Origin of the sequence: Halomonas sp. AOP30-A1-24, from assembly GCF_052378165.1 — a bacterium.
Taxonomy (GTDB): Bacteria; Pseudomonadota; Gammaproteobacteria; order Pseudomonadales; family Halomonadaceae; genus Vreelandella; species Vreelandella citrativorans.
Window position 1 is genome coordinate 1 of the sequence record NZ_JBQSXL010000013.1, and the last position, 56430, is coordinate 56430.

48 protein-coding genes, 1 tRNA gene and 1 pseudogene (1 of these 50 only partly in view) are annotated in these 56430 nt (G+C 53.3%); 29 read left to right on the plus strand and 21 right to left on the minus strand.

Annotation, left to right across the window (positions count from 1 at the left end):
- Window positions 1-232 precede the first annotated feature (232 nt).
- Window positions 233-1654 (minus strand): TonB-dependent receptor domain-containing protein, encoded by a 1422-nt coding sequence (locus ACT3TJ_RS09005; protein ID WP_444665655.1) that lies wholly within the window; start codon window positions 1652-1654, stop codon window positions 233-235.
- Window positions 1609-2442, minus strand: coding sequence for a TonB-dependent receptor plug domain-containing protein (locus ACT3TJ_RS09010; protein WP_444665657.1), 834 nt, complete (start codon window positions 2440-2442; stop codon window positions 1609-1611). The genes ACT3TJ_RS09005 and ACT3TJ_RS09010 overlap by 46 nt, the downstream gene beginning before the upstream one ends.
- Before the next feature lie 274 nt (window positions 2443-2716).
- Between ACT3TJ_RS09010 and ACT3TJ_RS09015 the strand changes: the two genes are divergently transcribed.
- From ACT3TJ_RS09015 to ACT3TJ_RS09030, 4 genes are read left to right on the plus strand one after another with little or no spacing between them, the layout of a single operon-like run.
- Window positions 2717-3640 carry an ABC transporter substrate-binding protein gene (locus tag ACT3TJ_RS09015; protein ID WP_441680168.1) on the plus strand — a complete coding sequence of 308 codons (924 nt, stop codon included), beginning with the start codon at window positions 2717-2719 and terminating at the stop codon, window positions 3638-3640.
- A gap of 39 nt (window positions 3641-3679) precedes the next feature.
- Window positions 3680-4693, plus strand: a complete 1014-nt coding sequence (locus ACT3TJ_RS09020) for a FecCD family ABC transporter permease (RefSeq protein ID WP_172117541.1) — start codon at window positions 3680-3682, stop codon at window positions 4691-4693.
- 7 nt (window positions 4694-4700) lie between these two features.
- Window positions 4701-5849, plus strand: a complete 1149-nt coding sequence (locus ACT3TJ_RS09025) for a FecCD family ABC transporter permease (protein WP_442353273.1) — start codon at window positions 4701-4703, stop codon at window positions 5847-5849.
- Entirely contained in the window at window positions 5846-6655 is an 810-nt protein-coding gene (locus ACT3TJ_RS09030; protein WP_192527436.1) for an ABC transporter ATP-binding protein, read from the plus strand. Before ACT3TJ_RS09025 ends, ACT3TJ_RS09030 begins: the two co-directional genes overlap by 4 nt.
- A 19-nt stretch (window positions 6656-6674) precedes the next feature.
- On the opposite strand, the gene ACT3TJ_RS09035 is transcribed toward ACT3TJ_RS09030, so the two are convergent.
- Window positions 6675-7250, minus strand: a complete 576-nt coding sequence (locus tag ACT3TJ_RS09035; protein WP_442353272.1) for a hypothetical protein — start codon at window positions 7248-7250, stop codon at window positions 6675-6677.
- 128 nt (window positions 7251-7378) lie between these two features.
- Between ACT3TJ_RS09035 and ACT3TJ_RS09040 the strand changes: the two genes are divergently transcribed.
- The 6 genes from ACT3TJ_RS09040 to ACT3TJ_RS09065 all read left to right on the plus strand — a co-directional run bounded on the left by ACT3TJ_RS09040 (window position 7379) and on the right by ACT3TJ_RS09065 (window position 14912).
- A tRNA-Ile gene (locus tag ACT3TJ_RS09040) sits at window positions 7379-7455 on the plus strand.
- Between the two features lie 292 nt (window positions 7456-7747).
- Window positions 7748-10522, plus strand: coding sequence for a class I SAM-dependent DNA methyltransferase (locus tag ACT3TJ_RS09045; RefSeq protein ID WP_442353271.1), 2775 nt, complete (start codon window positions 7748-7750; stop codon window positions 10520-10522).
- Complete coding sequence (locus ACT3TJ_RS09050) at window positions 10519-11283, plus strand: hypothetical protein (protein WP_444622471.1); 765 nt, start codon at window positions 10519-10521, stop codon at window positions 11281-11283. The genes ACT3TJ_RS09045 and ACT3TJ_RS09050 overlap by 4 nt, the downstream gene beginning before the upstream one ends.
- Window positions 11280-11531 (plus strand): hypothetical protein, encoded by a 252-nt coding sequence (locus tag ACT3TJ_RS09055; protein WP_442353283.1) that lies wholly within the window; start codon window positions 11280-11282, stop codon window positions 11529-11531. Before ACT3TJ_RS09050 ends, ACT3TJ_RS09055 begins: the two co-directional genes overlap by 4 nt.
- Window positions 11532-11656: 125 nt before the next feature.
- Window positions 11657-13720, plus strand: a complete 2064-nt coding sequence (locus ACT3TJ_RS09060; protein ID WP_442353282.1) for a DEAD/DEAH box helicase — start codon at window positions 11657-11659, stop codon at window positions 13718-13720.
- Window positions 13713-14912: a GIY-YIG nuclease family protein gene (locus ACT3TJ_RS09065; RefSeq protein ID WP_442353281.1), complete on the plus strand. Its 1200-nt coding sequence runs from the start codon at window positions 13713-13715 to the stop codon at window positions 14910-14912. Before ACT3TJ_RS09060 ends, ACT3TJ_RS09065 begins: the two co-directional genes overlap by 8 nt.
- 260 nt (window positions 14913-15172) lie before the next feature.
- Here ACT3TJ_RS09065 and nadS read toward each other — a convergent pair whose 3' ends face one another.
- Window positions 15173-15457, minus strand: a complete 285-nt coding sequence (gene nadS / locus ACT3TJ_RS09070) for a NadS family protein (RefSeq protein ID WP_442353280.1) — start codon at window positions 15455-15457, stop codon at window positions 15173-15175.
- Window positions 15458-15853: 396 nt separating this feature from the next.
- Between nadS and ACT3TJ_RS09075 the strand changes: the two genes are divergently transcribed.
- The 6 genes from ACT3TJ_RS09075 (at window position 15854) to ACT3TJ_RS09100 (ending at window position 21872) form a co-directional block, all read left to right on the plus strand.
- Window positions 15854-16063: a hypothetical protein gene (locus tag ACT3TJ_RS09075; protein WP_442353279.1), complete on the plus strand. Its 210-nt coding sequence runs from the start codon at window positions 15854-15856 to the stop codon at window positions 16061-16063.
- A gap of 13 nt (window positions 16064-16076) precedes the next feature.
- Window positions 16077-16211, plus strand: a complete 135-nt coding sequence (locus ACT3TJ_RS09080; RefSeq protein WP_226938609.1) for a hypothetical protein — start codon at window positions 16077-16079, stop codon at window positions 16209-16211.
- A gap of 216 nt (window positions 16212-16427) precedes the next feature.
- Window positions 16428-17252 (plus strand): DUF2971 domain-containing protein, encoded by an 825-nt coding sequence (locus ACT3TJ_RS09085; protein WP_444665659.1) that lies wholly within the window; start codon window positions 16428-16430, stop codon window positions 17250-17252.
- A 436-nt stretch (window positions 17253-17688) separates the two neighbouring features.
- Entirely contained in the window at window positions 17689-18102 is a 414-nt protein-coding gene (locus tag ACT3TJ_RS09090) for a hypothetical protein (protein ID WP_442353277.1), read from the plus strand.
- A 78-nt stretch (window positions 18103-18180) separates the two neighbouring features.
- Complete coding sequence (locus ACT3TJ_RS09095; RefSeq protein WP_442353276.1) at window positions 18181-18819, plus strand: hypothetical protein; 639 nt, start codon at window positions 18181-18183, stop codon at window positions 18817-18819.
- 224 nt (window positions 18820-19043) lie between these two features.
- Window positions 19044-21872, plus strand: coding sequence for an AAA family ATPase (locus tag ACT3TJ_RS09100; RefSeq protein ID WP_444622473.1), 2829 nt, complete (start codon window positions 19044-19046; stop codon window positions 21870-21872).
- A gap of 233 nt (window positions 21873-22105) precedes the next feature.
- Here ACT3TJ_RS09100 and ACT3TJ_RS09105 read toward each other — a convergent pair whose 3' ends face one another.
- From ACT3TJ_RS09105 to ACT3TJ_RS09115, 3 genes are all read right to left on the minus strand, one after another.
- Window positions 22106-22387: a helix-turn-helix domain-containing protein gene (locus ACT3TJ_RS09105; protein WP_064234381.1), complete on the minus strand. Its 282-nt coding sequence runs from the start codon at window positions 22385-22387 to the stop codon at window positions 22106-22108.
- Window positions 22384-22722: a type II toxin-antitoxin system RelE/ParE family toxin gene (locus ACT3TJ_RS09110; protein ID WP_442353017.1), complete on the minus strand. Its 339-nt coding sequence runs from the start codon at window positions 22720-22722 to the stop codon at window positions 22384-22386. The genes ACT3TJ_RS09105 and ACT3TJ_RS09110 overlap by 4 nt, the downstream gene beginning before the upstream one ends.
- A gap of 536 nt (window positions 22723-23258) precedes the next feature.
- Window positions 23259-24182 carry a LysR family transcriptional regulator gene (locus ACT3TJ_RS09115; RefSeq protein WP_442353018.1) on the minus strand — a complete coding sequence of 308 codons (924 nt, stop codon included), beginning with the start codon at window positions 24180-24182 and terminating at the stop codon, window positions 23259-23261.
- A 124-nt stretch (window positions 24183-24306) separates the two neighbouring features.
- Between ACT3TJ_RS09115 and ACT3TJ_RS09120 the strand changes: the two genes are divergently transcribed.
- From ACT3TJ_RS09120 to ACT3TJ_RS09135, 4 genes are all read left to right on the plus strand, one after another.
- Entirely contained in the window at window positions 24307-25320 is a 1014-nt protein-coding gene (locus tag ACT3TJ_RS09120) for a glutathione S-transferase family protein (protein WP_442353019.1), read from the plus strand.
- The gene (locus ACT3TJ_RS09125) at window positions 25317-26123 is read left to right on the plus strand and encodes an aldo/keto reductase (RefSeq protein ID WP_442353021.1); all 807 of its coding nucleotides are present in this window, start codon (window positions 25317-25319) and stop codon (window positions 26121-26123) included. Before ACT3TJ_RS09120 ends, ACT3TJ_RS09125 begins: the two co-directional genes overlap by 4 nt.
- 39 nt (window positions 26124-26162) lie before the next feature.
- Complete coding sequence (locus ACT3TJ_RS09130; protein WP_442353022.1) at window positions 26163-26957, plus strand: SDR family NAD(P)-dependent oxidoreductase; 795 nt, start codon at window positions 26163-26165, stop codon at window positions 26955-26957.
- A 361-nt stretch (window positions 26958-27318) separates the two neighbouring features.
- On the plus strand, window positions 27319-29457 hold the full coding sequence (locus ACT3TJ_RS09135) for a TonB-dependent siderophore receptor (protein WP_442353023.1): 2139 nt from the start codon (window positions 27319-27321) through the stop codon (window positions 29455-29457).
- 60 nt (window positions 29458-29517) lie between these two features.
- Here ACT3TJ_RS09135 and ACT3TJ_RS09140 read toward each other — a convergent pair whose 3' ends face one another.
- From ACT3TJ_RS09140 to ACT3TJ_RS09160, 5 genes are all read right to left on the minus strand, one after another.
- Window positions 29518-29853 carry an AzlD domain-containing protein gene (locus ACT3TJ_RS09140; protein WP_442353024.1) on the minus strand — a complete coding sequence of 112 codons (336 nt, stop codon included), beginning with the start codon at window positions 29851-29853 and terminating at the stop codon, window positions 29518-29520.
- On the minus strand, window positions 29850-30560 hold the full coding sequence (locus ACT3TJ_RS09145; protein ID WP_193054490.1) for an AzlC family ABC transporter permease: 711 nt from the start codon (window positions 30558-30560) through the stop codon (window positions 29850-29852). Before ACT3TJ_RS09145 ends, ACT3TJ_RS09140 begins: the two co-directional genes overlap by 4 nt.
- The gene (locus tag ACT3TJ_RS09150; RefSeq protein ID WP_442353025.1) at window positions 30557-31087 is read right to left on the minus strand and encodes a helix-turn-helix domain-containing protein; all 531 of its coding nucleotides are present in this window, start codon (window positions 31085-31087) and stop codon (window positions 30557-30559) included. Before ACT3TJ_RS09150 ends, ACT3TJ_RS09145 begins: the two co-directional genes overlap by 4 nt.
- 226 nt (window positions 31088-31313) lie before the next feature.
- Window positions 31314-32540 (minus strand): serine/threonine transporter SstT, encoded by a 1227-nt coding sequence (sstT, locus tag ACT3TJ_RS09155; protein ID WP_442353026.1) that lies wholly within the window; start codon window positions 32538-32540, stop codon window positions 31314-31316.
- 340 nt (window positions 32541-32880) lie between these two features.
- Window positions 32881-33195, minus strand: a complete 315-nt coding sequence (locus ACT3TJ_RS09160) for a hypothetical protein (RefSeq protein WP_442353027.1) — start codon at window positions 33193-33195, stop codon at window positions 32881-32883.
- Between the two features lie 869 nt (window positions 33196-34064).
- On the opposite strand from ACT3TJ_RS09160, the gene ACT3TJ_RS09165 reads away from it, so the two are divergent.
- Together ACT3TJ_RS09165 and ACT3TJ_RS09170 are read left to right on the plus strand one after the other, a co-directional pair.
- Window positions 34065-35717, plus strand: a complete 1653-nt coding sequence (locus tag ACT3TJ_RS09165) for an SLC13 family permease (protein WP_172118991.1) — start codon at window positions 34065-34067, stop codon at window positions 35715-35717.
- A gap of 582 nt (window positions 35718-36299) precedes the next feature.
- Window positions 36300-38186 (plus strand): FUSC family protein, encoded by a 1887-nt coding sequence (locus tag ACT3TJ_RS09170; protein ID WP_442353028.1) that lies wholly within the window; start codon window positions 36300-36302, stop codon window positions 38184-38186.
- Between the two features lie 32 nt (window positions 38187-38218).
- Here the strand turns inward: ACT3TJ_RS09170 and modC are convergent, their stop codons facing one another.
- From modC to modA, 3 genes are read right to left on the minus strand one after another with little or no spacing between them, the layout of a single operon-like run.
- Window positions 38219-39331 (minus strand): molybdenum ABC transporter ATP-binding protein, encoded by a 1113-nt coding sequence (modC, locus tag ACT3TJ_RS09175; protein ID WP_172118986.1) that lies wholly within the window; start codon window positions 39329-39331, stop codon window positions 38219-38221.
- Window positions 39324-40022, minus strand: coding sequence for a molybdate ABC transporter permease subunit (gene modB / locus ACT3TJ_RS09180; protein WP_172118987.1), 699 nt, complete (start codon window positions 40020-40022; stop codon window positions 39324-39326). The genes modC and modB overlap by 8 nt, the downstream gene beginning before the upstream one ends.
- Window positions 40019-40804: a molybdate ABC transporter substrate-binding protein gene (gene modA, locus ACT3TJ_RS09185; RefSeq protein ID WP_172118988.1), complete on the minus strand. Its 786-nt coding sequence runs from the start codon at window positions 40802-40804 to the stop codon at window positions 40019-40021. The genes modB and modA overlap by 4 nt, the downstream gene beginning before the upstream one ends.
- 226 nt (window positions 40805-41030) lie before the next feature.
- Here modA and ACT3TJ_RS09190 point away from each other — a divergent pair, with 226 nt between their 5' ends.
- Window positions 41031-41441 (plus strand): DUF1090 domain-containing protein, encoded by a 411-nt coding sequence (locus tag ACT3TJ_RS09190; protein WP_172118989.1) that lies wholly within the window; start codon window positions 41031-41033, stop codon window positions 41439-41441.
- Window positions 41442-41503: 62 nt separating this feature from the next.
- On the opposite strand, the gene ACT3TJ_RS09195 is transcribed toward ACT3TJ_RS09190, so the two are convergent.
- Window positions 41504-42241, minus strand: coding sequence for a CDP-alcohol phosphatidyltransferase family protein (locus ACT3TJ_RS09195; protein WP_444665663.1), 738 nt, complete (start codon window positions 42239-42241; stop codon window positions 41504-41506).
- A gap of 305 nt (window positions 42242-42546) precedes the next feature.
- Between ACT3TJ_RS09195 and ACT3TJ_RS09200 the strand changes: the two genes are divergently transcribed.
- The 4 genes and pseudogenes from ACT3TJ_RS09200 to ACT3TJ_RS09215 all read left to right on the plus strand — a co-directional run.
- Window positions 42547-43536, plus strand: coding sequence for a zinc-dependent alcohol dehydrogenase (locus ACT3TJ_RS09200; RefSeq protein WP_442353192.1), 990 nt, complete (start codon window positions 42547-42549; stop codon window positions 43534-43536).
- A 28-nt stretch (window positions 43537-43564) separates the two neighbouring features.
- Window positions 43565-43963, plus strand: a complete 399-nt coding sequence (locus ACT3TJ_RS09205; protein WP_087109789.1) for a 6-pyruvoyl trahydropterin synthase family protein — start codon at window positions 43565-43567, stop codon at window positions 43961-43963.
- Window positions 43960-45885: a glycosyltransferase gene (locus ACT3TJ_RS09210; RefSeq protein ID WP_442353193.1), complete on the plus strand. Its 1926-nt coding sequence runs from the start codon at window positions 43960-43962 to the stop codon at window positions 45883-45885. Before ACT3TJ_RS09205 ends, ACT3TJ_RS09210 begins: the two co-directional genes overlap by 4 nt.
- A gap of 106 nt (window positions 45886-45991) precedes the next feature.
- Window positions 45992-46705 (plus strand): annotated as a pseudogene (locus ACT3TJ_RS09215) (lysylphosphatidylglycerol synthase transmembrane domain-containing protein); the annotation flags it as partial.
- Between the two features lie 111 nt (window positions 46706-46816).
- On the opposite strand, the gene ACT3TJ_RS09220 reads toward ACT3TJ_RS09215, so the two are convergent.
- Complete coding sequence (locus ACT3TJ_RS09220; RefSeq protein WP_442353194.1) at window positions 46817-47689, minus strand: RibD family protein; 873 nt, start codon at window positions 47687-47689, stop codon at window positions 46817-46819.
- 97 nt (window positions 47690-47786) lie between these two features.
- On the opposite strand from ACT3TJ_RS09220, the gene ribA reads away from it, so the two are divergent.
- A complete protein-coding gene (gene ribA / locus ACT3TJ_RS09225; protein ID WP_442353195.1) occupies window positions 47787-48893 on the plus strand; it encodes a GTP cyclohydrolase II RibA in 1107 nt (368 codons plus the stop codon).
- A 38-nt stretch (window positions 48894-48931) separates the two neighbouring features.
- On the opposite strand, the gene ACT3TJ_RS09230 is transcribed toward ribA, so the two are convergent.
- From ACT3TJ_RS09230 to ACT3TJ_RS09240, 3 genes are all read right to left on the minus strand, one after another.
- A complete protein-coding gene (locus ACT3TJ_RS09230; RefSeq protein ID WP_442353196.1) occupies window positions 48932-49699 on the minus strand; it encodes a creatininase family protein in 768 nt (255 codons plus the stop codon).
- Window positions 49700-50027: 328 nt separating this feature from the next.
- Window positions 50028-52010, minus strand: a complete 1983-nt coding sequence (mdoH, locus tag ACT3TJ_RS09235; RefSeq protein ID WP_442353197.1) for a glucans biosynthesis glucosyltransferase MdoH — start codon at window positions 52008-52010, stop codon at window positions 50028-50030.
- Window positions 52003-53544 carry a glucan biosynthesis protein gene (locus ACT3TJ_RS09240; RefSeq protein ID WP_444622273.1) on the minus strand — a complete coding sequence of 514 codons (1542 nt, stop codon included), beginning with the start codon at window positions 53542-53544 and terminating at the stop codon, window positions 52003-52005. The genes mdoH and ACT3TJ_RS09240 overlap by 8 nt, the downstream gene beginning before the upstream one ends.
- Before the next feature lie 536 nt (window positions 53545-54080).
- Between ACT3TJ_RS09240 and ACT3TJ_RS09245 the strand changes: the two genes are divergently transcribed.
- Window positions 54081-55490, plus strand: a complete 1410-nt coding sequence (locus ACT3TJ_RS09245) for a mannose-1-phosphate guanylyltransferase/mannose-6-phosphate isomerase (protein ID WP_444622272.1) — start codon at window positions 54081-54083, stop codon at window positions 55488-55490.
- A gap of 37 nt (window positions 55491-55527) precedes the next feature.
- Here ACT3TJ_RS09245 and ACT3TJ_RS09250 read toward each other — a convergent pair whose 3' ends face one another.
- A protein-coding gene (locus tag ACT3TJ_RS09250; RefSeq protein WP_444622271.1) for a lysophospholipid acyltransferase family protein crosses the window boundary here: on the minus strand, window positions 55528-56430 show its 3' portion. The gene runs 33 nt beyond the window's last position; 903 of the gene's 936 nt are visible here — the last part of the coding sequence; its start codon lies off the right edge, out of view; its stop codon occupies window positions 55528-55530.

Genomic DNA, 56430 nt, shown 5'->3' on the forward strand with positions numbered 1-56430 from the left:
ATGAAACGATTACTTACGATGAGTATGGCTATGTGGAAGACGGCCGCCGGGTGTGGTTAGGCTTGAGCGTGGATTTTTAATTCTTCAAGAGCACATTAACCAAGCGGCCACTTTTAAGTGGTCGCTTTTTTTATAGCGGTTATAAAAGAGAGCGCTATAAAAAAGCCCCGGCAAAGCCGAGGCGTAAAGAGAGCATTGAAACAGCAAGCAGAGCCGTTCAAGTAGGAAGCGATTAGAACTCGTAAGTAGCTGAGACCCAGAAATTACGGCCGTCCAAGGCGACGCCGTCGGTGGAACGACCTGTCTGAGTGTAGTGATAGGCGATGTAGGTATCCCCTTCATACTCGTAGGTGTCGTGACCTGCGAAATCCTTGTCGAACAGGTTGTAAATGGCGCCCGTGAGGCGAACGTTATCGGAGAATAGGTAAGAGCTTTTCAGGTTGAACAGCGTGTAGCCGTTCAGGTTATTACCTAATTGGTCAACAAGTGCGGCGGAGGAGCCGGTTACATTGCCGCTAAAACGCTCCCGTGAAGAGTAGTACTCCCCTTCAAGCGTAGTGTTCCAGCGATCATTAATTGCCCAGTTAAGATCAGTGGTCAACTTATGCTTGGGTGCATTGGTAAGCGGTTGACCTTCATTCTCTCCGGAAGTGATTTCGGTGTCAGTGTAGGTATAGCCACCGCTGATCGCCCAGGCAGGAGCAATTTGGTAGCTGCTGGTCAGTTCAATACCACGAGTTTCCGCGCGGTCAATATTGATTGATTGGTCAAAGCTAGCCTGCTGAGTGAAATTCCCTACGCTTAAGCAGTTAGCGGCATTGGCGTAAGGCTGATTGCCATTACCGTCAATATACTGGCAGTTGGGCAGGCTGTCGCCATCAGCGATACGGTCGCGAAACTGGGTATAAAAGACAGTTGCCCCGGCAGAGAAGCCGCTAAGGTTGTCGTAGATCGCACCCACTTCATAGTTGGTACTTTTCTCGGGTCCAAGGTCTGGCGAGCCAAGACTGACGGATTGGCCTTGATTGCCAAAACCGTTAACACCATCGTGTAGCTGGTTCAGCGTGGGCGTTTTGTACCCTTGGCTAATACCCCCTTTAAGGGTTAACTGGTCAGTGGTATTCCACACTAAGTAACCGCGCGGGCTAAAGTGGCCACCGAACGCATCATGGTTTTCATAGCGACCGCCCAAGGTTAGCGCTAAGTCATCGGTTAGCAGCCACTCATCTTCGGCAAAAAATGACCAGCTTGACTGAGAAAATTTCTCGTTGCCTGCAGTGCCTTCTTTAAGTTCAGCATCAATATACTGAACGCCTACGGTCACCATGTGGTCATCCAGCGGTGCAATGAATTTGCTGTCGACCACAGTGTCACGGTTTTCCAGAAGACGTGGTTCGCCTCCTTGAGCTATATAGCCATAGTCAGGTGCGTTTCCGGCAGGCAGTGTACGCCCAAGTGTCTCCGTAAAATTATGCGTAACGCTACTCTCAAGGGTGCCTGCGGCGTAGTGGCCGGTATGCCCTACGGCAATTTGGTCGCGGTTAAAGCGCAGCTCATCTGAGTAGCCGAAAAACTCACCCGGTTGAGGTGTGGAACAGTCATTACGCTTTAAGCCATCCAGACTGCCCAAGCGACAATCTGAGTTGTCGTACACTTGGCGGAACGTTCGGCATCCAGCCAAAATTCGTTGGTATCATCGGGTGTCACGTTTAAGCGCCCGCCAATCGAGTAGATGCGCGCTTCCACAGGGCGAGGGTCGCGTCCTGCGCTGCCCTCTACCATGCGCTCGGAGCTATCGCGGTCAAACAAGCGCCCACGCAACTGCAGACCTAGCGTATCTTCAACCAGTGGGCCTGAAGTGTAGAGATTAATTGCTGAGTTGTTGCCCGCATCACGATCTTGCTGAAAGGTGTTCTCAAGCGTTACTGAGCCGGCCCATTCAGTACTAACGCGACGAGTAATTATATTGATAACCCCGCCCATGGCGTCCGACCCATAAAGAGTGGACATTGGGCCACGGATAACTTCAATACGCTCAATCGCTGAAAGGGGCGGCATAAAGCTGGTTGAGGTCTCGCCAAAGCCATTGGGTGTGACATTGCCCGAGGCGTTTTGGCGGCGTCCATCAATCAGGATCAGCGTATAAGCACTTGGCATGCCACGGATGGAAATATTGAAGCCACCTGTTTTGCCGGTTCCAGAGCGAATATCGACGCCTGGAATATCCTTGATAGCCTCGGCAATGTTGGAAAACTGGTTTTGCTCCAGCTCTTCCCGCGTTACCACTGAGATACTCGCAGGGGCACTATTTAGCGTTTGCTCATACCCGGAAGCGGTCACCACCATGTTATTAAGCTGAGTATTTTCCTGAGCATTGGCCGCGCCAGCGGTCAGCCCAAGAGCAACAGCGCTGGCTAAAGCATTACGAGTAAAGCGTGGCATAGCGATCTCCTTGGTTAATGGTTCGGTAATGATATTTATTATCAAATGAGGGTGGGATTCTAAAAAGAAAAGTTCCCATGCGCGAGCCAATATCATGGAACAATGCGTTGCTAAAATAGAAACGCAGGGAGGGCCAGTTTAGGAGCAGGGGTATTACACAAGCGGTTTTCTTTGTGTTGCGTAAAATGGAACGACGGGTTCTATTTAATATAGATGCAAATGTTTTTGAGAATCGTTACTATTCGAACGAATGGTCTAAGAATAGAGGTTCACTATGCTGCGTTCGGTACTGCGTCTTGGCTTGGCCGGTGTGCTATTGAGTAGCTTGATTACCAATGCGCAAGCCCGAGAGCTGGATACTGCTTTTGGAGAAATTGAAGTGCCTGATGCGCCGGAGCGTGTTGTAACGCTATATGAAGGCGCGTTAGACGCATCGTTGGCCGCTGGTGTCACCCCGATAGGCGCCATTGCTTCGCGTGGCAGCAACGATGTCGCTGCTTATATTGGTGAACACACCGATGTAAGCGCGCTGGAAATGGTCGGTGTTACCCGCGAACTCAATATCGAAGCGGTGCTTCGTTTACAACCGGACCTGATTCTTGCAGCGCCCCAGCTTGCTGAAGAGCAGTACCAGTTGCTGTCACGTATTGCCCCCACGGTCGTTCCTAAAACAAGCGGTTTTTCTCGCGATGGCTGGAAAGCAGAAACGCAGCTGTTTGGTCAGGCGCTGGGTAAAGAAGCAGAAATTGATGAAGCGCTTGAAAAGGTAGAGCAGCGTGCCGCAGAGCTTAACGAACGTTTGAGTGATGCCAATGTCGGCGGCACCGCTTACCTGGTGCGGTGGATGCCTGCTGGCCCCATGGTCATGTCCTCTGAGCTGTTTTCAACTGGCGTACTTGCTTCGACAGGGCTGATAGTGGAAGACGAAGGCCTGGTCAGTGAGGGCAGTGCCCATAGCGATGTATTAAGCCTTGAAAACCTCTCACTGATTGACAGCGACTGGCTATTTCTTGCCACGCTAAATGAAGATGGCCAGCAAGCGTTGGAAGCTGCTGAACAGAGTAATGCCTTCACCCGTTTGGATGTTGTGCAACAAGAACACGTTGTGCCTGTGAATGGCCAGGTATGGAGCAGCGCCTCAGGGCCGCTGGCCGCCCAGGCCATCCTGAACGATATCGAACAAGCGCTCTTGCCTTAAGCGTCCTTACTATCAAGGTACGCCTGTGAAGGAACGAACATGTCAGTAAGTTCGCTAACGCAGCGCTTTGAACAACGAACGCTGCTGTTAAGCCTGCTCACCGCCCTAGTGGCGGTGAGTGTCGTTAGTTTGTTGGTGGGGGCTGGCAGCGTTTCGCCATTACAAGCGCTCTCTATGCTGTTGGGTAGCGAAGACAGTGACGCGCATTTTGTGGTATGGGAACTGCGTGCACCACGCACCTTGATTGGAATTGCGGTGGGTATGGCGCTGGGTGTTTCGGGTGCGCTCTTGCAAGCCGTTGCGCGTAACCCGCTAGCGGAACCGGGGTTGCTGGGCGTCAGTGCGGGGGCGGCATTTGCTGTTGCGCTGGCGCTAGTGCTGGGTTCAAGTGCGGCCACCCTGCGTATTTCCGTTGCGCAGTTGGGTGCATTGATAGGCTGCCTCTGCGTATTGGGCGTAGCGCGTTGGCGCGGCGTGGGTAATGACCCTGTGCGCCTGGTGCTGGCCGGTGCTGCTTTCTCGGCGTTGCTGGGGGCGATGACCGCGCTACTGCTGCTGTTTGACCAGCGCTCTGCTGACGAAGTGCGCTTCTGGGTGATTGGCAGTTTGGCCGGCCGTCGTCTGGAAGATCTAATAGCCGTATTGCCTTCTATCGCCTTTTGCACGCTTTTGGTTGTGTTGATTGCGCGCCCTTTATCCGCATTAGCGCTCGGGGAGCGGATGGCATCGGGGCTGGGGCATCATCCTCAGCTGATTCGTGCATTGGTCGTACTTTGCGTAGCGCTTTTGGTCGGGGCCGCAACGGCCATTGCCGGGCCTATTATTTTTGTCGGGCTGGTAGTGCCTTTTGTTGCACGTGCGTTTGCCGGGCCGGATATCCGACGCACTCTATGGTTTTGTTTACCGATTGGCCCGTTAATCGTCGTCTCGGCCGATGTTATTTCCCGCTTGGTGGTCGCTCCCTCTGAACTACCGCTGGGTGTTCTTACGGCATTGTGCGGAGCGCCTGTGCTTATAGCTGTTGTACGCGCCCGCCGTTTACCCATGTTGTGAGTTTGTTATGACGCCTCGCTGGTTAAAAGCTGATTTCAAAAAACAGGGCGCCACGGCTGTGGTCGCGAGAACACCCGATATGGGAATGGTGCGTTATGAAGAAGAGCCGGTAGAGCCGCCAACGGGCTACTGGCGCTGGGGCGAGCGCCGAGGCGATGGCTACAGTATTCTGCTTGAGCAGCGAGCCGTTTGGGTTAACAGTGGATTAGCGGTTGTACTGCTGCTCGCCTGCATTGCCTACCTAAGCCTTGGCACCATCACGCTGGACCCGCGTGATGTAGTACAAGCGCTGGCAGGGCAGGGTGATATGATGACCGGTTTTATGGTGCAGGAGTTACGCTTGCCACGGCTTGTGGCCGCCTGTTTGACCGGAGGCGCCTTTGCGCTGGCGGGTATTTTGATGCAAACGCTGGCACGTAACCGCTTGGCCACGCCCGGTATTATTGGTATTGATAACGGTGCCACCGCCTTTGCGGTGGCCTCCGTTGTGGGGATGAGCGTATCGCTGGCGCCTTCCGCGATGGCCTTGACCGGCGCCGCCACGGCTGCCGTTATTACCTTTGGGCTTGCTGCTGGCAGCGGCACGCAAGGGTACCGGTTTATCGTTGCGGGGATTGGGGTAGGGGCCATCTTTGGGGCCATCACGCAACTGATGTTGGCGCGCGTGGCTATCGATACAGCCAATGCTGCTTATCCCTGGACTGTCGGTTCCCTCAATGCCCGTTCCGGCGGCTCAGTCCAGCTTCTGGGAATTGGCTTAGCGCTGGGCTTTGTTGCCGCACTAGTGCTGGCACGCTCACTCACGGTGTTGCGATTTTCCGACGCTACGGCCAGCGGTTTGGGCATCAACACCACTGTGCGCCGTATCCAAATATTACTGCTATCGGTTGCTTTAACGGCCCTGGCCGTTGCGGTGGCGGGCCCCGTAGGCATGGTGGGGCTAATCGGCCCTGAAATTGCCCGTGCACTTTCCACTCCGCGCCATGTGCCGGTAGTCGCGGCTACGCTGGCAGGTGCGCTTGTGATGGTGTTAGCGGACCTTGCGGGACGAACGCTACTATCGCCAATCGAACTGCCGGTTGGTATTGTCACCGCCATCATCGGCGGCCCTTGGCTTTTATGGATTTTGATGCGCCCGCAACGGAGTCACGCATGAACGATTTTCGAACCCCGCCCACACTAGCCACTCACGCATTAAGCATGGGTTATGGCACGCGGCGGGTGATCGATGGCCTGGAGGTGACACTGCCCAGTGCCAAAGTGACAGCCATTGTAGGGCCTAACGGATGTGGTAAATCGACATTACTTGCGGGCCTAGCGCGTTTGCATAAGCCCGATGAAGGTAGCGTGTTGCTCAACGGTGAAGATATTCAACGCTTACCGTCTCGCCAACTCGCCACGCAGTTGGCGCTGCTGCCCCAGGAGGCTATCGCTCCAGAAGGGCTAACGGTAACGGAACTGATTCGTTTTGGGCGTCAGCCGCATCAGGGTTGGTTGCGGCAATGGTCAGCCGAAGACCAGCGGGTGGTACAACACGCGCTTTTGGCGGCAGGGCTTGAGGATTTGGCGGATCGCCCCATTGACGCGCTTTCGGGTGGGCAACGCCAGCGTGCGTGGATCGCTATGACCATCGCTCAACAAACGCCGCTTTTACTGCTGGATGAGCCGACTTCCGCGCTTGATTTAGGCCACCAGATCGAAGTGTTTGAACTGGTGCGCCACTTGGCTGGGCATGGGCGCACTGTGGTGATGGTACTGCATGATTTAGCCAGCGCTTGCCGCTACGCGGACCACTTGATCGCCATGTGTGATGGGAAAATTGTTGATCAGGGCGCGCCCGCGAATGTGGTCACGCCAGAGCTGGTGCGCAAGCTGTATCAGGTCGACTGCACGTTACTTTCCGACCCGGCGACCGGTAGCCCGTTACTGGCTAATGTGCGCCGGGCGACCGAGCCCGCTTAAAAAAATATTCGCTAAAGGCTTAACGGTTAATCAGCAAGGCATTCAGCGTAATGGGCACGTTATCGTCAATCTGTTGATAGCCAAGCATGGATAGCAGAGTACGGACCGTGGTGTTTGCCATTAACGTCTTGCCATCCAGCGTCATTGGCTCTGCGTGAGTCACCCTCACTTGATTCAAGCCTTCGCGGGTAAAGCGCAAGGGCACCGACTCCTCCCGGCTCACCATTTCGTTTTGTACACGAAAGGTAATGGTCTCGACCAGCGACTCATTGATATCCAGTGCATCCAGCCGTTCCGGCGGCATCTGCCCAACCAGCGTGACCAGCGGAGTATTCGACAGCAGAGCGACCCACGGCGGTAGATCATTAAAGCGCGAAAGCAGATCGGTCTGGCTCAACTTGAGGGGCAGGCGCAGCGTGCCATCGGGCGAGATATCACCTTCTAGATTACGCACCTGATGATGATGCGTTTGAGGTGTCGCCCCGTTGAGCTGAGTAATCGCCGCCTCTACACGTGACTCACCAGGATCAAGCTGCCAATCGGCCTGAACCGGCACCGTTAGCAGCAACGGGAAAAGAGCAATCAAAGCTTTCAAGGCGCGTCTCCGCATAAAGAACTTCACTTCAAGACCTGCAATCCCGTAAAAAGTGCCATTCCCGCACGAAGATACGTGTGTAGGGGTAGCCTCGCCCCGCCACATTCGCTATTATATGCACGCTTTTCGGGCCTATAGCTCAGTTGGTCAGAGCAGGGGACTCATAATCCCTTGGTCGTAGGTTCAAGTCCTACTGGGCCCACCATTTCTATGTTATCTGCTTCTTCAAAGCAGGGGATTATGAGTCCCTTGGTCCTTGGCTCCCCGCCGCTTGTTTTATCTATTTATTATTCGCATCTCTTTTACACATGGTAGACGCTGAAGCAGTGCCTCTGGGTGTGTATGATATCTATCAATCAATGAATATTTATTTTTCCTAATATGCTTTGAGCGCACAGAGCTATATCGCCCGTTAAAAATGCTCAGCGATATACTCAAACTGCTTGGCAGTGAAAAATAAGCACTCGCCAGATGGCGAACTGAATAGACGGCATCCCATGAACGCAGTAGAAATCGAATCCGCCATTTCTGACTTAGCACAACAGCCCTTTGATCCGGCTGAGTTTCCCTATGCCTTCCTGGAAGCTTTTGGAAACAAGGCGACCACCATTAAGCGGTTGCGCTCGGGCACGTCCAATAAGTCGGATCTTGGCGGGGTATTGCAGACGAACAATATCCATATCGCTGTGGCGAATGCTGGTGCCGTTACTCAAACCTTGGCTGCTTTGAAGGTGAGCCCAGCCACCACGCGTGCCAAGGCCAAGTTTGTGCTCGCCACCGATGGTGAGGTATTGGAGGCCGAAGAACTGGAAAGCGGCGAGACAGTCGCCTGCAGATATGAAGAATTTCCTGATCACTTTGGCTTCTTTTTGCCCCTAGCGGGTATCACCACCGTTAAGCAGGTGCGTGAAAGCTCGTTTGATATTCGGGCTACCAGCCGCCTGAACCGACTGTATGTGGAGCTACTGAAAGATAACCCTGGTTGGGGCACGGAAGAACAGCGCCACGAGATGAACCACTTCATGGCAAGGCTGATCTTCTGCTTCTTTGCCGAAGATACCGATATCTTCGCGGGTAGCGGCCTTTTTACCGATACCGTCTCAGAAATGAGCGCCAGAGATTCCGCCAACACCCATGAAGTGATTAGCGAAATCTTCCGCGCTATGAACACGCGGCAAGAAGAGCACGCTGCGGCGAACATCTCCCGCTCGGCAAGGAAATTTCCCTATGTAAACGGTGGTTTGTTTTCAGGCAGTGTGGAAGTGCCTCGCTTCAGCAAGATCGCTCGCTCTTATCTGCTGCACATCGGCAGCCTGGACTGGACACAGATCAACCCTGATATTTTCGGCTCGATGATTCAGGCGGTGGCCGACGACGAAGAACGCGGTGCATTGGGCATGCACTACACCAGCGTGCCGAACATTCTGAAAGTGCTTAACCCTCTATTTTTGGACGATTTACGCGAAAAGCTAGAAGATGCAGGCGACAGCGCCCGCAAGCTACTGAATCTACGCAACCGCATGGCCAAAATTCGCGTATTTGATCCCGCCTGTGGCTCGGGTAATTTCTTGGTCATCGCTTACAAACAGATGCGTGAAATTGAAGCCGAAATCAATCAGCGCCGTGGCGAGCCAAACCGGCCAACCGATATACCGCTGACCAATTTCCGAGGCATTGAGTTGCGCGATTTTTCAGCCGAGGTTGCCCGACTCGCGTTGATTATTGCCGAGTACCAGTGCGACCTACATTATCGTGGCAAGAAGTTGGCGCTGGCCGAGTTTTTGCCTCTCAGCTCCGATAACTGGATTACCTGTGGCAATGCTTTGAGGCTAGATTGGCTGCAATTGATGGATGTCTACAGTACAGGCGTAAAGCTCACCGCAGATGATCTTTTTGATACCCCGCTGGAGCAGGCTCAAATCGACTTCGAGAATGAAGTCGGCGAAACCTATATTTGCGGCAATCCGCCTTATCTAGGGACGCGTAATCAAGATGCAAACCAGAAAAGGGATATGGCTCACGTTTTTGATGGCAAAGTAACTAAATGGAAGTCACTAGATTTTGTTAGCGCTTGGTTTTTAAAAGGGAAAGAATTTTTAGAGAAAAACCCTGGCCGTTGTGCATTTGTAGCCACAAATTCTATATGCCAAGGGCAGCAGGCGCCAATACTTTGGCCATCGATTCTGAATGATGGGCTTCGTATTGGTTTTGCTCATCGTTCTTTCAAGTGGTCGAATAGTGCTTCAAAAAATGCAGCAGTTATCTGCATAATTGTATGTTTAGAGAATATAAAAAAGGGTGGTAACTCCACTATTTTTGACGATGAACACTCTATTGAAGCATCTAATATAAACTATTACTTAGCAAATGCTGCGGACGTCGTAGTCTCCAAAAGATCACGGCCAATTTCAAAGTTTCTGCCCGTTATGGAATACGGAAACAAAGCGGCTGATAACGGAAATCTAATTTTTTCAGCAGATGAATATCGTGAGTTGACGGAATTTCTACCGAATGCGAATCGGTTTACTCGACGCTTATGTGGGTCGCAAGAATACATGAAAGGAACTGATAGGTATTGCTTATGGATACCAGATGAAGATAAAAGTAAGGCTTTGTCATTTGAGCCCATTCAGAAGCGTGTTAATGCAACCCGTGAATATCGACTGACCAGCAAGGACGCTGGCCTTCGAACGATGGTAGGACGGGCTCATCAATTTCGGGAGATGAAGACGTCAACTTCGCATACAATTCTAGTACCTGGATTGTCTTCTGAGCGTCGTGAGTATTTGCCGGTTGGCCTTCTTCGCCCAGAAACGGTTGTATCTCTAACCGCATTTGCTATTTATGACGGAGATCTTTTTTGCCTTGCACTTATATCATCAAAGATGAATTTCGTCTGGAATTTTACAATTTCAGGAAAGATGAAAACAGACGTTAGATATAGCAATTCAATGGGGTGGCATACTTTTCCAGTCCCAACCTTAACTGAGAAGAATAAAGCTGACCTAACTCGCTGCGCCGAGAACATTCTGCTTGCGCGTGAAGCACACTTTCCGGCCACCATTACCGATCTCTATGATCCTGAAAAGATGCCTGACAATTTGCGTGAAGCCCATAAACGCAATGATGAGGTGCTGGAGCGCATCTATATTGGGCGGCGCTTTAAGAATGATACGGAGCGCTTGGAAAAGCTGTTTGAGCTGTATACCAAGATGACTGCTGCGGCGGCGACAGCCAAAGGCAAGAAGCGTAAGGCGGGAGTTACGTCATGAGCAATGACTTTAAATCTTCTTCAGAGATCTTGAAGGAAGAGATATCTCAGTGGATCATTAATAAAATAGATAAACTGGAAGGCCGCGCAAAGTTTTCTTCAATTAATGCGGTTAGATTCCTGCATTGGTCGAATGATACTTCCGATATGTCGCCTATTCTTGCGTCTTTCAGTGCAATGCATGCCACTGAAGAAGCTGTTGCTGCTTTTATTGCCGCAGCTAAAGTTCATGGACATAATAAATATGCAAAAAAAGTAAATTTGCATAACCATAAAATTAAAGCACTGGTCTCAATTTTCGCGCAGCGAATGAGCCTTATTTTGGCGCAGGGAGAAGTCTCAATCGCCATACACCCGAAACAGGAAGCACTGGCGTACCGTGTGCCAACAGTTGGTGGCTATCACTATGACGCCTTGCATCTGAGTTCATTCAGCATAGGTGATGAAGATGATGAGGCTAATAGTATCTTATTGGGCGATACGCCCTCACTTGAGGACGTGGCGAATGAAGCAAGGAGGGTTGCGCGCCTACGGAACGATCTGATTTATGCGACAGAGAATGGATGCCCCACAGGTTTTATTAATCTGGAGTACGAGATTGCCAGAAATACAGCTTTGTCTATTGGCTTGATTTGGGCTGCTGTGGATATGTACATGCATCCTGGTCACAACAGACTAATTGTTGATCAAGTGCTGAGTGGTATGGCTGGCGTTATAGCCAAGAATGGCGGCAAGAGTTGCAAGACGGAGGGTAACGCATGAGCGAGTTGATCCTGTACACCACAAATGATGGGCGCACCCAGCTGAACCTTCGTGTAGAAGGCGACAGCATCTGGCTAAGCCAGCTGGAAATTGCTGAGCTGTTTCAGACCACCAAGCAGAACGTCTCCCTGCACGCTAAAAATATCTTTTACGACGGTGAGCTACGGCAGCATTCAGTTGTCAAGGATTCCTTGACAACTGCCGCAGGCGGCAAGAACTACCGTATCAAACGTTATGAGCCGTTATGAGCCTTCTTGTGAAATATTGAATAAAATAAATTAGTTATATATTCATTAACTATCAAGGAATGCTTGACAGTTGCAGAAGCAAGTTTTCAAGGAAGGGCTAACGCGGCCCTAACAGGTATCGCATTATGACGAAGAGAGTACCTTCAGTTTCCGTCTCGTATGCCAGCAATGGCAGTTCTACCACGTCCAATGAACTTGGCATGCGGCCCATGCAAGAGCGCGCCTATGAGCGGCGAGGCGAGCAGTACCTGCTGATTAAATCACCACCCGCATCGGGTAAAAGCCGCGCGCTCATGTTTATTGCGCTGGATAAGCTGCATAACCAAGGGCTTGAACAGGCCATTATTGTGGTGCCGGAAAAATCTATTGGCTCCAGCTTTAATGACGAGCCGCTGAGTGACTATGGTTTCTGGGCTGACTGGCATGTAGAACCCAAATGGAATCTTTGTAATGCGCCGGGTACGGATAATGGCGGGAAGGTCAAATCTCTGGGCGCTTTTCTTGAAAGTAGCGACAAGGTGCTGGTTTGTACCCATGCCACGTTCCGCTTTGCGATTGATCAGTTTGGGTTGGCAGCTTTTGATAATCGCTTGATCGCTGTGGATGAGTTCCACCATGTTTCTGCAAATCCCGACAATAAGCTGGGTGCTCATCTGGGCGGCTTTATCAACCGCGATAAGGTGCATATCGTCGCGATGACCGGTTCCTACTTCCGGGGAGACACCGAGGCGGTGCTGGACCCGCAGGATGAGTCGCGCTTTGATACGGTGACCTACACCTATTACGAGCAACTCAACGGATATGAATACCTGAAGCAGCTCGATATCGGCTACTACTTTTATTCTGGCTCGTACGCTGATGACATCCTCAAGGTGCTCGACCCGGTTGAGAAGACCATCCTCCATATTCCCAACGTTAACTCTCGCGAGAGCTCCAAGGATAAGGTGCGCGAGGTTGAGCACATCATCGAAGCGTTGGGCGAGTGGCAGGGGGCTGACCCGACCACCGGTTTTCAACAGGTGAAGACGCCGGAAGGTCGGCTGCTAAAAATTGCTGACTTGGTGGACGATGATGCAGCCAAGCGTGAGCGAGTTTCGAGCGCACTGAAAGACCCCGCGCAGAAGCACAATCGTGACCATGTGGACATCATCATCGCCCTAGGCATGGCCAAAGAAGGGTTTGACTGGATTTGGTGTGAACATGCGTTGACAGTGGGCTACCGTTCCAGCTTAACGGAGATTGTGCAGATCATCGGTCGTGCTACGCGTGATGCACCAGGTAAAACACGGGCACGCTTCACGAATTTGATCGCCGAGCCGGATGCCGCTGAACAGGCCGTGACCGAAGCCATTAACGATACCTTGAAAGCCATCGCTGCCAGTCTGCTGATGGAACAAGTGCTGGCACCACGCTTTGAGTTCAAGCCAAAAAAACCTACCAGCGGCCCGCAAGAGGGGTTCGACTACGGTGACGAGGGCTACGACCATAGCAAATGCAATGTGGGCGTTAACGAAGAAACCGGTAAGTATCACATCGAAATCGAAGGGCTGGCAGAACCGAAAAGCGAAGAAGCCGCCCGGATTTGCCAAGAAGACCTGAATGAAGTGATTACCGGTTTTGTGCAGGACAAAACCACCATCGAACGTGGCTTGTTTGATGAGGAACTGGTGCCTGAAGAGCTCACCCAGGTACGCATGGGCAAGATTATCAGAGAGCGCTACCCCAATCTGGACGAGCAAGACCAAGAAGCCGTTCGCCAACACGCCATCGCAGCGCTCAACCTCACACAGCAGGCCAAACTACTGCTGGCAGGTAGCGAGGTCGTGGATATCGGTAGCAATGAGCCAAAACCGAACACAGCGTTGATAGCAGGGGTAAGAAAATATGCAATGGATGTGCGGGAGCTCGATATTGATTTGATTGATCGTATCAACCCTTTTAGCGAGGCCTACGCGATTCTGGCTAAGAGCATGAGCGAAGATAGCTTGAAGCAAGTAGCCGCCGTCATCTCTGGTAAACGTACCAACCTAGCACCTGATGAAGCCAAAGAGCTTGCTATGAGAGCGGTCAAATTCAAGAAAGAGCGAGGGCGTTTGCCTTCTATCAGCTCCCAAGATGCCTGGGAAAAGCGCATGGCCGAAGGTGCTTCCGCATTCGTACGCTTTAAAGATGAGGGGCGTTATGACTGATCTGGACGACTTGCGCGCCGAGCTAGATGAGTTAGCTCAACCCGAGAAAAAGAAAGGCCTTTCGGCACGTGAAGAGCGCATCATCGCCGGGTTTGAAGAGATTCAGCGCTTTGTCGATCAGCATGGCCGTGCCCCGCAACATGGTGAAGGCAACGATATTTTTGAACGGCTCTATGCCGTGCGTCTTGATCGCATTCGTTCGCTTGAGGAGTGCCGAACCCTGGTGGAGCCCCTTGATCACCAAGGCTTACTAGATGGCAACAGTATCAGCGATGTAGACGCGACAGAGGCGATGGACGATGACGCTTTGCTGACAGAGCTTTCTGGGATTGCTGGAGCGTCTGAGCTTACCGAGCTAAAGCATGTGCGCTCAAGTGCCGAGAAGCGTGCTGCTGAAGAGGTGGCCAACAGAGAGAAATGCGAAGACTTTACAATCTACCAGCCGCTGTTTGAGCAAATAGAAAGCGAGCTGAAAAGTGGGCTAAGAACCACACGACGATTCGGTAAGAACGCTACCATCGAGGTAGGGCAGTGGTTCATCGTGGATGGGCAAACGGCCTATGTAGCTGAAGAGGGGGAGGAGTTTGATTCACCCCAAGGCAAGAAAGATGCCCGCCTGCGAGTGATTTTCTCCAACGGCACGGAAAGCAATCTGCTGCGCCTATCGTTAGTAAGAGCGCTCTACAAAGATGAAGCCAGCCGCCGTATTACCGAACCAGATGCAGGGCCTCTGTTTGCTGAACATGAGCCCAATGAAAGGCGCTTCAGCGAAACCTGGGAAGAGGACGATATAGAAAGCGGCACCATTTACGTGCTGCGCAGCCTGTCAGAGCATCCGTTTGTGGCTGAGCATCGGGAGCTGATCCACAAAATCGGCGTGACAGGTGGCAAGGTCGAAGCGCGCATCGCCAACGCCTCACACGATGCCACCTACTTATTGGCGGATGTTGAGGTGGTCGCCACCTACAAGCTGGCCGGTATCAACCGCCGCAAACTGGAAGCGCTTTTTCATCGCATCTTCGCCCCCGCACAGCTTGAGCTGACGATTCAAGACCGCTTTGGGCACCCGGTTAAGCCACGAGAGTGGTTTTTGGTACCATTGCATGTAATTGATGAAGCGGTAGAACGGATTCGAGATGGGTCGATTATGGGGGTGGTTTATGAGCCAGAAACTGCACAATTGATTAGCTAAACTAACAAAATGGCAGGGGCACCGAGGTTGTCAAAACTGAAACCTGAGTATATAACTACATCGTAAAATCTGGATGAGATGCTTGCAAAGGATGGGTGCGAGTTGAACTATAATTTTTTTTCAAGAGGCGGGAAACGATGAAACTGTTTTTTACTGTGGCCGTGGGCCTTTTGCTGAGCGGCTGTGTGCCTTTCGTGCCAATTATTTGATAATGCAGATGCTTCCGTTTTGCACAAATACTCATGCAAGTTGATATTGCTTTAGTGCAAAGCAAGCTCGTTGAAAAAAGCGGGATTATCTTGAATCGTCGCCAGTACCTTGGCGGCTAGCCCCGTAGGGTTACGGCGCTTGGTTTCCCAGCTTTTGATGGTGTCCACACTGGTTCCCATGGCCTCGGCAAACTCCGCCTGAGAGACGTGAAGCTTGGCGCGAATAGCTCGTACATCAGCCACTTCATGGCGTGTGATGCGGCTGGCCTGCGCTTTGCCTTGTTTGATCTCAACGGCTTCCTGCAGCGATGTTTGCAGTTCGTCAAAAATGCTCATTTAGAAACCTCCCCCTTCAGTTGGTGGGTCAGTGTTTTCAGTGTGGCCTTTTCAGCGGGCGTTAAGCTGTCTTTCATGCTCTTGGGGTAGGCCAGTATAAAGTAGATTCTCTCTGCCGTTGCCAAAAGTAGGTAACCCTGGCACCGCCGCTCTTACCTTGGTTGCCCAACGCCATGCGTATTTTGCGAAGCCCTCCCGTGCCCTGAATCAAGTCACCTTTGTTGGGTTGAGCAATCAGGGTGCGTTGCAATTCTTTTAATTCGTCGTCTGTGGCAATGGCCTGGATCGCCAGAATCGCTCTGGAGACGGGCATACGCTCGTCGGATATCCTGACCCTCACCCGTTCGCAGGTCGACGTGAAACGCCTCGTGGTGCGCCTCACCGACACCAAGAGTAATGAAGCGCCTGGTACCACTGACCAAGGCAGCAACTGAGGTGTTCAAGCAGGCGTTGCACAACCCCGTGCGCCCGCTCGACTGCAACTTGGTATTCTTCGGTGAGCCCGGCAGAAATGGCAAGCGCGGCCCCTACGCCTATACCAAGCTCTGGAACCAAGCGAAGAAGCAGGCCAGCTTGATGACTTCGCTTTCACGACTTACGCCATGAGGCCGTCAGCCGCTTGGTAGAGACGGGGCTATCCGACCAGGAAGTCGCCGCGATCAGTGGCCACAAGTCGATGCAGATGCTAAGGCGCTATACGCACCTGAGGGCGGAGGATTTGGTGGAGAAGCTGGATAGATTGAGGGAGGTCTAATACATTAGATGGTAGTTTGAAAAAAACTAGTAGGAACGCTCAGACGGCTTTCGACCCTGAGCGGACATTCTTGAAAATGCAGTAGGCGCACGAATTTTGGATATAGGCTTGAGAGAATATGGCAGGCTGCATTTGCCGGAACAAAATGCCGACACGTTCATTCAATCATAAAACGCGCCGTCTAATACGCTGTTAGGCATATGAATGGGATAGCTGATGCTCTATAAATATTTTGGTCCGGAGCGAGTAGATGTGATGCGCTCTCTCAGCATTCGCTTCTCACCCCTCTTGTCGCTCAATGATCCGTTTGAAAGTCTGCCGTTGGTCGAGGCTCGATCCGCGAAAGAAATGTTGATCTCGGAGGTGATTAACGATCTCGAGGAGCTTTGGGAAAAAACCGACGAAGTCGAAAAGACCGCAGAGAATAGGGTTCTTCTTGAAAAGACTCGTGCAGATACAATAACCAATATAGAAGATAAATTTAAGGCCAGTAATACTGGACGCGAAGTAGTTGCTATGCTGGGTGACGACTTTGGGGTTTTGTCTCTATCACGAACTGAAAAAAGCATTTTGATGTGGTCACATTATGCTGCAGAAGGTCGGGGGTTTGTGATTGGACTGGATGAAAGTCATCCATTCTTTCGTCAGCAAGATGCAAGGGGGCGGATTACCAAACCGTTACCTGTTGTCTATACAACAGCCCGTTCCACTGTTTCCCCTAGTGACGGACGTTTTGACGAGAAGTTTCTTTGTGAAAAGGCGTTGGAATGGGCCTTTGAAGAGGAGGAACGTGTATTCAGGTTTCTGAAAAATATAGAGGCCCGTTCGATGGGAAAAGACCAGTATGGACAGAGCATTGTTCTCACGCATTTGCCCAAGGAAGCTATCCAATCTGTATTCTTGGGCTATCGCGCAGATACAGACTTAATGAACTCTGTTTTTCAGGCAATTGAAAAGAACGAAATCGAGTGTGATGTGTACAGAGCCAGGATCTGTGACAACCAATACAGGATTGTCTTCGACCAGCTTCCACGCGCCTAACAATGCTAGTCACGGCGACGGCCACTACATTGCGGCTGCGCCTCCATTCCGTAACCGCGCGTGCTGAACAGCGTTAGAACTCATTTGAGGAAAGCTCATAAAAATGGCTATACGGGGCGGCTTCAAAGCGGCTGTGGTGCGAAAGGTTGCTGAGCGCGCTGCGTACATTTGCAGCAATCCTTACTGTCGCAGGATTACCATCGGGCCTGACCAAGCCGCGTCGAATCTTTCGATTAAAACTGGGGAGGCTGCTCATATCTGCGCCGCCAGTCCGGGCGGCCCTCGCTATGACATGTCACAGACAGTCCAACAAAGAAGTGGAATAGCCAATGCAATTTGGCTTTGTGGCGCCTGCGCGGATTTGGTCGATAAGAATGGTGGGCATGGTTATCCCGCAGAACATCTCCGAAAGTGGAAACGTGATCACGAGTCACTAATGAAGGAATGTCTCGAGGGCGGGAAAAGAGTGGTGTTTCAATTTCTTCCTCACCGTCCGGACGGGAAGTTAGCGAAACGATTGATTTGTCTGTTGGAAGATAAAGGCAGCCTTTTTGAACCGTATGATCAGGAGGATCCCAAAAGGGTCTTGGAGTCTCTTAAGGAGCTGCGGCTACTCGTAACAGGAATCCGGGCTGAAATTTCTCCAGATTCCCCGCTGTCCATCATTGCCGAATCTATCGTTCGCGCTTGCCGCCGTTACATGAATTCAATGCCTGATAATCCAGACATCCAAGAGCTTAATTTTTCCTTGGGGGCCGTGAGGAAAGTGGTTGGAGTGAACGTCGGTGATCTCATGAGGCATTATGAGGTCACTGTCAGTAGTGAACTCCAGTCAATAGTCCCGGAATGAGTTCTAACAAACAGGCACTGGAACAAAATTTCCGCTGCGCTCCAATTTCACCCGAGCTGCGAGCGTTAGGACTTATACATGCAAACGGTCGATGAATACTTAAGCCGGATGGAAAGCGCCGTTCGGCGCCTTTTCGACGATATTGACGATTATATTTCGATCCTTCGAACCGCAGTAGGGGTGACTTTCGTTACTTCAGAGCCTTATGGTCCTAAACAAGACGCTGAGTATGCTGCGTGGAAGGCAAAAAATGCTAAGAGCTTGCTTGCAGCACGCGGGGCTGATCAAAGGTACCTGGCTGAGTCCTTCGCATTAGACACCCTATGTGGCTCCATCTTGCAGGCCGCGGCAAAAGCAATTGAGATCTACGGGCAAAACAAACCCATCCCTGAGACCTTTGCGGGCATTGTTCAGCCGAAGCTGTCCAAGTTTTGCACTGGGCGGGTTGTTCGTAACGTGCCACTCGGGCTCATCCTTTACGCCGCTCGGAATCAACACACTCATTTTAATGACGGCAAGCTGAGAGAGCCAAGTGCTGAAGTCTTTAAACGGCTTGCAACAGAACACGGCTACGGGGGCCAGGAGCAATTTTCTGATTCGGCATTTGATGTTGATAACCCGCGTTTGGTCAGTCTCGCTAGCAATGTCACTGGTCTTATCGAGTGGAGGTCTTACGAAAGCTATATTGGGGATATGTGTACTTTTCTACAGACCTAACCAATACAGTCACGGCAACGTCTACTCCATTGCGGCTTCGACTCCATTCCGCAGCCGCGTGTGCTGTTAGCGTTATGCAGATGCTGCAGTGTTCCCAATGTTGGAACTGCGAAAAATCGTGATGGTAGACGGCTGTGGTGGGGTAACGTTGATACAACGAGTCTTTTTAAGATGACTATATGATTACGAGGGTGCACTAAGCCCATCATCAGGGAGAGAAAGGGATGAGCCAATACCTTTTGAGCTTTGCCAAAAGTCATCTTAATGGTAAATCGGACGCCTACCTAGCGCTCTTTTGGTGCCTTTACAAGGCCAACCAAAGTAAAGGTCGTTATTCTGAGCATATAAAAACCTACTTGACCACAGCAGCTGATGAACTTCTTCAGAAGGACTACCAGCGTATCGCATTACGCTTCAAGAGGGTTCTCGATGCTAAGCCTGAGCTTGATTGGGTCGCCCCCTCTGGATTGAGCCCCTTGGCACATCTGCAGGTAAAAAACTTCAGGGGATTTGGTGAACTTGCTTCTGAGGACAAAGGAAGTCACCTCAGGTTTAGTAAGACCAAAAATATCTTTTATGCCCCTAACGGAGGCGGGAAGTCTTCGCTGTGTGAAGCCTTGGAGTATGGCGCTACGGGACACATAAAAGAGTCGGATCGACGTAAGACCAAGGTTAGGCAATACATCGCAAGAGGGGCGGGTAAGATGTCCCTGTCCCTAGTGGGGACAGATAGAGCGCCCGTCACTCGCAGCATCGCCTGGGCAAGCTGCTTTATTGATCGCAATCGCTTACAAGAATTTTCATTGCTTGGCTCCAAGGATACTGGCAGTCACGAGAGTGACGTCATTGCCACGTTGTTTGGTCTCAAAGAGTTCCAAGACGTCATAGCACGGTTTGTGAAACCAGAAAGTTTCAACCTCAATATGTATCTTCGCCCAGATCAAACTGAGGCCCTGGCTGACGTTGCCAGTGAGAGAGCGACCTTGATTAAGGAGCGGGATCGCCTTGCCGAGAATATAATTGAGCTGAACAATCAAGTATGTGCTCATCTTGATTTGAAGACGCATCAGCAAGGCGCTGTGCGTGTCAGATTCTTGCGTCTAACGAAGCTGACGGAGCTAAAAATCCGGAAAGCCGAAAGGCTAAAACTTTCAGAGGCCCCCACCATCATTTTGATGGAGCGAATTCGCCGTGCTGGCTGGATCGCAACTCGCTTACTCTCCAGGAAATCGAAGATCGAGGCTGCGTTTCTCCATAACGTGGCAGCAGTCAATTATCGCGCTGTTTATGAAGCCCTTGAAGCTATTGAAAGCACGGGAGCAGGTGATGTCTGTCCTGCGTGCTCCACACCGTTACATATTGTGACCGAAAACCCGTTCGAAAAGGCTCGGTGTGAGCTTCAGTCACTGGGTATGTTGGAACAACTCAAAATTTCTAAGCATCGCAACGATCATCGTATAGCCCAACTTGCCGCAATAATCTCTACTGGACTTGCTGAGATTGATACGAATACGCGTTTAGGTGTTTCGTGTTCATTAAACTTGGGCGACCTACAATCAGCCATTTCTAATTTTAAAGCAGCGGCAGATAGAGTAACGGCTGCATCGCAGGTGCTTGATCATTTTACCCAGCTGCTAGCCGTCGACACCGCCGGTATTGAAGCCTATTTTAGCGCCTGTCAGCAGAAGTATGTGGAGGTTAAACAGGCTGATGTGCGAATCGAGCACCTTGAAGAGCAGGCTTCAACTCTCAAGAAAAGAGAAGAGGTCGTCAGAGGACTGTTCACTGAAAAGATAGCTTCGCAACGAGCGTACACCCGCGCGGGTGAGAGAATATTGAGTCTGTATCTCCAAAGAAACGCCCTTCAGAATGAGGATACTGACAATGTGAGGTTTAATTCATTCATCCAACGATTACAGCTGGAATACAGCAATCTTTACAGCGATTTATTAGGCTATAAGCTTGCCTTAGAAACGTCGAGAATCGCTGGGATTGAGAAAAAGGCTGCCGATTATTACAAAGCGATCAATGACCACGATGATGAGCACGAACGCATCGAGTCTATCCGTTTTGATAAAACCAGTGATGGCTACCGGATAAAGATTTCGAACGCTGATGGCACGTCCCTAGATGCTTTCTCTATTCTAAGTGAAGGTCATTTGCGGGCACTGGGTCTGTCGCTACTCTTGGCTATGGCCGAGAAGAATAAATTTCCATTAATCGTTTTCGATGATGTGGTAAACGCTATCGACAGCGATCACCGTTCCAACATTATCGACTTGTTCTTTTCGGATCCGTACCTAAAGCGTACCCAAATGGTGGTCACGACACATGATCGTCTCTTCTGGGAGCGTTTTTGCATCATTGCAGAAAGGCATCCACAAGCCGACCAGCACTCCAGCTGTGTGCTTAGTTATACAAACAAGGGTATCGTGATTGTTGACTACGCAGGTGGGTTCCAGGCGAAGGTTCACGAGGCCCTGGCGGTGTATGATGTGAGGCAGGCGTTAATCTACTGCCGAGTCTGGTTTGAGTCCATGGTGGTGGAATATTGCTTAGAGCATTCGGTCTCAATCACTGCTAAGTTTGGAAAATCCAATCTTAAGAAAAATGTATATCTACAGATCAGTCTGGAAAAAACTTTTGCGCTAGTTGAGCCTCATATCGCCTACGATCTCAAACACTTCAATTTGATCAAAAATGATCTTGTTAACTGGAGCGGCCAAAACCAGGAACATCATGCGTTCGATGAGGACAGTTTGAATTTCGTTCACTCTAAAACCAGTCAAGAGGTCATTAAAATATATGATGCAATCCGCTTACTGGAGTGCCAGCTTTTTCCAGACAAAAAGCAAGCCTCATGCCAAGCCCTTCTTCAGGAAGTGAATGAAAAAATCGACGTGGGAATTGGAAAACTTGAAAGACTTGGACGAGCCCCAGTTGAGGTTCAACTAGCTGCTCAGCAGAGGTTAGACCTTTTGCGTAAACGTGCAACTGAACTTACCCAGGAACTCGCTTACGTTAAGTCTTGCCTAGCTGAAATCTCAGCTTGATTTCAGTGTACGATTTGAGGCTAAGCCACTTTGGTAGTCTCTACAAGCGGAGTGAAACAAAAGAAAACGGAAAATTTATTTATATCGCTCGGATGTCTGCTTTTGGCCGATAAAGGTCGTACCAAATTTGGTAGTTTTCTTACACATAGTGACCGCCCATCATAGGCCTGCTAAGGGACGGTCTTGCGTAAAGAAATTGCGTAAATATTTCTACGTACAGAACAGGAATGTTTTTAAGCGACCTCAAGTACGCGCATTTCGACATGCAGCCCTGCCGCTACTACCATGTTCACCAGCGTATCAAGACCAAATAGGTGGATTTTGCCACACATCAGGTCGGACACTCTGGGTTGAGTGACGCCCAACCGCTTAGCAGCTTCGCCCTGAGTCCAGCCCTGCCGGTTAATGTGCTGCTCAAGGGCCATCATCAGGCCGGAGCGAAGCTTCATATTTTCCGCTTCGGCGGCAGTATCCTCGATGGCGTCCCACACGCTTTCAAAAGTCTCATTACTCATTGTTTCACCTCGCTTAGCAAGGCGCGATATCTGGCTTCGGCCAGGTCGAGATCCGCCTTACTCGTCTTCTGGGTTTTCTTCTGGAAGCAGTGCAGAACATAGACAGCTTCGGCGAGCTTGGCTACGTAGATCACTCGAAATGCACCACTAGCATCTCTGATGCGAATTTCCCGCATGCCCTGACCAACGGTGGCCATTGGCTTCCAGTCGTTCGGATCAAGCCCTCTTTGCACCTTATCAAGCTGGTAACCTGCTTCCTGCCGGACAGTCGCCGGGAAAGCGCGTAGATCGGCGAGGGCGCTGCCTCGGAAATTTAGGGATTTGTATTCTGACATGATGTAAGTATACAAAGTTCTGTATAGTTCGCAATGTAGGTGCTACCCATAGGCATGTTGTTCGAGAGAGGTGAGAACTCAAAATCAGTACACCAACGGTACACACACTAGCTTCGCATGCTATCCTTTAACTTCGCTAAACTACTGATTCTAAACAACTGTACCTTTTTCTAAATTACGGCTACTTTCCTTTGTTTGTCAGTAACTTATTGTTATAGTAGCCAACTCATAATCCCTTGGTCGTAGGTTCAAGTCCTACTGGGCCCACCATTTTTCAAGCTCTTGGATAGCATCCGATCTCCTTTCTCGCTATCTGGTGTCCGTAGGTTACGTTTGCGAATATCAACTATTCGGATTCGCCGTCGTTTCTCTATCTCGCTCCGCTTCAAGTCCTTCCCGTTTTACGATTATTACATTGGCCTCGCTGGGTGCTCCTTTCCCGAACAGAGGGAGGGTCTGAGCGGATACGCATCACCGTGCCATTGTGAACGCTCGCGCCCGGTATCAGGCCCTGCGACGCAAACCTGACACTTTTCCTAAACGGCATTTAGCGCCGTACGGACGAACTCTCGGAAAACACGTACTCGCGCTGGTGCGTGCTGACCACTCAGGCTGATTGCATAGAGCTGGCCTTCCGATAAGCTCCAGTCCGCCAGCACCGGTGCCAGAGCGCCGGAGGCAACATGGGCCGCTGCCACCAAGTCGGGAACGGGACCAATTCCGGCACCCGCTATCGCCAAGCGCAACACGCTGGCATAGTCACTGGTACGAATGCTCGGACGGATCATCACCTCCTGTGTGCGGCCACGGTGATCGGTCAGCACCAGTTGTGCGGCCCCTGTGAATTCACGTGAGATGACAAAATGTTGCTCGGCAAGCGCGGCGGGGGTATCCCCAGACCATCCGTTCGCCTTGAGATAGTCCGGGGCGGCATAAAGCCCCACGCGTAATGGAGCCACCGATGAGGCGCGATAGACCATGTCGGGTAGGTTCCCGTCTCGCGCTCTCAGGGCCAGGTCGATGCGGTTGGCGGCAAGGTCCAGCGGCGTGTCTGTCACCAGAAGTTCAATGGTAATCTGCGGATGAAGTGCCCGGAATTTCGCCACGATGGGTGGCATCAGCTCTATTCCGATATCCACCGGGGCTGTCACACGCAGATGCCCCTGGGGCACGTCTTGAGATTGACGTGCGCCTTCTGCGGCATCGTCCAGCCACGCCAGGGCTTCTCTCGCCTTGATATAAAAGGCGGTGCCTTCCTCGGTTGGAGAGACCGCCCGAGGGGTGCGTGCCAACAAGGCCGCACCCAGCCGATGTTCCAGCCGTGATAGTCGACGACTGATACTTCCCTTGGTCTCGCCCGGCTGTCTCGCCGCGGCCGAGACCGTTCCAAACTCCGCTACCGCGCAGAACGCGCGAATGTCTTCTAGCGCCCCACCGATAGTTTCCAATTCATCAACCATGGGTTCCTCTTTTGGTGTCTTACGCCTATATGGAAACTACTTCACACTATTCACATGGCTTAGTCAAAGTGCTTGGGTAATCGTCAGTGTGGCCCAGCCGCCATCTAGTTTTCGGGAGAGCGTTATGCCAGGTCTTATCAACGGTCAATGGGTGAAGGGTGAGATTGCCGGCAGCGAGATCAAAGGCGGTGCCTTTGAGCGGGAACCTACTCGGTTTCGGCGTTGGCTCATGCCGCACAGCGAAGCAGAGGGAAAGGACAGCACTGCGCTGCCCGCCGAGCCGGGGCGATATCAACTCTTCGTTGCTTATTGTTGCCCATGGGCTTCACGCACATTGATCTTGCGCAAGCTCAAGGGGTTAGAAGACCTGATTCCGCTCTCTATCGCCGATGCGGTGCTGGGAGAAGAGGGCTGGAGTTATGCCACCCCTCAGGATGCCGGACCGCACCTGGGCGAGGTCCAGCGCCACCATCAGCTCTACACAGCGAGTGACTCCCACTACACCGGCAAAGTGTCGGTACCGGTGCTATGGGATCGCTCTCAGGGGCAGATCGTCAACAACGAGTCGGCGGATATCATCCGTATTCTTAACAGCGCCTTCGATGAGATCACGGGTAATGACCTCGACTTCTACCCCGAACCGCTGCGCACCAGGATTGATGCCTGGAACGAGTTTATCTACCCGAGGCTCAACAATGGCGTCTACCGCGCCGGTTTCGCCAAGGATCAGGCAGCCTATGACGCCGCTGTTAGCGAGGTGTTCCAAGCGCTTGATCGCGTTGAAGCACACTTGGCCTCACATCGCTATCTAGTAGGCGCCTTCCTAACGGAGGCCGACTGGCGACTCTTCGTCACGCTGGTACGTTTTGATGCGGCTTATCATGGTGCCTTCAAGTGCAACATTCGCCGCATTGAAGACTACCCTCACTTGGCAAACTATTTGCGCGAACTCTATCAATGGCCGGGGGTGAGCGAGACGGTCAACCTCGAGCATATCAAGATCGGTTACTACACTAATACTGCCCTCAACCCGGCGCTTGTCGTGCCACTGGGCCCTGAACTGGACCTTGAGCGAGCGCATGATCGAGATAATCTACCCGGGAAAGGGATATATAAACGCACAGGAGCGGCTGGATGAATAGCTTACTTCCCCCGATTGGCTTTGGTCTTGATGAGTTGGACGATCAACAGGTCGCCCAGTTGATCCCCGCTGCCTGGCAGGCAGGTTTTCGTGCCTTCGATACGGCCCAGCTTTACGGCAACGAGGCCGCGCTCGGCCGTACCCTGCGTGATATTGGTATGGATCGCGATGCGGTGTTCGTCACCACAAAAGTGATGAATAGCCATTTCTCTGAAGCGCGTTTTCTGCCTTCGATTCAGGAAAGCCTCGAAAGGCTTAAGCTGGATACGGTCGATTTGCTGTTGGTACATTGGCCTGGTCACGGCATGCCGATTGAGCGCCAGATTGAGCTATTGAATGAAGCCCGCGCACGCGGCTGGACGCGCCATATCGGCGTCAGCAACTATAACGCCACCCAGCTTGCCCGCGCGGTCGAGATAAGCGAGGCACCGATTGCCACAAACCAGGTCGAGATCCACCCCTATCTTGATCAGTCTACGCTTCGCCAGCAGGCGCATAAGCTTGGCGTGCCGCTGACCGGGTTCTTCGTGATGGCGATGGGGGCGGTGCCGCGTGATCCGGTGCTGACCCGGATCGGCGCGGCGCATGGAAAAAACGCGGCACAAGTGGTGCTGAGGTGGGCGCATCAAAAGGGCGACGTGCCTTTAACCCGTACCACCAAGCCCACGCGCATCGCGGAGAATATCGCCATCTTCGATTTTGCCCTGTCATCCGACGAGATGGCCATGGTCGATGGCCTCGCGCGCAGGGGCGGCCGCATCCTCAGTCCGGGCAATCTTGCCCCTACGTGGGATCAGTAACATCTTGCCTCATACAAAGACGAAACAAGGAGACAACTTATGCAGATCGACTTGAAAGGAAAGCGCGCCATTGTCAGCGGGTCGACCGCCGGGATCGGCTTTGCCATTGCCGAGGGGCTGGCGCGGGCCGGCGCCGAGGTGGTGGTTACGGGGCGTAAGCAGAATACCGTGGACAGGGCCGTCGAGAGCATCGGCAGGGCTGTGCCCGGGGCGCGCCTGTCGGGCGTTGCCGCCGATCTTGCCACTGCCGAGGGTGCGCAGGCATTGATGGCCGCCATACCCGATGCGGATATCCTGATTAACAATCTGGGCATCTACGGTGGCTGCTCCTTTTTCGACATTGATGACGCCGCTTGGGAGGAAAGCTTTCAAGTGAATGTCATGAGCGGCGTGCGCTTGGCGCGGCACTATGCCAGAGGAATGCAAGAACGTGGCTGGGGTCGCATCCAGTTCATTTCCAGCGAATCGGCACTCAATATCCCTACAGAAATGGTGCACTACGGTGTCAGCAAAGCAGCTATGCAAGGCGTCTCCCGCGGGCTGGCCAAGGTGCTGGCCGGAAGCGGTGTGACCGTCAATACCATCCTGCCCGGCCCGACTCGCACGGAAGGGGCCATGACGATGCTTACAAAGCTCGCTGAAGAGCGTGGCGTCTCGGTCGATGAGGCGGAGACCCTGTTCCTTGACGAGAACCGCCCCTCGACGTTGCTCAAGCGCTTCGCGATGCCGGAGGAGGTGGCTAACCTCTGCGTCTACACCGCCTCGCCCCAAGCCAGCGCGACGACCGGAGCGGCGCTACGCGTCGAGGGCGGCATCGTCGAGAGCATTGCCTGATTAGCTGACCGGCGCCAAATAGCAAGCGGGCGGTCTGCCGGCTTGCTATTCGCATTGCTTCCTTATTGTTGCTAAGCGATAGAGATTTCGGTCACCAGAGATTTAAAGAGCGCTACAGCAGTGTCAGTACGTTAAGTGCTTGCACTGGCTTATGGCGGCACAGGTCGTCTGCTAGATCAAAAGCCATGTTCCAGATGGCTAATCTAACCTCATTTCAGCGCTTTTTGGCTAAGGGAACTTGACATCGTGCGGTTATTGTAGTTGTGAGTGATAATCCGTATCATTCGTCTTTCCCGGCATGCCTACTATAAAAACACGTGCTCCTCTCCCCCGTTCTGCCTGTCAGTGAGGTCTGTTTAACATGCGTCGTTCGCCTTTTTCCGTTACACCGTTGTCTGCCGCTATTCGCCGTGCGTTGGCTGTGTCGTTAGGGGGTACGCTGTGTGTTGTGCCTTTTGCTGCACTGGCGCAGGAAGAGGCCGTAAACATGGGGACCACTGTGGTGACGGCAACCGCGCTGAAGGTGGATACCCCGGATGTAGAGACGCCTCGCGCTATTTCAACCGTGAGTGCGGAGGAGCTTGAGGATCGCGGCGTCAATAAATATGACGAAACCTTCCAGTACCGCTCCGGTGTTGTGTCTCAGCCTTACGGTAATGACAACAATGCCGACTGGTTTTTCCTGCGTGGGTTTAGTGCGGAAGGCGCTACTTACCAGGATGGTTTAAGGCTCTTCCGCACAGGAGGCTATTTCTGGTGGATGAGTGAGCCCTTTGGCTTTGAACGTGTTGATCTTTTGAAAGGACCTGCGTCAATTCTCTATGGCGAGGCGCCCCCTGGCGGTATGATCAACGGGATTAGTAAACGGCCTACCCGTGAACCGCAAGGAACGCTGCAGGTTGAAGCCGGTAACCATGATCATCGCCAGGTAGGGGTGGATGTGTCTGGCCCGGTGGGGCAGCGCGATGACGTGCGCTATCGGCTGGTGGGCCTCTATCGCGATGGCGAGGGCGAGCTCAACGGGAGTGAAAAAGAGCGCTATTACTTTGCGCCTAGTCTGGCGGTCGATGTTAGCGATGATACCACCGTCACCTTCCTTGCTAGCGTTCAGAAAGACCAAGGCGTGCCTACCACTGGGTTCTTTCCGGCACTGGGTACTCTCGAAGATTCTCCGTTTGGGAAAATTGATCCGGCGACCAATTTTGGTCAACCGGATTATGATCGGTTAGATCAGCGCCAGGTTGCGATTGGCTATGAGCTGGAGCACCAGATAAACGATACCTGGGAGTTTCAGCAGAATGCCCGCTATACCCATTTGGATTTGGAACTGCGCAACGTTTACCCCAATTCGTATATAACGCCGCCACGTAGTATTTCCCGTGGGATTATTGACCGGGATGGCCAGTACGATGCGTTTAATATTGATAACCGACTCATCGCGCGTACTTATACCGAGAACACAGAGAATACGTTATTGGTTGGCGCGGGTTATCAAGAGCTGAATTTAAACTACACCAACCGTGACAGCTTCCGCACCCTGGGCGATGGCTCTAGCTTCTTTACAAATATCGATACGGTGGATCTTTATAACCCCGATTACTCGGCGTTTACGGCGCCGGATACCGGTGACCCCACCGAGCATAATGTCGATCGCCGCCAAGTGGGGCTCTATGTTCAAAATCAACTGCGCATAGCAGACCAATGGGTTCTGCTTGCCGGGGCGCGCTACGATAATGTCGATAGCAGCGACGATTTTAGCGATACCACGGGCAGCTCCAGCGAAGGGTACGATGACGAACACCTCTCTGTTACGGCCGGTGCGATGTACCTGGGCGAAAACGGAGTTTCCCCCTACGTGAGCTATAGCGAGTCGTTCACCCCGGTGGCGGGTATTGGGCCGGATGGCGCTAGTTATGAGCCATTAGAGGGCCGCCAGTTTGAGGCTGGGGTTAAAATTGCCCCACTGGACGTAGATGGTTATCTCACCATTGCCGCCTTTGATGTCGAAGAGAATAACACCCTGATCTCGACCAGTGCGCCTGTTCAGGAGCAGGTAGGCAAGCGCCGCTCGCAGGGGGTAGAGATCGAAGGCGTGGGCTATTTAACAGATGAGCTAAAACTGATTGCCGCCTATACCTATACCGATGCCCGCTATGATGCGAATGATGCACTGCGGGATGAGCGTGTTCCCTTGGTGCCAAGGCACATGGCGTCAGCGTGGTTGGATTACGATATGAGCCACACATTGGCTGGGCTTTCGGTAGGGGCGGGTGTGCGTTATATGGGGGAAACGGTACCCAGCGCGAATAGCGCTATTGAGCAAAATGTCTCTTCTACAACGCTCTATGATGCCATGGCGAGCTACCGCATTAACGACAGCTGGACTGCCCAGGTCAACGTCAACAACCTTACCGATGAAGAGTACGTCAGTGGCTGTGACTTTTACTGCTATTACGGAGCCTCGCGCAGCGTGGTGGGTAGCCTGAAATACAGCTGGTAGTTGCTGCTGGTGAGTGGTTAACGTCAGTTGCTGATTCATTCAGCAACTGACGTGCATTGGTTAAAGCACGGAAGCGCCTACTTGCACCAGCCCAAACATGCCGACGCCTGCCGCCACCGGCCAACCCAGTGAACGCAGGCGCAGCCATACCAGTAGGGTAACCAGCAGACCAATGGCGGTTGCGGTCCAGGAAATCGTACTTGGGTTAACCGGTACAATAGAAACGCCCAGCACCGCTGCAATCATTAGCGGCCCTAAAATACCCAGCCACTGAGGCATGTTGTTGATGCCGCTATCACTGCCTAAGCGGCGCTGCATCCACAGAAAAGGGACGACGCGTATGAGTAGCGTACCTAATGCCGAGGCAATAACCGCTAACCAAAGTCCGGTACTCATAACGCACCTTTGCTGGATTCAAGCTTAACCATATAGAAGCAGAGCGCGCCGCAGGCGGCAGCAAGCGGAATGGCGACGTTGGCCCAGCCATATAGCGTAAACAAGAGGGCGGATACTATGGCCCCGCTGAGTGCGAGCGACCAGCGTTTGTCGGTAAATCGCGGTGCTACCATGGTTAAAAACAGCGCGGGCAGGGCGAAAGGCATAATCTCACCCAGCAGAGGCCAGCGAGAGGTGAACGCCTCTCCCGCCGTCGCTCCTACGATAGTTCCTATGATCCAGGCGCCCCAGGCGAGGAGCGATGCTCCCAAAAACCAGCCGAAGCGCTCCGGTTTATCCAAGTGAGGAAGCCGCGTTAAGGCTAAAGCAAACACCTGGTCAGTAAGGCCGTGCATCAGCCAGGGCCAGTGACGGCTCTGAGGCAATAATGCGGCTAGATTAGGGCCATAAACCACATGGCGTACGTTGATCAATAGCGTCATCGCGACAACCAGCCAAAGCGGCGAACCCGCCGCGATCATACCAACAAAGAGAAACTGCGAGGCTCCGGCGTAGATCAGCAGTGAAATAGCGGCGGCCTCCCATGTGGTGAAGCCCGCTTGTGTCGCCACCAGGCCGAATGAGAGTGAGACCGGTATATAGCCGCCCAGCAATGGGATGGCTTCTCGTGCGCCTTTTAGCGCTGAGTGAGTTAATGCATGGCTCATGGTGTATCACCTTTTTCACCATAGGTGATGGTCAGGATCATGGTGGCTTCTGCCGCTTGGGTGCGATAAATGTGTGGTTTATCGGCAGGGAAGGTCAGGCTTTCACCAGGGGTAAGCTGCGTGGTGTTACCTTCCGGTCCAGCTTCCAGCCAGCCGCTAATAAGGGTCAGTGATTCCTGCGTGCCCGGTGTATGCGCTTCAGCCCGGCGCCGCGTGTTGGGCGCGCAGCGCATCCAGTAGGCGTCCACGTGGGGGGCGTCTTTGCCTTGGTCAATGAGGCGTACCTGCACGCCGTCTTCGCCCAGCGGAACGGTAATTGGCGCTACCAGGGTGCCAAAGGGAGTGTTGAGTTGAACGGCCAGCCGCCAAATGGTGTCCAGCGTTGGGTTGCCGTTGCCTTGCTCAAGTCGACATAAATTGGATTTAGCCATACCGGCGGCGTTCGCTAACTGAGAAAGCGAAAGGCCTTGTTGCTGGCGCAGCGACTGCAAATGCTGGCCTAGCGTATTAAGTGAAAGCTTATCCATACAGGGTGTCTCGTTGTTCCTTATAGAGAACGTTCTATATAAGGAACGCTTGTTTGTCAACCTGAGCGCTTCGTCGCTTCTGAGCGATGGGGGGATGCTAACCGTAAGAAGCCAAATACAAAACGGCCCGTTTTGAAGTCATGATCCAAAACGAGCCGTTGGTATTTATTGGCCTTCTCTTAACAGCGGGAGTGTGGCTGTTAAGAGAAGGCTGAACGCTTGAAGCTTAGGCGCTGGCCTTTGTCTCTTTAGCTCGGCAAGCAGCCGCAGTAAACAGTACATCGGTTGAGGAGTTAAGTGCCGTCTCTGTGGAATCCTGTACCACGCTGATCACAAAGCCAATCGCAACTGCCTGCATGGCCACTTCGGTAGGAATGCCAAACAGGTTAGCGGCCATCGGGATCAGCATTAGCGAGCCGCCCGCCACGCCTGAAACGCCGCAAGCCGCCAGGGCGGATACGATGCACAGTAGTAGGGCGGTCGGGAAGTCGACGTTAATACCTAAGGTATGTGTCGTGGCCAGGGTAATGACAGTGATAGTGATGGCTGCACCACACATGTTGATGGTGGCACCCAGCGGGATAGAGATAGAGTAGGTGTCGGGGTCCAGCTTCAGGCGGCGGCAAAGCTCAAGGTTAATCGGGATGTTGGCAGCAGAACTACGCGTGAAGAAGGCGGTGATCGCGCTGCCACGCAGGCAGGCAAAGACCAGCGGGTAAGGGTTTTGACGGGTGGCGATGTACACCAGCAGCGGATTGCTTACCAGCGCGACAAACAGCATGCAGCCCACAATAACGGTTAGTAGCTGGGCATAATTAAGCAGCGCTTCGATACCTGACTCGGCCAGCGTACCTGCCACCAGGCCAAAGATACCTAGTGGCGCAATGCGAATAACCAGCGCCACAATTCGTGAAACGGCGTCAGAAAGATCGCTAAGAGCAAGGCGCGTGGTTTCGCTGGCTTGGCGCAGCATTAAACCCAAACCGACGGCCCAGGCAAGAATAGCAATAAAATTACCTTCCATCAGCGCAGTAACAGGGTTAGCGACCGCATTCAGCAGTAGGTTTTGCAGTATCTGAAAAATATCTCCGGGCGGGTTACCACTTACCTGTTCTGCGTTAAGCGACAGCTCCGTAGGAAACAAAAAGCTCGCGGCTACCGCAATCAGTGCCGCAATCAGCGTACCGACAATATACAGCACTAGCACCGAACGAATATGCGTGGGCTGCCCCTGCCTATGGGCGGAAATAGCGGCTGCCACCAGAACAAAAACTAAAATAGGCGCAACGGCTTGAAGAGCGGAAATGAACAGCTGCCCCAGTAGCGCTACATCACCGGCAATTGCGGGTGCAAAGATTGCGAGCAGCGTACCTGCCACGATGCCAATTAAAATCTGCGGGATAAGGCCCAGCTGTAAAAGCGGGCGGAATAAGCCAGTGGTGGTTGCAATCATCGCGCGTCACTCTGGTAGTCGAATAGGGATGGGCATACGTAGACGCCTCCGGAAAGGGGCAGCATTCTACCACTTGGCGCTATCCTGCGGGATTTTCGTGAGCAAGTTTCTTTGGGAGGGTTTTAAGTAGAGCAGTCACTACGCTTGGCAGTGCTGGTATTGCTTTGTATGTCAGCCCAGTAAGTGCAAAAAGCTGGGAGGGAGGTGTGCAGAGAAACGATGTTTTAATGAACGGGGATACGCAGCGGGTAAGACTGACCGATTATACGAATACTACCCTTGCCGCCGAATAAAAGTGGCAAGGGTAGGGCTGAAAAGCAGTACCTTGATAAGTAAATAATTAGGCAGCGACTATTGCCTGACGAGGTGTCTTGCTAGAAACCGCAGTTGGTGTCATCTCGGCAGCGGCACCGGCTTTCATGCTGGCTAGCATGGCATAGCCTTTGTCAGTTAGCTCAATCACGTCGGGGGAAGAGCCCCATTTTAAAAGCATTTCGTCTAGCTGATGCTCCGCTGTTTCAAACTGGCTACAGTGGCAGAGCAGCTTGGCGATGGTGTAATCACATTCCGGGGTGTCGAACATTTCATCCTTGATTTCTTGAATCGCAAGTTGAAGACCAGCTTGGGAAATCTCTGCTAGATGGATATGTTGCATGCCACTACTCCTTGTGAATGCTGAGTTTATTTGTACGTAAATTGTACTCTTCAAGACTAATATAGGTTTCCTTCAGAAGCAAACCCCTTAAAGGTGTTATTTGCCTCTTCTCGCTCTTACGCTTTCGCCTAATAAAAATCCCGCTCCGATGAGTAGAGGGGGCTCGCTGCTTCCCTTACCGCTATTACAAAGGTAGCGTAGCGATCAATGTGACTACGCAGCCTGATAAAAAAGCCAGTAAAGCACGTTTTATCATTTCTTATTCTTGGCTTTTTGATTTCTATGTGGCTGTTATATAATATGTTTTTTAAGGTAGTTACGGCTGTCTGGTTTTGCTCCATTGAAAAGATGTTGACGTTTCATCCTGGCTCCCATCGCGTTGCGATTAGTCACCCCTGATCCCCACTAATCCAAAGCCCGTACCCTTGGGCCATTTCACAACGTTTTTTAAAGAATCGTTTCTGAAAGACCGCTTCAGGTTTCAGCATAGACCACGATAGGTAAAAAGCGACTTAATAAAAGCTATACAAAACGTTAATTTTTTTGCCATCAATATGTCACCAAGGAAAAGCCTGTGTTGATGGGTGACGCTTGAAAACCAGAGGGTTTTTCCAGATTCGCGACTGGCAGCACACAGCGATAGACATTTTTTGGCAATAACCAGGGTGCCTGCTGGCTCAGGTTATACGACTAACGTTGTTAGACTTTGGTTGTAATTGTGGGCGTTTTACTGGACTAATGTCCTATTGCAGTTAATAAAGGGCGCCACGAAATCGTTGAGCCCTTCTCAGCCTGGGTAAGTTGCTCACTATCAATCTACTTTTTGTTCACCTGACAGCGGTGTTTTTATAATGCGCAGAGTTGCCATGATGACCGTGTGGGACCAGCTATGGTATTCCCACGATCAAGCCAAGAAACTGCTGATGTGTGCGTTACCCTCAACGCATGCTCCCAGCACCTCACGTCCTTCGGCCGCATCCGGTGGTGGAGAGTCTCAGGGCAGTGGGCCATCTCCACGCCCACCTGCCTACAATAAGCCCCAAACAGTAGGGCTTGTACTTGGGCCGCTGCTGTTTGCTTTGGTTGCGCTGTTTTTTCATCCTGCTGATTTAAGTTTTGAAGGCCGCATGGTCTTGGCAACTACATTGTGGGTCGCTGTTTGGTGGATTACTGAGGCTATCCCTATCCCGGCAACGTCGTTACTACCCATTATATTGCTGCCTATTACGGGCGCATTGGATGGAAGTACGGTCACGGCTGCTTACGGAAATCCTATTATTTTTCTTTTCCTGGGCGGATTTATGATCGCACTGGCCATGGAAAAGTGGGACCTGCACAAGCGTATCGCACTGACGATTATTTCCGTGTTGGGCACCAGTATTAACAGCATCGTGTTTGGCTTTATGGCGGCCACTGGGTTTCTTTCCATGTGGGTGTCGAATACCGCCGCGGTCATGATGATGCTGCCGATCGGCACCGCGATCGTCTACCAGGTGAGCCAGGAGCTAGGTAAAAACGGGGGCGAGGTTGATAGCAAGGAAATTGACAAGTTCAGTAAAGCACTAATTTTCGGTGTCGGTTACGGCGGCACTATTGGTGGGTTAGGCACGTTGATTGGTACACCGCCGAACATCATTTTAGCGGCGGTCGTGAATCAACTTTTTGGTGTGGAAATCTCCTTTGCCAATTGGTTAATGTTTGCTTTCCCGGTGGTTCTCGTGCTGCTGGTATTGGGTTGGCTGATGCTTACCTACCTGATTTATCCGATTAGTTTTCGTAACCTTCCTGGCGGAAAGGAACTCATCCAGAAAGAAAAGGAAGCGCTAGGCAAGATCTCATTTGAAGAGAAAGCCGTTCTGGGGGTGTTCATTTTTGCAGCGTTTTTCTGGATTACTCGCTCTTTCTTGTGGCAAGGCCAGATTATTAATATTCCCGGCATCAGTGATGCCATGATAGCGATTAGTGCTGCGATATTACTGTTCCTGCTTCCCTCTAAAAACAAAGGCGGCTGTCTGCTCAACTGGGATATCGCGCGGGACGTGCCGTGGGGTATTTTACTGCTATTTGGAGGCGGTTTGGCCATTGCGGCAGGGTTCGGCTCCTCAGGTCTGGCGGGCTGGATTGGCAACCAGATGAGCGTGCTCCAGGGAATGAATTTCATTCTGGTCATTCTACTGGCGACCGGTATAGTGCTGTTTCTTACGGAAATTACCTCCAATACAGCAACGGCAACCATGATTTTACCGGTACTGGCATCGCTGGCGCTGGCGCTAAATATTCACCCGTTTGCTTTGATGGTACCTGCTGCCATGGCGGCCAACTGTGCCTTTATGTTGCCGGTAGGGACGCCGCCCAACGCGATTATCTTCGCAACTGGCAAAATCAAGATCACCGAAATGGTACGTAACGGTTTCGGCCTGAATATTATCTCCATGCTCCTGATTACGGCGTCTGTATACTTCCTTTTACCAATGCTATGGGGGGTTGATCTGACGGTCTATCCCGAAGCTTTCCGTCACTAAAGCGCTCTTTTAAGCGTTTTTGATCAAAGCCCTTATCCATCGATAAGGGCTTTTTTTATGCACATAAGTTTTTATGTGCATAGTTTTTACGCACATCGTTCGTATCTGTTTCTTTATGATACAAATTTCCCTTTCAAAAGTGGTTAAAAGATTTAGAAATGGCAGCCCGCGTAAATTGAACTTTTACGCTTAAGTTAAGCGACTTTTCGTACCCACTCTGGGCGATCAGAGGAGAAAGTGATGACGCTATTGTTGTTGAAAGTTATTGTGGGAAAAGACAGCTTGATACTTTAGCAAAAGAGCGCGACGGTTATTGGGTTGACACTAAACCTGTCAGGATGAAGAATCGATTCATAAATGATAAGTGCATGTTGGGAATGTAAGGGAAAGAGGCCGCCTGAAACTATTACGTCCCATAACGATGTGTCTCAGACGTCTCGGCTTCATAAAAGTGGCTGGAGTGAATAAGAGACGTTTGTTGGCCGCTTCTACCCGATTGCTTACTACCGAGCCCTGTCAATAATGGTGATTAGACCTTACGATTTCGCAACCTGTGCTCTTGGCCGTTTCAGACTGAGTATTTTGACGTCTGACCCTGGCTGGGTTCGGCTTCGCTTGGCTGTGCGCACAATGCTCACGATGGGGCTTGTCTGCCTGGCGCTTCTCCTTCTTCATCGCTGGTTTCCCATACCTGCGCCAGCCTATGCCGTTGCGATGCTTACTGCGCTTCAAGGAGCGGTGGCCATAAAGGATGCAACGGCTGGCAAACGCGCTGTTTCCCGCATTTTTGCCGCACTCTGCGGCTTCGCCGTTATTGCGGCGATTTCGCTAGTTGAACACTCGATTCTTCACATTAGTGCCGTGCTGCTTGGGGTCATTTTTTGGGCAGTGTTTATACGCCAGTTTGGCGCTCGCTGGCAGGGCGTCGGCGCGTTCACCTTTATGTGCGGTGTCATCGCTGCCTTTTTGAAGGCGCCTGATACGGACCTAATGGATATTGCTATTTCATTAGCGTTATCAGGCTTTATCGCACATTTCGTCCGTAATTTTGTGCTGCCGGAACGGCCCGTTCAAGATTTTGAACGGGCGATACGTGCCTCCCTGCTCTCTGCAGACCGGTTGCAGGCCGGGGTCGCACGTTCGCTGCAGGCTGGAATGGCGATCGACTTGCGTGAAACGACCCGACTGGCACGTCGGGCGCAGGAGGCGACTTTCTTATGCGAAAGCTATCTACCCGCCATGTCGGAAGCAATGGATATCAAATTAGCCGATCTACTGGCGATGCGCCTGTTTGACCTGAGACTTGCTATCGAAAGGGTGCTCGATGACGCGCTAAAAGTTGATCATAAAACATCCGGCCCCGAGCTTGCCGTGCTTGAAAAGCAGCTCACTGAGCTGCGGGATGTTGAAGTAAAAGTGCGTGCCGATGTCGCTTCTATCGATACTTCCTCTTCGGCTTCATCTCCCAAGCGCCCGCCTTCGGTGCCTGCCGCGGCCTCGTCGCCGCACGGAAGCCTTCTCGCCAATCCATTCTTCAGGCAAGCTGTTCAGGTAACACTGGCATCCGGCATTGCCATGATTGTGGGTCTCGCGTTGTCTCCAGAAAGGTGGTTCTGGGCGGTGATGACGGCCTTCCTGATTTTCTCCAATACTCAGTCGCGGGGTGCTGTCGCCGTTCGTGGGCTTAACCGGGCGCTGGGTACTGCTGTGGGCATTTGCGTGGGTATTGGGCTTGCTACCCTGGTGCATGGCAATCTCTACTGGACCATACCGCTGGTGGCGATCTCGATCTTTGCAGCGTTTTATCTGATGATGCTCTCTTACGCGATGATGACGTTTCTAATCACCATCGCTCTTTCGCTCATCTACGGCATTCTGGGAGAGTTTACGCCGGGGTTGCTTGTCCTGCGGCTGGAAGAAACGCTGGTGGGGGCCTTCGCGGGAATCATCGTCTCGCTTGCCGTCTTACCGCAGAGTACTCGCGAGCAGGCCCGTCAGGCATTTGATCGCTTTCTATCAGCGTTTGAAAAGCTACTGGGGGATATTATCGCCGAAGAGGGCGACGCTAAGCGTCATTCACGCCTGATAGCATCTGTCACCGCGCTTGATACAGCACGTGCGAGCTTCGTTGATGCTGCTAGCCCCATGCAAAGCTTCATCTCGTTCGGAGCGACGCACCGGTGGGCTTATCAGAATTTGAAGTACGCCTCGACCCTGGCGTACGCCGCGCATCTGCTGGAGCGTCGGTTTAGCCAGGCTTCGCCAAATGAGCAAGAGCAGCAAGCAATCGCTGGTATTCGCGCTCGGCTTGCCCACCCGGCCGAGAATCATCTTGAGGCACCCGCTTTAGAGAGTCCTGTTCAAAATAACCTGTCGGCAGCAACGGTTAACGATTTGGCGGATGACACCGCTGCTTACGCGATTACGTTGATACATCAGACGCTGGATCAGCGCGAAAGTGAGCGATAGCAGAGGCAACGTATCCGTTCAGCCAGACACACTTAACATGCCGTAAACGACACGCTGCGAATGAGTGCCGTGACCTGCATGCCTTTTGTTAACCCCATCTCATCCCATGATTTACGCGTTAACCGGGCGCGTAAGAAAAATCGACCGATGCCTAAACGTAGCTCCACCGTATAAGGTGCTTCGGGAAGGGTGATGAAATCAGTGATAGTGGCGCTGAGCTGGTTGCGATAACTGGTGTTGGCGGGTGGAGTAAGCGCCAAGGCAATATCGCGGGCCAAAATGCGTACTCGCAAGCGGCTGCCAATCGGCGCTGAGGTGCCAGGCAGTACCAACTGATGTTCGTCATCAAGCGCTAAATGGGTCAGGCCATACGCGGTTTCATGGGCGACGACCTCGCCTTGCAGTAGCGAGGCCGCATCAAATCCCCCCAGTTCATGGGTTAGATCAAAGCGCTGGAGCAGGGCGCCCAGTGTGTCGCTGGCGCGAACCTGTCCGGCTTTCATTACCACCAAATGATCGGCAATCGCCGTGATCTCTTCGGCATCATGGCTAACGTAGATAACCGGAATATCCACCTGTTGGGTGAGCCGAGTGATGTAGCGCAGCAGCTCCTCTTTGCGCGCGCCATCAAGCCCGGTTAGCGGTTCATCCATAAGAAGTAGTTGGGGGTCACTGAGTAGTGCTCGGCCAATGGCCACACGGCGGGCTTCACCCCCTGAAAGTGTGCCGGGCATGCGCTCCAGCAAGGCCTCAATACCCAGTAGCTCCACTATTTCGGCAAAGCGCTGTAACGCCGGGCGACGCATGCCATAGGTTAAATTACCGCGCACGCGGTAGTGCGGAAACAGGCGTGCTTCTTGAAACACAACACCAATACGCCGACGGTGCGGCGGTACGAAGATACCTTGCCGGGTATCCAGCAAGGTCTGCTCGCCGAGTGTTATGGCACCTTGCTGTGGCCGTTCAAGCCCGGCTATCAGCCTCAGCAGGCTGGTTTTGCCGCTACCGGAGGGGCCAAAAAAACCGCTGACACCGGTTGCGGGCAGGTTGAGCGCAGCAGACAGGTGAAAAGCCCCTAGCTGTTGTTCAACTTGTAGCGCGAGCCGCGGGTCGCTGGGCTGATAAGACGTCGTCACGTTAGCCATCGCGTTCCTGTAGGCGTTGTCGGGTGCGCCGGGCTAGCCATTCCGAGGCAATTAACGATACCAGCGCAATGGCAATGGCGATTAGGCACAGCCGCGCGGCGGCGGCCTCCTGGCCGGGTGATTGAATCAGGGTGTAAAGCGCCAGCGGCAGGGTGCGGGTTTCGCCGGGGATGTTGGAAGCAAAGGTAATCGTTGCGCCAAACTCGGAAAGCGCCCGGGCAAAGGCGAGCACCGTGCCGGTTAGCAGGCCGGGCACGGCCAGCGGCAGCGTAATCGTGGTAAACACCCGCCATCGGCTAGCGCCCAATGTGCTGGCGGCGGCTTCAAGCTTCGGGTCAACCGCTTCAAGGGAGAGCCGTAATGCGCGTACCAACAGTGGAAACGCCATTACGCCGCTGGCGACTGCAGCGCCTTGCCAGGTAAACGGCAGCGACACGCCTAGCGTGTTATACAGCCATTGGCCAATAACGCCTTGTCTACCCAGCGTCACCAGCAATAAATAGCCAACCACCACGGGCGGTAACACCAGCGGCAGGTGAATCAAGCCGTCCACCACCGCTTTACCGCGAAACTCAACGCGCGCCAGCCACCAGGCGACGGCAATCCCCGGCGGTAAAATCCAGGCGATGGCAGCCAGTCCAATTAACAAGCTTAGGCGGATGACCTCCCACTCAGCAGGTGAAAGGCTCACCGGGCATCCATGCCTGTATCAAATCCGTACTGTGCAAAGATGCTCAGTGCTTCTTCGCTCTCAAGCCATTGGCGTAAAGCAACCGCTGCATCGTTCTGCTCGGCGTCGATCAAGGCAATTGGGTAGGTGATAGGCGCATGCGTTTCAGGCGGGAAAAGCCCCAACACTCTTACTTGTTGGCTGGCTAATGCGTCGGTTTGGTACACAACACCCGCTGGCGTTTCCTGGCGTTCCACCAGTGTAAGAGCCGCCCGCACGTCGTTGCCACGCGCAAGCCTTGGGAGTAGCTCCTCCCACTCTCCTAGCGCTTCAAGCGCCTGTTGGGTGTAGATACCTGCCGGCACATGGTCCGGGTCGCCGACCGAGAGCCGATCCCGCTCACCCAGCAGTGTGGCGATGCGGGCGTCTTCGCCTGGTGTGAAGTGCTCGGGAGCGTCAGGGCTTGCTGAAACCAGCGCCAAGCGGTTGTACAGTAAATCACTGCGCTTTTGAACATTAATGCCTTGGGCTTCCAGCCAGTCCATCCACTCAACGTTTGCTGAAATATAAAGCGCCGCCGGGCTGCCGTTGGCAATTTGGCGGGCAAGGGTGGATGAAGATGCATAGATCGGCGTTACAGATACATCATGCTGTGCTTCATAGGTCGCGATAGCTTCGTTAAGTGCATCGGTAAGCGAAGCTGCCGCCGCCACTTGAATATTTGCCGCTGCATAACTTGCGGTAGGCATCACCATCATGAGCAGGGGGGCTATCAAGGGGCGATAAATGGCGAGATTGATCATACGGTTACAGTCCTTGTGCGCATCTTCTTGAGGGTTAATGTAACGCTTTTATCATGATCTAATCCAGGAGGCGGTAGCCAACATTGACCATACGCACGGGTGGTGAGTCCTTGGTCATTGCGTCAGCAACGTTTAAACAGAGTGGCGACCGCGAACTGCCAGGCATTTTGTGTATCTAACCCTCGATGAGTCAGTATTTATCAAATGAGCTGTTATAGGGAAAAACATGAAAAAAAGTATGATTCAGGCAGGTGTTGTTGCCTTATTGACGGGTATGTTGTTACCACCGGTCGCCGCTGCCGCCGATGATTTATGTGAAAGCAAGGCAGCCGATGTTCGTGAGCAGTTAGCGCATGCCCAAGCTCAGGGTAATCAGCATCGAGAGGAAGGCTTGCAGCGCGCATTAGATGCGATTGACGATAACTGCACGAATGAAAGTGTACTAAATGATGCAACGGATGAAGTAAAAGAGAGCCTTGCAGAGGTTCAAGAGCGCCAGGCGGAATTTGAAGAGGCGCTCAATGAAGGCGATGACGATGACATTGAAAAAAGGCGCGTTAAGCTGGAAGAGGCAACGCTTGAGCTAGAACGCCATACTGAGGAATTGAATGCGTTACAGCAGCAAATCAGCGAGTAAATCATTGGGCGCTATGCTAGGCATAGCGCCCATCAGTAGCAGGGTAAGTAACATGCAGGTCATTAAAGCGCTTGGCGTCGGCGCTGTTGATAAAGCCACCAGGTGTCGATGCCAAAGGAGTAGGCAAGTGAGAGTAGTGCGCTAAACGCCAATAGGCTCGCAACGAGCGTGGGCGTCAGCGGGGTGAGCGCCAATAGCAGGGCGGATACTTGCCAAACGCACACCACTTTACGGCGCCTGCTGGCAAATAAAGGGGCTGAAAGCCACGTAAAGTGCCAGCTAGCCACTACAAATAGATAGCGCGTAACGCCAATCAAAAGCACCCACAGCCCTAACGATTCAAGTTGAATTAACCCCACGCAGAGCAACAGGATAAGCAGCGCATCCAGCTCCATATCAAAACGGGCGCCAAACGTGCTATAGCTCTGCGTTTTTCTGGCTATCCAGCCGTCCACGCCATCCAGCATCAGCGCGGTGGTCGCGGTAACAAGCCATAGCCAAATGGCATGAGTGAATACATTGTCGGCCAGCGCCCCCGCCACCAACGCGACTAATACGGCGCGCAGTAACGTTATTCTGTTGGCCCAGCCAAGTGCGCCACCCGACCAGAAAATCAATACGAAAAGGCTAATAAACGTATAGGTGCCAAACGCTAGCCCCCAGTTCAAAGCCGTTACCGTCAATGTGGGTAGCAGGCTGCCCAGCCCCAGCAGTAGCAAACTGCCCACCGCTAGTTCGCTGGCGCTGTAGAGGCGGCTCGATAAAAGATGGCTAGAAGCGAGCGTGGTAATTCGAACCATTATGTTTCGTAAAGCGGATATCCCGCCGCAGTCAATTGATGGGTGAGCCTGTTTATATATACGCTTCTTATACGTGGCTCTGCGGTTGTCTACCTCATTAATCATAGCGTATTGATGTCCCTGAAAAGTACCCGCGTACATTTTTAACCGTTCTTAAACGAAATTGGCGCCCGCATTCATCGACCTATGTCTTTTCTGGGCTAAGCTTTACGGTACGCCACAAAAATTTCATACGTTGGCCATGCCAGATTAACGGTAGAGGCGCCCAACTGATTGGATGAAAACGCGAATAATAGGGAAATGTCATGTCGGCGAACGATACGGCCACTGCCTTCTGGGTAACGCGCCCAAGGGGCGGTGAACTTAAAAAAGAGACGCTCACCAGCGTAGGGGAGGAAGACGTACGCGTACGTGCCCTGTTCAGTGGCGTTAGCCGTGGCACTGAGTCGCTGGTATTCAATGCCCGCGTACCCGAAAGCGAAGTGGAGCGTATGCAGGCCCCTTTTCAGGCAGGTAGTTTTCCCGCGCCGGTCAAGTATGGCTACTGTAGTGTCGGCGTTGTTGAGCAAGGGCCTGCGCACCTGCTTAACAAGAGGGTATTTTGTCTCTATCCCCATCAGGATCGCTATGTCGTTCCTGCTTCCGCCGTATTGCCTATTCCTGACAATATACCGGTGCCGCGCGCCGTGTTGGCCGCCAATATGGAGACAGCCATTAACGGCGTTTGGGACGCCGAACCAATGCTTGGGGAACACGTCAGTGTTATCGGGGCCGGTGTTGTAGGCGCCCTGGTGGCTTACCTGTGTTCACAGATCCCCGGCGTGAGCGTCACGCTGATTGATATTAACCCGAAGCGCCAAGCGCTCGCTGAGCGTTTAGGCCTTGTCTTTTGTACCCCGGAACAAGCGCCCAACGATCAAGACTGCATTATTCACGCCAGTGGCCACCCCGAAGGCTTACGCCAAGCGCTAAGCCAGGTCGGCAACGAAGGCCGAATTATCGAAATGAGCTGGTTTGGCGAAGGGGAGGTGAGTATCCCCTTGGGCGGTGCGTTTCATTCACAGCGCCTTAGCCTGCGCGCCAGCCAGGTGGGCCAGATACCCGCTAAATTGCGTCCGCGCTGGGGCTTCCAGCGCCGTTTAATATTAGCCTTGAGCCTGTTAAACGATAGCCGATTAGACGCACTGATTAGTGGCGAGAGCGACTTTAACGCCTTGCCCCAGCTTGCTCCCAAACTCTTTTCTACGGACAGCGACGTGCTATGTCACCGCCTTCGTTACCCCGCTCACGTTTAACCACTACAGCTTACTATCAGGAGCGTTTATGTACCGTCTATGTGTTCGTGATCACTTTATGATTGCGCATAGCTTCAAAGGTGACATTTTTGGTCCTGCCCAGCGCACGCATGGGGCAACGTATGTCGTTGATGTGGTCTTTCAGCGCCCGGAGCTTGATGAGGATGGATTAGTGATTGATATCGGCCTCGCCAGCGAAACGCTCAAGGAAGTGTTGTCACACCTGAACTATCGCAATCTGGATGACGAAGAGGCCTTTAAGGGTAAAAACACCTCCACCGAGTTTATGGCCAGCGTTATCTTCAGTCGTTTGGCCGATGCCATCGGTGAAGGCCGAATGGGGAAAACCGCGCAAGGCATCGCTCGTATGGAAGTCAAACTGCATGAGTCGCATATTGCCTGGGCAAGCTATGAAGGCGATCTATGAGTGAACCACTGACGTTTATTATCGCGGGGGCGCTTGATCAGCGCACCGGCGGCTATATCTACGATGCACGCATTATCGAAGCGCTGCGTCAGGAAGGGCGCACCGTCGATGTCATCAGCTTGTCAGGCCGCTTCCCTAATGCCGACCAGGAGGCTGCCGAGCAATTGGCTACGGCACTAAACGATTTGCCCGAGGCGACGGACGTGGTGATTGATGGTCTTGCCATGGGGATGTTACCGGACATCATTATTGAGCAGGCCAATCGGTTGATGATAACGGCACTGGTGCATCATCCGTTGGGTGATGAGCAAGGGCTAAGCGAAGCCGAGCAGCAGCAATTTCATCAGTCCGAGCTTACGGCGCTTGCCGCCGTCTCACAAATAATCGTGACCAGCCGGTTTACTGAGCGCCGGTTGAAGGCGTTGGCAAACCACTACGCCATGCCTATAGCGGCCATGGTTAGTGTTGTCGAGCCTGGGGTGGACGTTGTCCCCATGAACGCAGCCCCAGCGCTTGGCGAGCCGCTGCGGTTTGTGTGTGTGGCAACGCTTGTTCCGCGTAAGGGGCAGGATGTGTTGGTCCAAGCATTGGCGGGATTAAACCAGAGAAACTGGCAGTGTGACTGTTATGGCGGCGCACGTGATGCGGCGTTTGCCGATCGGGTAGCGCAGTTGATTGAAGCGCATGGGCTTGCGTCTTGTGTGCAGCTGCACGGCGAGTGCGACGCGACGACCTTAACCAGGACGTACGAAAACGCGCATGCCCTGGTACTGCCTTCCTGGTACGAAGGCTATGGCATGGTGGTCACCGAGGCGCTGGCGCGAGGCCTGCCTGTCATTACCACGACCGGGGGCGCTCTTGATGAAACCTTGCCGGAAGGCGCAGGCCTTAAAGTAACGCCTGGGGATGTAAAAGCACTGACACATGCACTGAGCCGTTTTTGCGATGAACCCGAGCTGCGTGCGTCGCTTAAAGCCGGTGCAGAAGCGGTGCGTGAAACGCTTAGCGATTGGCAGCATGCCGGTGCTGCGTTTGCTAAAGCGCTGAACCCGGCCCCCTCTTTTCATACCGGCAGCCAGTTTGAAGCCGATTGGCTCACGCTGCGTGAAGAGGCGGATGTTACGTTTAGAAGCCAGCAGCTTCCTCAAAAAGCCGCTATATGGCTAAACGAACGCACTCAGACGCCGAGGCTGGTCGATTTAGGGTCAGGCAGAGGAAGCAATATGCGCTTCCTGGCGCCTTTTCTACCGACCCCGCAGCACTGGACGCTCATTGACCATGACGCTGAACTACTCAACGACGCCCGCGACAGCATCGGCAAGTTGGAAAATGCCCAGGCGGGCATTCGGGTAGAAACGCTCTGTACGTCGCTTGATTCGCTTGTTCATGTGCCTCTGCAAGATGCGGATCTGATAACCGCATCGGCGTTGCTGGATCTTGTATCGCAAGGTTGGATCGAAACGCTCGTCACGCACTGCCAGTCACGTGACCAGGCGCTTTTAATGGCCCTTAGCGTGACCGGAGAGTGGGGCTTTACCGATGCCGATGATGAACCGTTGTCCGATGATGATGACCACTGGCTACTGGCGCTGTTTATGGCGCATCAGCATCGCGACAAAGGATTAGGTGATGCCTTGGGCGGGCAGGCTCACGAGACGCTGGTTAATGCGCTTGAACAAGCGAATTATCAGGTTGAACAGGTTGCTACCCCTTGGCTGTTGAGTTCGGCTAACCGTTTACATCAATCTTTAATGACGGCGCTCATTAACGGCTGGGCGGAAGCGGCGACAGAACAGGCACCAGAGGCCGCTACTCGCATTGGTGAGTGGCGTGAGCGACGTACACACTCGGTGGCTTCCGGTGAGGTAGGCATTTGGGTGGGGCATTGTGACCTGCTAGCAACGCCAGAAAAAAGGGCGTAGCCCGATGAACATGCAGCGGATATGGCGCTCTCCTTGGATTCGACGCGGGCTAATAAGCGCTGGCTTGCTGGGGGCGATCGCGTTATTTGTAGAGCCCCGTGACATCATGGGCCAGGTACAGCGCTTGTCGTTGGGCTGGGTCGTTGTGGCGCTGCTGATTAGCGTGGTTCAAATTATGCTCAGTGCGTGGCGATGGCAGTTGACGGCCAACCGAGTGGGGGCTCCGCTGCGGTTTAGCTATGCATTGCGGGAGTACTATCTTGCCTTGTTAGTGAATCAGATATTGCCTGGTGGCATTTTAGGCGATGCTGGCCGCGCTCATCGGCACGCTCAACAAGCAGGCTCACGGGGTAGCGCATGGCGGGCGGTAATTATCGAGCGCACCTCTGGGCAGGTGGCTGTGGTGGGTTTAACCATCGCGGCCCTGTTACTTTCTCCGCTATGGCACGCTGTGCTTGGCTGGCCGGTTAGCCTCACTATTATTGGTGGGCTGTGCCTTGCAGGCGTGGCTGTGTGGCAAGGAGTAGTGCGCTTGCCTTCATCGCGGCTACCGGCGTGGTGTCATTCGATGGGGGTGGATATCAAGCGAGGCCTTTTTAGCCCCGGGGTGTGGCACTTACAACTGGCATCTTCGCTCGTTATTGTCATGAGCTATGGGGTCGTTATGGTCTGTGCGGCGCGGGCCATTGGTGTCGAGCTTGCGGCGTCGAAAATTTTGGCATTGGCGCCGGTGCTTCTGTTAGCCATGTTAATTCCGCTGTCCGTTGCCGGGTGGGGGCTGCGTGAAGGGGCCGCTGTGGCCACTTGGGCGCTGGTGGGCCTGCCCACTGCTCAAGGGGTTGCGGTGTCCCTTGCTTATGGTGTGTTAGTACTGCTTTCAAGCCTGCCGGGCATTTGGGTGGCGATGGATAAACGTCACCGTGCCCAGCCGTCAGGCAAAGGTGGTGGCTCTCAGCACCACGTCAAAAAGCGTGTCGTCTCCACAGCGAAACGTTCTCATCGTCGGGCGCAGAGCACTTCCAAGCGTCTCGATAGGCGTCATCTGAAGCCCCGGCTTGCCCGAGCCGATCAGCAGTGGGGCGACCAGAAGATGCAGGCGATCAATGACATTTGCTTCAATAAACCGGGAGACCGTTATGCCGCCTCCTTCCACCAGAATGCGCTTCAAACCACACTGATTAAGCAGCGTGATTACATCATTTGGGGCGAACTGCCCCTGCGCATTAAGCGGCAGTACATGGCGCTGAACCCGCGAATTGGGCGGCGGCGGTGTATCCGGCCCCACGATGTGCAGCGTGGGCGCCGAGTCGGTGTGGAACAGCTTAATGCCTGTAGGCACACGGCCGCGTGGATCAAGCACTACCCGCGTGGGATGCGTGCCGGTGACATGACGCACTGTCAATTGGGGGTCGTCAGCACTGGCCGTGCCGGCGCCGATGATAACGGCATCCACCAACGCCCGCAGACGATGCAGGTGAACCAGGCTCTCATGGCCGTTGATGTAATGCGAGTGGCCGCTCTGCGTCGCAATACGCCCGTCCAGGCTTTGCCCCAGTTGGGCTATCACCCAGTGGGGGCGGCTTGCCAGCGGCACCAGGCAGTCCAGCAGGTCAGTGGCCGCCGGTGTTATAGCGTTCTGACGGTGCCAGTTGCCCTCAGCGTCGAGCCGCAATGGCGCCTCGGTTGTTCGGCCTTCACGTATTGCCAACAGCCACGCCCACGCCGTGTCTATATCCAGCGACGTCTTCTTCTCCAACAATGTTTTAGGACCAATGCAGCCACTATGGTGATGGGTGTCGGACATAACGCCTCCACGCTGAGAAAACAGTCTTATCTTGCGGGGCCGTATAGTTCAACGCAAGCGTACGCTACCCGCTGCACCAGGCAATTAGGAGGCCACTATGTATCACATTGAACGCGCTATTTTCGACATTCGCCGTGGGCTGCCGGTTGTGCTTAATACGGGCGAAAAGCGTCTGCTGGTACAGGCATTAGAGGGCATTGAGTCGGTCGATATGCTGGCCAAACTCGCAGGGACGCGACCCACTCTGGTATTAACACGCCATCGCCTGGAGGCGATGGGCATGTCACTAACGGCGGAAGCAGCCTGTTTGCCACTGGTTGAGCATGTGAGCGAAGATGATTTGCAGGCGCTCGCGGTGGTTCAAACGGCAAGTCGACCCGCGCATTCCTTATTAAGTGGCCTTAAACCCGCAGGACCAGGTGAGCGTGGCGCGGTCGCACTCATGCGCCGTGCTTTGCTAATTCCAGCCGCGCTATGTGCCGATGTGAGTGACCCGGCGGTTGAATCGGTGGCGCAGGAAATTGCTCAAGGCAAGCTGTTGGAGGTTGATGCAAGAGACGCTGCAAAGTGCCTGGCCGGTGCACCGGGTATGCTGAAACGGGTGAGCGAAGCCAGGATTCCGCTGGAAGACGCTGCTGAAAGCCGCTTTGTGCTGTTCCGCGAGCCGGATGGGCTACGCGAGCATGTGGCGGTCATAATCGGACAGCCTGAAACGCTGGAAGGGGCGGTTCCTTTGCGCCTGCATTCTGCATGCCTGACCGGCGATTTATTTGGCAGCCTGCGCTGCGATTGCGGCGAGCAGTTGCGTAATGCCGTGGCGGACATTCAGGCCATGGGGGGAGGTGTACTACTTTACCTGGCCCAGGAGGGGCGGGGCATTGGGCTTGCCAATAAGCTGCGCGCGTATACTCTGCAAGATGGTGGCCTGGATACCATGGATGCTGACCAGGTGCTGGGGTTTGGTGACGACGAGCGCCAGTACGCCGTGGCGGTGGACATGCTTAATGCGCTGAAGATCTCTCAAGTGCAGCTACTGACGAATAATCCATTGAAGATCGCTGCCCTGCGTGAAGGCGGGATTGAGGTGGTATCGCGTCAAGCACTTTATGGGAGCGTCACCGACCAGAATCATCGCTACCTGAGCGCAAAAGCCAATCGAGCCGGTCATCTTTTCGGCGACGTATTAGGCCGACATGGGCGCTAACGTACTAGGCCATTGCGGGTAGTAAGTAATTAACACGCTTAAAACGCAGGCAGCCGAGCTGTTTCCGTGATCACGGTTGCCAGGTGTTCAGCGTAATGTTGTACCAGGCGCTCGCCCAATGCCGATGTAGCTTGACGGGCATCACCGGCCACGCCGTGCTGGCTTAAATCCTCGGCAAGCCAGGCAAATGCGGCGGCCCCTTCCGGGCCTACCAGTCGGCAATTTTCTAACGTGCCGAGCGGGGCAGCCTGATAGTTGTCCAGATTGACGGTGGTTGGCGCCAGATATTGCATCATGGCGGTTTCAAGCAGCCCGCCGTGTAATCCATAACGCAGCTCTTGGGCATCAACCGCACCTTCAAGCGGTGGGAGCCGTGTATACGTCGCTTTAACGACGCGCATATTAAACTGCTGGCGTAGGGTGAGCGCGGCCAACTCCATAATGGCTTTATTACCGCCATGGCTGTTGATGAGTACCAGCCGGTTAATGCCCGCCTGCGCGACGCATTTCCCATACGCCTCAAGCGTGGCAATCGCGAGCGATGCAGGAAGGCTAAGCGTGCCAGAGAAGTTAGCGTGCTCGTCGCTTGCGCCCACCGCAATAGAGGGTAAGCAAACGACCTCTAGAGCGGGGTCAAGAACGCTCAGCATCGCAGCCTGCAGTCCTTCGCCAATAATCAGGTCCGTGCCTAACGGTAGGTGTGTGCCGTGCTGCTCAATCGCGCCCAGCACTAAAACGGCGACAGGGTCGCGCTCGGCGACCGCCGCTAACTCGGGAACACTAAGCGCTTGCCAATCGTAAATCATAAATCCTGAATTCCTGGCATAAGCTCCTTGTAACGGAGCTTGGTATGGAGGGTGTGATACTTGGTTCTGATAAACGTTTTAGTAAACACGTTTTTGTAACCATAGCGCCTGTGCTTGAAACCACAGCGCTGTTGGCAGGTTAGGTCGAAAATTAACGTTTGAAAAGCTGTCACATACCATCACCCGCTGTGGGCACGCGTGGGTAGGGGATGATCCACTCGGCAGGCATACAGGTCGCCCGAGGCCAAGCCATCTGCACCTGTGGCGAACCACAGGCTGCGTTAAACCAGCATCGAACGGCTTAGCCGATGCGCTAGCTGGCCAAGCATTAATGAGGCTCTTTCGTCTGGGCAGCCGGGGACGACGACGCGTGGACGCTAAACTGGTTTAGCGACTGAGGCGGCATCTCGCCAGACAATTCAGAAGGCAGCGCATTAAGAACATACGGAGAACCATCGGCCATGGCAGGCAAGATTGAACTGTCGCGCGCCATAAGGGTGTTAAATTCATCCAGCAAAGATGGGCTCAAACGCGTGCTAGGCGTTTTTAGCAGCCCTAAGCGCTGATTAATAACGCCGCCCCACGTGCTGCTACTGGAGTACTTGATGATCGGCACGGCTAACAGCAGGCCTAGCCATACCGGCGATAGCCATCCAAAGGCTGAGGCGGAAAACAGCATGACAGCTCCCGCCCAGGCAAGGCCACATAGTGTCATCCAGCCAGCATGCTGCCACACTTCTCCCCATGGTAAAGAGCGCTCGCCTCGGGGTTGGGTTTGCCACTCAATAGAGCGCCCTAGCAGCACGGTGATAATAAACAGGCTGTGCCATGCCATCATCAAGGGTGCAATCAACGCGGCAAAGAGTATTTCCAATACCATGCTGGTGAATAGCTTAAGCCTGCCACCGAAAGCATGAGGACACTGTCCGAGTGCCAGTAAAAACCCCAGAAACTTGGGTGCCAGCAGCATCCCCAAGGTAATGGTCAGTAGCCCTACGGATAACGATTTGGGCAGCATTTGCTCTGTCGGCTCATCAATCGCCTGGTAGCCGACCAGAAGGCTCGTACACACCAGCAGAGCGAGCCACACAAGCGATGATAAATAGGCAAAGGCGCCGAAGAAAAAATGTAGCCGACTGATGGGATGAAAGCCCGTGCCCGTTAGCAAACGTAGATGCTGTAAATTTCCCTGCAGCCAACGACGATCACGCTTGGCAAAGTCGAGCATATTGCTGGGCATGGCCTCAAAGCTGTTATGAGAGGCGCTGGCATATGGGTCATGACGTGAAACGGCGGTGGTGGCCGTAGTATCAAGAAGTACCTGCCAGCCACTTCTTTTTAACAGGGCTGCCTCCACGAAATCGTGGCTAAGAATTTCTCCGCCAAGTGGCGGTTTGCCGGGAATGGTAGGCAAGCCTGCGCTGGCCATAAAGGCGCGCGTGCGCACAATGGCGTTATGCCCCCAGTAGTTGGCAGCATCGCCCTGCCAGAAGCTTTGGCCTGCGGCCAGCATCGGGCTGTAAAGTGCAGAGGCAAACTGGGTGAAAAGGCCAAACAGCGTGCGCTGGCCAACCGGAATCGGCACGGTTTGAATCAAGCCGACACTGGGCTCACGCTGCATGCGGTGAACTAGCGTTAACAGCGTCTCGCCACTCATCAGGCTATCCGCATCCAGAACCACCATATAGTCGTAGCGGCGTCCCCAACGGCAGCAAAAATCGGCAATATTACCTGCCTTACGCTCATGGTTGTTCTCTCGACGACGGTAGTGAACCGCCAGTTGACCGGCAAGGCGCTGCTGAAGTGCTGCCACGTGGGCGGCCTCTTCCTGGGCTTTGTCGAGGTCCTGCGTATCACTCAGAATAAAGACGTCGAAGTGTTCGCTTAAGGGTGTCTCAGGAGGGTTCGAGGAGGTGTGTGCCTGCTCAATTAGCGAGCGACAGGTCGCTTCGAGGCCTGCAATAGTGGGGATGGGAGGTTCTGCATAAATCGGCATGACCAGCGCTGTTTTACTCACCAGTAAATTGCCGTTAGGCGAAAGCGGCACTTGCCGACGCAGGCTTAAGGGATCTAGCCGCAGGGCGCACACAATAAAACCGAACACAGCACCCCAAAACGCCAAGGCGATCCAGCTAAACGTTAGTGCAAACAGTACCAACATGGTGATTTTCCAGCCTATTTCCAAAAAGGAAATAACCTTGAACATCGCCACACAGCCAGCAATGCTGGAACTGATGACGAGCAGGGCCAGCAATGCGCGACGAAAGGCCAGCCACGGAATCAACGGGGTAAGTTCAATAGATTTACGCATCGGGATACCACACATAGTTCCAGGTTTCGCTAATGGGCTGGTTATTGAGCATTAAACGCAGGCGGATATCAGTTGGCTCATTTCCCGGGGAAACTCGAAAGCTGGCGCGCCACATGTTATCGGGGAGCGGCATAACATGGGGCTGCGTGACGTTGCCGGTTTGGGTGCTAATGTCGAGTTCGGCGGGTTGATCTGGGGCAATGTCATCAAGCGCACCGCCTTGAAAATCGACAACAAACTGGCGCTCTACTGTAGCGCCTTCACTGGCGCTTCCCTCAATGGTGGCCTTGCCATGACGGGTGCGAATGACTCGGCCTACGGCGTGGTCCTGGGCATCATTGAGTGTGTAGGTGTGATAATGAAGGTGGCGTGAGTCCCCAGCGTTAAGCGGCTCATCGTCGACCCAATAGGCAACAATATTGTCGTGGGTTTCATCCGGAGTGGGTATTTCTACTAGTTCAACATGACCTGCGCCCCATGCATCAATAGGCGCTACCCATTGGCTGGGCCGTTGATGGTAATGCGCTTCCATATCCAAATAGCGGCTAAAGTCGCGCTCACGCTGCATCAGCCCAAAACCGTGGGGGGCGTTATCCACAAAGCTTGAAATATGTGTTTCTTGAGGATTACTGAGCGGGCGCCAAATCCATTCATCAGCGCCTGTATGTATCAATAATCCATCAGAGTCGTGTACCTGTGGCCTAAAATCATCAAACCTTTCATGGCTAGACTCGCCAAACGTGTACATGCTGGTAAGCGGAGCTATGCCTAGCTTGGCGACATCGTGACGGGCAAATAGCTCGGCTTCTATCTCGGCATCGGTTTGTTCACCTGGGCGCAGCGTTATGCGGTAAGCACCGCTTAACGATGGACTGTCGAGCAGCGCGAGTAGCGTGATTTCATCGGCATCTTCGCTTGGTTTATAGAGCCAAAACTCCCGAAAGGCTGGAAACTCTTCCTTTTCAGATGACGCTGTGTCGATCGCTAATCCTCGCGTTGATAATCCGTAGGTTTGACCCTGGCCCACCAGGCGGAAATAGCTGGCGCCTAAAAAGACCGCGAACTCATCCGCGTAATCGTCATTGTTGAGGGGATAGTGCAGCCGGAATCCGGCATGGCCACTGCCGGTTAAATCCTGCTCAAGAAGCGACTCGGCATTGTCATCGTACTGAAAATCATCGCTGGAGAAGGGCAGCGGAGTGGCGTCATCGCCCTCAATGATGTTCAGCGTGATAGGCGTTTGAAAAATAAACCCGCTATGAAATAACTGTAAATTGAAGGGGCTTTCATCACGCCAGTAGGCCTGGTCGGGCGAAAAGCGGATTTGTCGATAGGTGTCGTAATCAATCTCTTTTAGGGCCGAGGGTAGTGATTCTTCAGGCGCTTGATACGCCTGTTCAGCAAGCTGTTTAGCCTGCTCAATGACCGCATTGAAATGGTCATCTGTGTGGGCACTGGCTGGCAATGCCGTAAAGCAGCCAAGCAGTAATATCCACTTTCCGATCTCCGGACTCTTCAACGTCGTACAGCGCATAGGCGAGTTCCTTTCGACGGCTGACTAAAGCAGGGTGAGCTAACATCACTAAGCATGTTTGAACAAATTTTGTACACTAAATCCTTTATGCACACCGTTCATCTAACGTATGGTCGCCAACCTGGGTAATGCCGCCACTTACACGGCATTTGGACGCCCGCTTAACGTATATGTAGACCTGCCGTTGTTGCGCCCAATCTTTCACTTGTTAGTAGGTAATGTAGGCCAAATATGGGCATTTTGCGCGATGCTTGCAGGCGCCGCTGGGCTATTTTTGCGCCTTGGGAGCACGCGAGTGACCCACCGCAGGTGGTCTGGCAGGATATTGAGCGGATACATGATCATTACGCTTGGTCTGTCGACTACGCTGTAGAGGTGACCCAGCGTTATTGGCGCCTTTTCGCACGTATGGATTTGTGGAGGGCACGCTGCCGTCATTGGATAACCCTGAAAAGGCTGCGCGAATGAGCCAGCTTTGCCACTGGTTACGGGAAGCATTTGGCAGCTGGTAACGCTTTGCCTACAAGGACGAGACTATGATTCAGCCGGTGATTCTATGCGGGGGAAGCGGCACACGGCTGTGGCCGCTTTCACGCGAGCAAATGCCCAAACAGTTTTTGCGCTTAACCTCATCGAAGAGCCTGCTTCAGCAAACGCTGGATCGCCTGGAAGGGATAAGTACGACACCGCCGTTTATTATGGGCCATCAGGCGCACCGGTTTCTTATGGCTGAGCAACTGCGTGAAGCGAACCAGGCGGGGCGTATTGTGCTAGAGCCAGAAGGGCGTAACACAGCGCCTGCGATTGCCTGTGCGGCGTTGTTAGCCAAGGCCGCAGGAGACGATCCGCTGCTGTTGGTCTTGCCGGCGGATCATGTCATTGGCGATGTGAGCGCTTTTCAACAAAGCGTCGCGTGGGCCGTGCCCTTGGCAGAGCAGGGCTATTTGGTCACCTTTGGCGTTGTGCCTACGCATCCTGAAACGGGATACGGCTATATCGCCTGTGGTGATGCATTGGAAAAGGGCTATCGGCTCGCCTCGTTTATTGAAAAACCGGATGCCGAGCGTGCCGCTCAACTGCTTGAACAAGGCGATACGCTTTGGAACAGCGGCATGTTTTTGCTACGCGCTTCGACATATCTTGAGCAGCTAGCAGACCTCCAACCCGAGATGCTGTCTGCCTGCCAGGCCGCTGTTGATGGTGCTCACAGCGATCTGGATTTTCTAAGGCTCGCCGAAGCGCCGTTTCAGCGCTGCCCCGCCAATTCGATTGATTATGCCGTCATGGAACACTGCCGTTTTGCGGCCGTCATCCCCCTTGATGCTCAGTGGAGCGATGTAGGCAGTTTCGATGCGCTTTGGGAGATGGCCGCAGCGGATGAAGCGGGCAATGTGGTGCAAGGTGATGCGCTGTTGCACTCGACTACGAATTCACTCGTGATGGCCGAACACCGCCTGGTGACCACGCTGGGTGTTAACGGCTTGCTTGTGATTGAAACCTCTGACAGCGTGCTGGTGGCGCATCGGGACCAGGCCCAGCACATAAAACAATTAGTCGCGGTGTTAGCCAGTAAAGGGCGCCACGAGCTTCAGTCAACGCCCCAGGTACATCGCCCCTGGGGTGACTTTCAAGCAATTGATAGTGGTGAGCGCTATCAGGTTAAGCATATTATGGTGAAACCCGGCGGCCGACTCTCCCTTCAACGCCACCATCATCGCGCCGAGCATTGGGTCGTGGTAAGCGGAACGGCACAGGTAACCGTGGGAGCGCGCAGCTTTTTAGTCAGTGAAAATCAATCGACCTATATTCCGATTGGCACACTTCACCGCTTAGAGAACCCCGGTAAAATCCCGTTAGAGCTGATTGAAGTTCAGTCGGGTGCCTATCTGGGGGAAGACGATATCGAAAGGCTCGATGATGTCTATGCACGCCATGACGATGAGTAGGTGCTGATAAGGTCTATCAGCACCTCTCAGGCAGAGTTTAGTAAAGCCGGAAGTCGTTGGCGTTGGGGTTTTGCTGCTGCTCTTCGATGACTTTGCGGTAGCGCTTGTATTCCCACTGGTACTGGGCGGGTTCCAGCGCAATTGACGCTTCAACACTGGCGTTAACCCCGCTCGCAGACACTGTTTCGTCAGCACTATACACCCGCTCGTCGGCGTCCAGAAAATGGATAGCAAAGCCGCGACCAGGCAGGCGCAGGGCAACGCCTGTGACAACGCGTGCCTGGGTGCGCGCCACCAGTTTGGGGAGTAGCGTGGCGGTATACGCATCGCGTGCATAAAACGGCGCAAAGACGCCGCTGCCCCAGTCGGGTTCCTGGTCAGGCAGAATGCCAATGGCCTCGCTGCGCTTAAGTGCTTTAAGCAGTGCTGCAACGCCCCGCGGGTTAGTGGGCACCAACTGCGCGCCCATCCGTTCACGGCCATGGCGAATAATCGGCTCAAGGTTGGTTATTTTGGGAGGCTCGTACATAGCGGTGAAAGGGAAATGGCTGGAAAGCCAGAAGTTCAACACTTCCCAGTTACCAAAATGCGGCGCCAGAACAATAACACCACGGCCCTGTGCGCGTGCGCTGTCCAGCTTGTCGCGGCCATGCACTTCAACAATACTTGCTTCAACGCGATCAGGCTCCGCCATCCAGGCATAGCCCAGCTCCATCATGGTGGCGGTGGAGTGACGAAGGCTCTGTTTAGCGAGTGCCCTGCGCTTACGCTGGTCAAGCGCGGGGTATACCACCTTAAGATTAATATCGGTGACGTTTCGCTCACGGCGGCTAAAGCAGTAAACGAGAGGAGCTAGCGTGGATGCAAAACGCCACAGGCGCGGCAGGGGCCAGCGCGAAAGCCTTCGCCAAAGCCACGCAATCGCCGTGGCTCGGGAGAG

Excerpts from the sequence above, each read along its gene's own strand:
- ACT3TJ_RS09010 (WP_444665657.1), bottom strand. The coding sequence starts at position 2,442 with ATGCCACGCTTTACTCGTAATGCTTTAGCCAGCGCTGTTGCTCTTGGG.
- ACT3TJ_RS09015 (WP_441680168.1), top strand. The coding sequence starts at position 2,717 with ATGCTGCGTTCGGTACTGCGTCTTGGCTTGGCCGGTGTGCTATTGAGT.
- ACT3TJ_RS09020 (WP_172117541.1), top strand. The coding sequence starts at position 3,680 with ATGTCAGTAAGTTCGCTAACGCAGCGCTTTGAACAACGAACGCTGCTG.
- ACT3TJ_RS09025 (WP_442353273.1), top strand. The coding sequence starts at position 4,701 with ATGACGCCTCGCTGGTTAAAAGCTGATTTCAAAAAACAGGGCGCCACG.
- ACT3TJ_RS09030 (WP_192527436.1), top strand. The coding sequence starts at position 5,846 with ATGAACGATTTTCGAACCCCGCCCACACTAGCCACTCACGCATTAAGC.
- ACT3TJ_RS09045 (WP_442353271.1), top strand. The coding sequence starts at position 7,748 with ATGAACGCAGTAGAAATCGAATCCGCCATTTCTGACTTAGCACAACAG.
- ACT3TJ_RS09050 (WP_444622471.1), top strand. The coding sequence starts at position 10,519 with ATGAGCAATGACTTTAAATCTTCTTCAGAGATCTTGAAGGAAGAGATA.
- ACT3TJ_RS09055 (WP_442353283.1), top strand. The coding sequence starts at position 11,280 with ATGAGCGAGTTGATCCTGTACACCACAAATGATGGGCGCACCCAGCTG.
- ACT3TJ_RS09060 (WP_442353282.1), top strand. The coding sequence starts at position 11,657 with ATGACGAAGAGAGTACCTTCAGTTTCCGTCTCGTATGCCAGCAATGGC.
- ACT3TJ_RS09065 (WP_442353281.1), top strand. The coding sequence starts at position 13,713 with ATGACTGATCTGGACGACTTGCGCGCCGAGCTAGATGAGTTAGCTCAA.
- nadS (WP_442353280.1), bottom strand. The coding sequence starts at position 15,457 with ATGAGCATTTTTGACGAACTGCAAACATCGCTGCAGGAAGCCGTTGAG.
- ACT3TJ_RS09075 (WP_442353279.1), top strand. The coding sequence starts at position 15,854 with ATGAAGCGCCTGGTACCACTGACCAAGGCAGCAACTGAGGTGTTCAAG.
- ACT3TJ_RS09085 (WP_444665659.1), top strand. The coding sequence starts at position 16,428 with ATGCTCTATAAATATTTTGGTCCGGAGCGAGTAGATGTGATGCGCTCT.
- ACT3TJ_RS09090 (WP_442353277.1), top strand. The coding sequence starts at position 17,689 with ATGAAGGAATGTCTCGAGGGCGGGAAAAGAGTGGTGTTTCAATTTCTT.
- ACT3TJ_RS09095 (WP_442353276.1), top strand. The coding sequence starts at position 18,181 with ATGCAAACGGTCGATGAATACTTAAGCCGGATGGAAAGCGCCGTTCGG.
- ACT3TJ_RS09100 (WP_444622473.1), top strand. The coding sequence starts at position 19,044 with ATGAGCCAATACCTTTTGAGCTTTGCCAAAAGTCATCTTAATGGTAAA.
- ACT3TJ_RS09105 (WP_064234381.1), bottom strand. The coding sequence starts at position 22,387 with ATGAGTAATGAGACTTTTGAAAGCGTGTGGGACGCCATCGAGGATACT.
- ACT3TJ_RS09110 (WP_442353017.1), bottom strand. The coding sequence starts at position 22,722 with ATGTCAGAATACAAATCCCTAAATTTCCGAGGCAGCGCCCTCGCCGAT.
- ACT3TJ_RS09115 (WP_442353018.1), bottom strand. The coding sequence starts at position 24,182 with ATGGTTGATGAATTGGAAACTATCGGTGGGGCGCTAGAAGACATTCGC.
- ACT3TJ_RS09120 (WP_442353019.1), top strand. The coding sequence starts at position 24,307 with ATGCCAGGTCTTATCAACGGTCAATGGGTGAAGGGTGAGATTGCCGGC.
- ACT3TJ_RS09125 (WP_442353021.1), top strand. The coding sequence starts at position 25,317 with ATGAATAGCTTACTTCCCCCGATTGGCTTTGGTCTTGATGAGTTGGAC.
- ACT3TJ_RS09130 (WP_442353022.1), top strand. The coding sequence starts at position 26,163 with ATGCAGATCGACTTGAAAGGAAAGCGCGCCATTGTCAGCGGGTCGACC.
- ACT3TJ_RS09135 (WP_442353023.1), top strand. The coding sequence starts at position 27,319 with ATGCGTCGTTCGCCTTTTTCCGTTACACCGTTGTCTGCCGCTATTCGC.
- ACT3TJ_RS09140 (WP_442353024.1), bottom strand. The coding sequence starts at position 29,853 with ATGAGTACCGGACTTTGGTTAGCGGTTATTGCCTCGGCATTAGGTACG.
- ACT3TJ_RS09145 (WP_193054490.1), bottom strand. The coding sequence starts at position 30,560 with ATGAGCCATGCATTAACTCACTCAGCGCTAAAAGGCGCACGAGAAGCC.
- ACT3TJ_RS09150 (WP_442353025.1), bottom strand. The coding sequence starts at position 31,087 with ATGGATAAGCTTTCACTTAATACGCTAGGCCAGCATTTGCAGTCGCTG.
- sstT (WP_442353026.1), bottom strand. The coding sequence starts at position 32,540 with ATGATTGCAACCACCACTGGCTTATTCCGCCCGCTTTTACAGCTGGGC.
- ACT3TJ_RS09160 (WP_442353027.1), bottom strand. The coding sequence starts at position 33,195 with ATGCAACATATCCATCTAGCAGAGATTTCCCAAGCTGGTCTTCAACTT.
- ACT3TJ_RS09165 (WP_172118991.1), top strand. The coding sequence starts at position 34,065 with ATGACCGTGTGGGACCAGCTATGGTATTCCCACGATCAAGCCAAGAAA.
- modC (WP_172118986.1), bottom strand. The coding sequence starts at position 39,331 with ATGGCTAACGTGACGACGTCTTATCAGCCCAGCGACCCGCGGCTCGCG.
- modA (WP_172118988.1), bottom strand. The coding sequence starts at position 40,804 with ATGATCAATCTCGCCATTTATCGCCCCTTGATAGCCCCCCTGCTCATG.
- ACT3TJ_RS09190 (WP_172118989.1), top strand. The coding sequence starts at position 41,031 with ATGAAAAAAAGTATGATTCAGGCAGGTGTTGTTGCCTTATTGACGGGT.
- ACT3TJ_RS09195 (WP_444665663.1), bottom strand. The coding sequence starts at position 42,241 with ATGGTTCGAATTACCACGCTCGCTTCTAGCCATCTTTTATCGAGCCGC.
- ACT3TJ_RS09200 (WP_442353192.1), top strand. The coding sequence starts at position 42,547 with ATGTCGGCGAACGATACGGCCACTGCCTTCTGGGTAACGCGCCCAAGG.
- ACT3TJ_RS09205 (WP_087109789.1), top strand. The coding sequence starts at position 43,565 with ATGTACCGTCTATGTGTTCGTGATCACTTTATGATTGCGCATAGCTTC.
- ACT3TJ_RS09210 (WP_442353193.1), top strand. The coding sequence starts at position 43,960 with ATGAGTGAACCACTGACGTTTATTATCGCGGGGGCGCTTGATCAGCGC.
- ACT3TJ_RS09220 (WP_442353194.1), bottom strand. The coding sequence starts at position 47,689 with ATGTCCGACACCCATCACCATAGTGGCTGCATTGGTCCTAAAACATTG.
- ribA (WP_442353195.1), top strand. The coding sequence starts at position 47,787 with ATGTATCACATTGAACGCGCTATTTTCGACATTCGCCGTGGGCTGCCG.
- ACT3TJ_RS09230 (WP_442353196.1), bottom strand. The coding sequence starts at position 49,699 with ATGATTTACGATTGGCAAGCGCTTAGTGTTCCCGAGTTAGCGGCGGTC.
- mdoH (WP_442353197.1), bottom strand. The coding sequence starts at position 52,010 with ATGCGTAAATCTATTGAACTTACCCCGTTGATTCCGTGGCTGGCCTTT.
- ACT3TJ_RS09240 (WP_444622273.1), bottom strand. The coding sequence starts at position 53,544 with ATGCGCTGTACGACGTTGAAGAGTCCGGAGATCGGAAAGTGGATATTA.
- ACT3TJ_RS09245 (WP_444622272.1), top strand. The coding sequence starts at position 54,081 with ATGATTCAGCCGGTGATTCTATGCGGGGGAAGCGGCACACGGCTGTGG.